The sequence below is a fragment of the Pseudomonas fluorescens genome, assembly GCF_000968015.1.
Classification (GTDB): Bacteria; Pseudomonadota; Gammaproteobacteria; order Pseudomonadales; family Pseudomonadaceae; genus Aquipseudomonas; species Aquipseudomonas fluorescens_W.
This window is the reverse complement of the sequence record NZ_LACH01000057.1, coordinates 1-55740: the sequence shown is the minus strand read 5'-3', so window position 1 is coordinate 55740 and position 55740 is coordinate 1. Positions and strand designations below refer to the sequence as shown.

Sequence of the window (55740 nt, the reverse complement as noted above, 5' to 3'; positions counted from 1 at the left end):
AGCGCAGGTCACGTATCACCGTGCTGGCCTGTTGCTGCGCCTGCTCTCGACTGAGCCCCTGAGCTTCCAGGTTTTGGAAGTGGCGCAGGATGCCGCTGGTAGTCTCGACCACATGACGGGTTTTCAGCGCCTTGGCGGCATAGAGGTCGTCATAGCTCTGCTTGAGCATCAGGCCGGCGAGAATCAGCAGCATCAGGATGGACATCAGCAGGATCAACCACAGGCGGCGGTTGATCGGAATATTACGCAGACCGAGCATGGGCGACTCCACAAGGTGTGGCAAAAAGGGGGCTGCCGGACGCAGCAGGCGCGTCCGGCCGGAGGGGCTCAGAGTGCGTAGTGGGCCAGTTCGCGGGCGATCAGCAGGCGCTGGACCTCGCTGGTGCCTTCGTAGATCTGGGTGATGCGCGCATCGCGGTAGTAGCGCTCCACCGGGTAGTCTTCCAGATAGCCGTAGCCACCATGGATCTGCATCGCGCTGGAGCACACGCGCTCGGCCATTTCAGAGGCGAACAGCTTGGCCTGCGAGGCTTCTGACAGGCACGGTTGCCCGGCGCTTTTCAGGCGCGCAGCATGCAGCACCAGCAGGCGGGTAGCATTGAGCCGGGTGTGCATATCGGCGAGCAGGTTGGACACGCTCTGGTGTTCGATGATCGGCTTGCCGAACTGGATGCGTTCGCGGGCATACCCCAGCGCGGCCTCGAAAGCTGCGCGGGCGATGCCCAAGGCCTGGGCGGCGATACCGATACGACCGCCTTCCAGGTTGGACAGGGCAATGGCCAGGCCTTTGCCGCGTTCGCCCAGCAAATGGTCCTGGGGGATCGCGCAGTTGTTCAAGGTCACCGCGCAGGTATCGGAAGCCTTGATACCCATCTTGTGTTCGCTGCGGTCGACCACGAATCCGGGATTGTCGGTCGGCACCAGGAAGGCCGACAGCCCCTTCTTGCCGAGTTCCGGATCGGTGACGGCAAAGACGATGGCCAGCTTGGCACGCTTGCCGTTACTGACGAACTGCTTGGCGCCGTTGAGCACCCACTGACCGTCGCGCAGTTCGGCGCGGGTGCGCAAGTTGTGCGCTTCGGTGCCAGCCTGTGGCTCGGTCAAGCAGAAGCAGCCGATGGCCTGGCCGCTGGCCAGAAGCGGCAACCAGCGGTCTTGCTGGGATGGGCTGCCATATCTGAGCAAGGGGCCGCAGCCCACAGAATTGTGGATGCTCATCAATGCGCCGAGCGCACCGTCGCCGGCCGAGATTTCCTCCACAGCCAGGGCGTAGGCCACATAGTCGGTGTAGCTACCACCCCACGTGTCCGGCACTACCATGCCCAGCAGGCCCAGTTCACCCATCTGCGCCACCACGGCGTCATCGATCCAGCCAGCCTTCTCCCAGGCTTGGGCATGCGGGCCGACTTCGCTGCGGGCAAAGTCGCGCGCCATGTCGCGGATCATGCGTTGTTCTTCAGTCAATTCGATATCGTGCATTGCGGTGTCTCCTGCCGATCAGGCGGTGCGAAGCGGGTTGGCGGAGGCCGGACGGAAACCGCTGAAAAAGGATTGCACCCGCGGTGGCGCCAGTTCCGCCAGGGTGGGTGGGTTCCAACGTGGGGTCTTATCCTTGTCGATGATCAGGGCGCGCACGCCCTCCATCAGGTCGCCTTTGTCGAACCACTGATAGTCCAGGTGCAACTCCAGGGAAAAGCAGTCGGCCAGACTCAGGTAACGGCCGCGACGCAGCAGCTCCAGGGTCACGGCCATCGCCAGTGGCGAACGGCTGTCGAGCAGTTTCGCCGTCTGCTCGGCCCAGTCGCGCAGCTCGGGACGTTGCTCGCGCAGCAGTGCGGTGCGAATGGCCGGTACATCGGGCAGGGAGAAATACTCATCGATCACCTGGCGATAGGCCTTGAGTTCCGATCCCGCAATACGCTCGGTGGCCATGCTGGCGAGCAGGTCTTGCAGGTCTTCCTCGGGCGCACCGGTCCAGTTCAACTGATCCAGGACGGCATCCAGTTCGGCCAGTTGCTCACTGGGCAGGCAGTAGTCAGCGAGGTTGGCATAGAGGGCGTCGGCGGCCCGTATCTGGCAACCGGTGACGCCCAGATAGAGACCCAGCTCACCCGGCAGTCGCGGCAAGAAATAACTGCCGCCGACATCGGGGAAAAAGCCGATGCCGACTTCCGGCATCCCCATCCGCGTGCGCTCGGTGATCACCCGCAGCGAGGCGGCCTGGGCCAGGCCCATACCGCCGCCCAACACATAACCATCCAGCAGCGCCAGCACCGGTTTGGGGTAGCGATGCAGGTACTCGTCAAGGGCGTATTCCTCCTCGAGGAACACCTCGTGCAGGTCGTCGCCGGCCTTGTGACTGTCGTACAGCATGCGGATGTCGCCGCCGGCGCAGAAGGCCTTTTCCCCGGCACCACGGAGGGTCACGGCGACAATCTCCGGGTCCTGTTCCCAGACCCACAGGTGCCGGCACAGCAGTGTCACCATGGGCAGGTCCAGAGTGTTCAACGCGCCGGGTCGATTCAGCGTCAGGTGGCCAACGCGGTTGCGCACACTGGCCAGCACCGGGGCTTGCTGCTCGCTCATGCTCAGGCTTCCCCACGGAACAGTTTGATGATGGCGGAGAAGTCCAGGCCGCCATTACCTTGCAGGCTGAAGGTCTGGTACAGCTGCTGAGCGGCAGCACCGAGCACCACCGGCTGACGCACATGTTTCGCTGCTTCGGTGGCGAGGCCGAGGTCCTTGAGCATCAGGTCGGTACCAAAGCCGCCACTGTAACCACGCGAGGCCGGAGCGTTTTCCAGCACGCCAGGGAACGGATTGTTGATCTCCGAACTCCAGCAGCGACCGGTAGACGTGCCGATGACACCGGCCAGCACCTTGGCGTCCATGCCCAGGGCCACACCCAGCGCCATGGACTCGGCGACGCCGACCATGGAGATGCCGAGCAGCATGTTGTTGGCGATCTTGGCCACCTGGCCGTTACCTGCGCCGCCGCAGTGCACGATGTTCCTGCCCATGGCCGAGAGAACCGGCAGGGCTTGGTCGAACACGCTGACCGGGCCGCCGACCATAAAGGTCAGGGTGCCTGCCGTCGCACCACCGGTGCCGCCGGATACCGGTGCGTCGAGCATCGGGTTGCCTTGGGCCAGGGCGAATTTTGCGACTTCGCGGGCACTGAGCGGGTCGATGGTCGAACTGTCGATCAACAGCACGCCTTGGCCAATATTGGCCAGCAGGCCGTCCTTGCCGCGATAGACCTGCTTCACGTGGTCGGCGGTTGGCAGCATGGTGATGACCACCTCAACCCCGGCTTTGGCCACGGCGGCGGGCGAGTCAGCGGCGCTGGCGCCAGCTTCCACCAGGGCGGCGACCGCCTGAGGGAAAGGATCGAAGACGGTCAGGCTGTGGCCAGCCTTGAGCAGGTTGCGGGCCATTGGGCCGCCCATGTTGCCGAGGCCGAGAAATCCGATATGCATGATGGCTACCTTTTGCGTGTGGTGGCGAGGGGATTTATCCCCGTTGGGCTGCGAAGCGGCCTCGGCGACTGTTCAAACAGACCGAGTTTTCCGGATTGGGGGCGCTTCGCGACCCAACGGGGATAAATCCCCTCGCCACAGATCATTTCAGGGTGATGGTGGTGTTCACCGAGCCGCCGGTGTCATCCTCGTCGAACCAGCGCTGGGTGACCGTTTTGGTCTGGGTGTAGAAGGTCACCACTTGTTTGCCGTAAGGGCCCAGGTCACCGAGTTTGGAGGCGCGCGAACCGGAGAACGAGAACAGTGGGACCGGTACCGGGATCGGCACGTTGATGCCCACCTGGCCGACGTCGATTTCTTCCTGGAAGTGACGGGCAGCAGCGCCGGAGCGGGTGAACAGGGCGGTGCCGTTGCCATTCGGGTTGGCGTTGATGATCTCGATCGCCTCGCTCAGGTTGGCGGCGTGCATGACGCAAAGCACCGGGCCGAAGATTTCTTCGCGGTACACAGACATTTGCGCAGTGACGCTGGAGAAGATGGTCGGGCCGACGAAGTTGCCGTCCTGGTAGCCAGGCACGCTAGGGTTGCGACCATCCAGTTCGAGCTTGGCGCCTTCTTCGATGCCGCTGGCAATCAGACTGTGGACACGATCCAGGGCCGCGCAGGAGATCACCGGGCCGATGTCGGTGCCAGGTTCTGTGCCGCCATTGATCTTGAGGGTCTTGGTCCGCTCGATCAGGTCCGGCAGCCAGGTCTGCGCTTCACCCACCAGAATCACCACCGGCAGGGCCATGCAGCGCTGACCGGCGGCGCCGAAGGAGGCGCCCAGCAGGTTGTTCAACGTCTGCTGCTTGTTGGCATCGGGCAGGACGATGGCGTGGTTCTTCGCGCCCATCATGCACTGCGCGCGCTTGCCGTTCTGGGTGGCGCGGTTGTAGACATGGGTACCGACTTTGGTCGAGCCGACGAAGGACACCGCTTTGATGTCCGGGTGGTCGCAGATCAGGTTCACCGCGTCGACGCCGCCATGGATGACGTTGAGCACGCCCTTGGGTACACCGGCCTCCATGGCCAGTTCGACCAGGCGCATGGTCACCAGCGGGTCTTGCTCGGACGGCTTGAGGACGAAGGTGTTGCCAGTGGCGATGGCCATCGGGAACATCCACAGCGGGATCATCGCCGGGAAGTTGAACGGGGTGATACCGGCGCACACGCCCAGCGGCTGCATCAAGGTGTAGGTATCGACGCCATTGGCGACGTTGTTGGCCAACTCACCCATCTGCAGGTTGCCGATGGAGGTGGCGTGTTCGACCACCTCCAGGCCGCGGAACACATCACCTTCGGCATCCGGCAGGGTTTTGCCCTGTTCGGCGGTGAGCAGGGCGGCCAGTTCCTTGATGTTCTCGCGGATCAGTTGCTGGTACTTGAAGAAGATCCGGGAGCGGGCGCCGATCGGAGTCTTGCGCCAGGTCTTGAAGGCTTCCTTGGCGCTGGCCACGGCGGCGTCCATTTCCTCGGCGGTGGCGAAGGGCACGCGGGCCAGGACTTCCTGGGTGGCCGGGTTGACTACATCGCGCCACTGAGTGCTGCGTGACTCGACGAATTCGCCGTTGATGAGAAGCTTGACGCTTGGAATGCTGGAAGAGGTCATTTTCAGTTCTGCCTACTTTCTTTGGGTCGAGTTAAGCCACTCGGCCTGGGTGGCCGAGCGGTCGGATTTGAATTCAGGAGGGCCGGCGTACCGGCCCGGGTTCAGCCCTTGAGCTGAGGGAAGTCTTCTTCGAAGTACTCTTGCGCGCCGCGTGTATCACTCTGGCGGCGCTGCACTTCCATCTGTCGCAGTTCCACCCGGCGAATTTTCCCGGAGATGGTCTTGGGCAGCTCGCTGACGAATTCGATACGTCGCACCCGCTTGTAGGGCGCCAGGTGCTCGCGGGCGAAGGCGAGGATGCTGCCTGCCAACTCGGCACTGCCGGGTTCGTCATGGGCCAGGATCAGGAACGCCTTGGGCACGGCGAGGCGTAGCGGGTCAGGGCTTGGCACCACAGCCACTTCCATCACCGCCGGGTGCTCGATCAGTGCGCTTTCCAGCTCGAAGGGACTGATGCGGTAGTCGGAGGCCTTGAACACATCGTCGGCGCGGCCAACAAAAGTGACGTAGCCATCCTCGTCGATCTGCGCGGTGTCGCCGGTGCGGTAGTAGCCGTCGCGCATCACTTCGGCGGTTTTTTCCGGGCTGTCCTCGTAGCACAACATCAGACCGAGCGGACGCACGTCCAGCGGCAGGGCCACTTCACCCTCGTTGCCCGGCACCCCGTCGGGGTCGAGCATGGTCACCCGGTAGCCCGGCAGTGGGCGGCCCATGGACCCGGGCTTGAGCAGTTGGCCGGGCGTGTTGCCGACCAGGGCGGTGGTTTCCGACTGACCGAAACCATCACGCAGTGGCAAGTCCCAGGCATGCAGGATCTGCTCGATGATCTCCGGGTTCAGTGGCTCACCGGCACCCACCAGTTCGCGCAGGTTCAAGCGCCCTTTGTAACTGGCCAGGTCTTCCTGAATCAGCATGCGCCACACGGTGGGCGGGGCGCACAGGCTAGTGACACCGTAGCGTTCCAGCGTGCCCAGCAGGGCCGGGGCGCTGAAGCGCGCGACGTTGTGGATGAAGATGCAGGCGCCGGCGTTCCACGGTGCGAAGAGGCAGCTCCAGGCATGTTTGGCCCAGCCCGGTGACGAGATGTTCAAGTGCAGGTCACCCGGCTGCAGGCCGATCCAGTACATGGTCGACAGGTGGCCGACCGGGTAGCTCTGGTGGCTGTGCAGCACCATCTTTGGCTTGGAGGTGGTGCCGGAGGTGAAGTACAGCAGCATCGGGTCGGTGGCCAGCGTGCGGCCCTCGACGTCGAACTGCTCGGAAAACTCGCTGGCGGCACTGTGCGGGGTCCAGCCGGCGGGGGCCGGGCCGACGCAGATGCGGCTGCAGCCTTCGCCCAGGCCGACGAACTTGTCGACATGGGCACTGCCGACCACCAGGTGACGAACCTGGCCGCGCTCGATGCGGTCGCCCAGGTCATCGGGGGTCAGCAGGGCGGTGGCGGGGATCACCACGGCGCCAAGCTTGAAGGCGGCCAGCATGGTTTCCCACAGGGCCACGTCGTTGCCGAGCATCAGCAGGATGCGCTCGCCACGGCGCGCGCCGAGCGCACGCAAGTGGTTGGCCACTTGATTGGAGCGCGAAGCCAGTTGCTGGAAGCTGTAGCGCTGTTCGCTGCCGTCTTCTTCGACGATCCACAGGGCGTTGGCCTGGTTGCCCTCGGCCATGGCATCGAAGTAATCGAGTGCCCAGTTGAACGCGTTCAGTTGCGGCCAGCGGAAGTCACGCACGGCAGTGGCGTAGTCGGTACGGTGGGCCAGCAGAAAGTCTCGAGCGGTGAGGAAGGGTTGGCAGTTGCTGTTCATTGGAGTCTCCATCGATCGTGGTGACGATCGGCGCGGTTACAGGTACGGGATGGTCAGGCGGCGAGGGGGGCTTCGCTGCGGGCAGCAATGCGTACAAGACGCGTGGAGGTACCTGAGAGCGGGGAGACGGCGGCAAGCATGGATGTCTTCACGGTGTATGCCCTTGTTTGTTTTTGTTGGGTCTGGCCCGGTTCATGACCAGGCTGTTGAGCCCAGTATAGGCATGCAAAAATCAATTAAAAATGCTCATAAAAACCGGTGCGTTGTGCAAAAAAATCATAGATCTGGCGCGTTGGATTTGAGGCCACTCGCACCGTCAGGCGACGCGAGTGGCCCCCGTCTGGCGGGGGGATTTACCAGATCGGTAAGGTGTAGCTGAGGATCAGGCGGTTTTCATCCAGGTCGCTGCCGAAGTTGGTCGAGCGCACCGTTGCATTGCGCCACTTCACCCCGACATTTTTCAGCGGCCCGCTCTGCACGACATAGCCGATGTCGGTGTCGCGTTCCCATTCCTTGCCTTCCGGGCGGTTGCCGCCCAGATCGATGTTGTCGCCGGTGAGGTAGCGGGTCATGAAGGTCAGGCCCGGTACACCGATGGCCGCAAAGTTGTAGTCGTAGCGCGCCTGCCAGGATTTTTCGTCCTTGCTGGCGAAGTCGCCGATCTGCACGAAGTTCACCAGGAACGCATCGGTGCCGTTGACGTAGGCATAGCCGGTGTCGCCGCTCATGCCTTGATAGCCCAGACCGAACGCATGCCCGCCGAGGTTGTAGGTGAACATCGCGCCAATCGCGTTGTTGTCGACATTACTGCCACCATCGTCCGTGGAGCGGGCGAAGCGCAGATCCGTCTTCAGCGACTGGCCGGTCGTGACTGGCAACACGTAGGTCAGGTTGACCAGGTGCTGGCTGTAGAAGTTGTCGAGATGGCCGTAGCTATAGCCGGTGGCGAGGTTGCTGGTCCATTTGTAGTTCAGGCTGGCGAAATCGAAGCTGTCGCTATCGACATGACGCGTGGTGATGCCCTTGGCGCCAGTGCGGGTGATGCCCATGTCCTCGTAGTCCGAGGAGTCGCGCTGATTGACCTGCGTCAGTCGCCCGGCATCCACCGTCAGGCCTTCGAGCTCCAGCGAGGTCAACTGACCGCCCTTGAAGGTTTGTGGCAACAGCCGTGAATCGTTGGCCAGTAGCGTCGGCAGTTTCGGCAGCAGCGTGCCGAGTTTCAGCGTGCTTTTGGAGGCGCGCACTTTGGCGGTCAGCCCCAGTTCGCCATACTCGTCCTGCGCCCCTTTGCTCGTGTCGCGGTGGCGTTTAAGCAGGCCGGAACCTGCGCGATCAGGGCTGGAATCGAGCTTGACGCCGACCAGGCCGATGGCATCGAAACCGACACCGATCAAACCGTCGGTGAAGCCCGATTCATAGCGCAGCAGGAAGCCCTGCGCCCATTCCTCTTGTTTGGATTGGGCGGCGTTGTCCTGGCGAAAGTCACGGTTGAAATAGAAGTTGCGCAGTTCCAGGCTGGCCTTGCTGTCTTTGACAAAGTCCGCATGGGCTTGGGTGGCAAGGCTGCTGCCTGCCAGGAACAGGGTGATCAGGGTGGGTTTCATTGCTTGTCTCTTGTTGTTATGAGCAGTGTTGTTATGAGCAAGCCGTTCCCGCACTGGCCGGGGCCAGTGGAAGGAAGGCTCGTTGAAGGTGCCCAGCGCGGGGCGGCGCAGGGCGGGAGTAAAAAAGCGCGAGCAAAGGAGCGGACTCGCGCTCGGGGCCGTTGACCCCGCAAAGCTGCAGCGTTAGTGACTGCTGGCCATGGCAGCGCCCAGGCCCGTCTGGGCGCGGACGAACTGATCGGCATAGGCCGCGCGCTCGCGGTCGGCGCGCTCGCTGCGGTCCAGCTTGGACGCCACCACGATGACCAGGAAGGCCAAAGGCATGGAGAACAGCGCCGGCTGGTCGTAGGGGAAGATCGCCTGGGCATGGCCCAATACGCCGACCCACACCGACGGCGAGCCGATGACCAGGGCCAGGGCGCTGATCAGGCCAGTCAAACCGCCATAGAGGGCGCCACGGGTGGTCAGGCCACCCCAGTACATGGCCATGATCAATACCGGGAAATTCGCAGAGGCCGCGATGCCGAACGTCAGGCCGACCAGGAAGGCGATGTTCTGGCCCTCGAACAGAATGCCGAGGGAAATCGCGACGATGCCCAGACCGATGGTGGCGATGCGCGACACGCGCATTTCCTGCTTCTCGTCGGCCTTGCCCTTCTTCAGTACCGAGGCATAAAGGTCGTGAGAGATGGCCGAGGCGCCAGCCAGGGCCAGGCCGGCCACCACTGCAAGAATGGTGGCGAAGGCCACGGCGGAGAGGAACCCGAGAAACAGATTGCCACCCACCGCCTTGGCCAGGTGCATGGCCACCATGTTGCCGCCGCCGATCATGGCGCCGCCGAGCTTACCGTCGACATAGTACTGCGGGTCTGTGCCGACGATGACAATGGCGGTGTAGCCCAGGATGCAGACCACCAGGAAGAAGAAGCCGATGAACACCGTGGCGAATAGCACCGATTTGCGCGCCTCCTTGGCATTGGGCACGGTGAAGAAACGCATCAGGATGTGCGGCAGGCCGGCGATGCCGAAGACGAGGCCGAGGGACAGTGACACCGCGTTGATCGGGTCGGCCAGCAAGGTGCCCGGGCCCATAATCTGCACGCCGCTGGCATGCACCGCCACGGCTTGGGCGGCCAGCGTCTCGAAGCTGAAACCGAAGCGGCTCAGGGCCAGCAGCATCAAGGTCGTGCCGCCGGCCAGCAGCAGGACCGCCTTGGTGATCTGCACCCAGGTGGTGGCGAGCATGCCGCCGAAGATCACGTAGACCAGCATCAGCAGGCCGACCACCACCACCGCCGTGCGATAGTCGAGACCGAACAGCAGCTTGATCAACTGCCCGGCACCGACCATCTGCACCACCAGGTAACAACACACCACCGTCAGCGAGCCGAGGGCGGCGAAGCTGCGCACGCGAGTTTGATCCAGGCGGAAGGAGACGATGTCGGCGAAGGTGTAGCGGCCCAGGTTGCGCAGGCGCTCGGCCATCAGGAAGGTGACGATGGGCCAGCCGACGAAGAAGCCAATGATATAGATGAAGCCGTCATAGCCCTTGGCGAACACCAGGCTCGAGAGGCCCAGCAAAGTGGCCGCCGACATGTAGTCACCGGCGATCGCGAGGCCATTCTGAAAACCCGTGATACCGCCACCGGCGCTGTAGAAGTCGGCGGCGGAGTGCGTGCGACGGGACGCCCACCAAGTGATCAGCAAGGTGGCAAGGACGAAGACGAAGAACATGCCGATGGCATGCACATTGAGCGGTTGCTTCTCCGCGGTGATAGTTGCGGCGTTGGCCAGCAGGGGGCTTAGGGCGAGAAGGGCGAGTAGGCGTTTCATGCGCGGGTCTCCAGGAGGATCTGCGCGCTGAGCGCGTCGAAACGGGTGTTGGCGGTGTTCACGTACCAGGCGGTAAGCAGCCAGGACAGCAGGATAATTGCCACGCCGATCGGCATGCCGAGGCTGAGATGACTGCCGTCGTACAGTGGCAGGTGCAACCAGGCAGGTGCGAAGGCCACTACCATGATTAAGCTGTAATAGACAGCCAGGACCGCGGCGCTCAGTGACCAGGCCAGCAGCGCGCGTTGGCGGGTGAGTCGCTGGAACTTGGGATTGGCCCTGACCTGGGCGCAGGTCTGGGCGTGGTTCGGATGGTCAGTCGTCATGATGAGGCTCCGCTTTTAATTGTTGTTGTATGTCGGCCTTTTGAGGGGCGTACGGGTACCCGGGCGACGTCCCGAAGCGGAGCGTCACCTGAATGCTGCTGGAGTCGTTGCTGCCCTGGCGATCTTCTAGAGGCGAGGGATGTTGAAATGACGTCGGTCAGGTGCCGACAGGGAACCCGCCTATGAGCTCTCGACGGGTCCGAATGTGGCAGTGATTGGGCTGTCGCACAGCTGCCTGTTTTCGGCTTGAAAGCAGGCTTTTTACCCTGCATTTATGCCGTTAGCCCTGATTGAAATTTGGGCCTTTCCGGTTGAGAAACGATGCTGGTCAAACCAGGCTGAATGCGAGTATATGTTGGCTAATTTCCAATATGTATTGGCAGAAAAGCCTGATGAATATGCAAAAACGCACAACCCAAAGTCATGTGAATTGGGACGATATGCGCTTCTTCCTCGAGGTCGCCCGTGCTCACACCGCGAGTGGCGCAGCACGCCGTTTGGGGGTGGACTACACCACCGTTTCGCGACGCATCCGTGCCCTTGAGCAAAGCCTTGGCGCGCTGCTTTTCGAGAAGTCCCGAGCGTCGGGTTTCGTCATGACTGTCGAGGGGCAGCGCCTGGTCAGTCACGCCGAAACGCTGGAAAGTACGCTGCTGGCAGCCTGCGAGCAGGTTTCCGGAACCACCGGGGGGCTCGCCGGGCACCTGCGTATCGGCTGTACCGAGGCTTTCGGCTCCTGCTTCGTCACCACGCAGATGAGCCACTTCATCATCCACTATCCGCATATCTCCGTGGACATCCTGCCGGTCCCGCACTTCGTCAACCTGTCACGGCGCGAGGCAGACATCGCCATCACCCTGGAGCGGCCAGAGCGCGGTCCGTACGTGTGCTCGCGGCTGTGCGACTACCGTCTGCGTCTGTATGCGACACCGGAGTACCTGGCCAATCATTCGCCGATTGCCAGTCGCGAGGACCTGGCCGGTCACCCCTTCGTGACCTATGTCGAGGACCTGGCCTTCAGCTTCAAGTTGCTCTACCTGAACGACCTGCTGCCCGGCGCGCACAGCCGCCTGCGCAGCACCAGCGTAGTTTCCCAGTACCATGCGGCGCTGGAAGGGCGCGCGCTGGCTATCCTGCCTTGCTTCCTCGCCGGTCCCGACCCGCGCCTGTGCGAAGTGCTACCGGATGAGGTGGAGGTCACTCGACAGTTCTGGATGTACTACAGCGAGGACCTGCGCAAGCTCAAGCGGATCACGTTGGTAGCCGACTATCTGCGCGCCTGCGCGGATCTTAATCGCCCGCTGCTGATGGGCGAGTCGCACGCGATGGCCTACTTGCCGTCGCCCTGAGGTTGCTACTCTGATTAGCGGTTCACCCTAAAAAAATAAAAACAGGTGTCTCCATGCGTCTCGACCATGCGTTGTTAACCGATGTCAGCGGCAAGCCGATACGCCAGCACCATAAAAATTTTTCGACAGATTGGGATGAAATCAGCGACTGGTCGGATCGCGTTTACATGCCCTATCGTGCGTCCCCCATAGGGCATGCCATCAAGCCGCGTGCAACCATGCATTCATCCAGGATTGGCGAGTTGACGCTGACTCGTTTTGCCTATGGAGTCGCCGTGAGCGTCGATGAATTTTCGCCCGAGGCAGGGAATGCATTACTGCTTACGACCATTCGCGGTAATGCCCGGCACTGGGCCCAGCGTTCGGTCACTGAGGATACGGCAGTAGGTGAATCCTTCATTGCCAATTGCAGTCGTGTCGATTACCGGATCGATCTCGACCCGGATCACCTGCAACTGAATCTGACCATTCCTCATGCAGTCTTGGAACGGATGGCGCAGCAGTGGTTTGGGTTCGTGCCCGATGATCAGTTCTGGAGACACAAGTGCGTCATCGGCGGAGTCGGTTCGAGCTGGCTAAGCCTGCTGGAGTACACGGTTCGTTGCGTGGCCGAGGCTTCCGAACACATGGCTGAAGGACGTCTGGGGGCTCATCTGGAGCAAAGTCTTTGCGTTCATCTGTTGCGAGAGTGGGCTGGACGCGCCGCGCAAGCAGGGCTTGATTTAGAAAGTCCAATGAACCGGATTGCACCGCGTTATGTCAGGGCCGCTGAAGAGTTCATGAGTGCCAATGCAGCAAGCCTGCCGACGATGGCAGAGGTTGCCAGTGCTGTCGGGACCAGTGTGCGGGCATTGAGTGGGGCCTTCTCGCGTTTTCGCGGCATGACGCCCGGTGCGTTTTTGCGCGAGCAGCGGTTGCAGGGTGTGCGCCGCGATTTATTGGCAACGGATCCGGCGTCGGGTACGACTGTTTCCGCCATCGCCTTTCGGTGGGGGTATCTGAACCTGGGGGAATTTGCGGGAGTCTATCGCAAGCGTTTCAGTGAATTACCCTCCCAAACCTTGCAGCGTCGACTGCGCTAGCGATGCGAGGCAGGAAAGGGCACCGAGAGTGACGTCTGACTCACTCTCGGTGCCCAGAAAGTCAACCACTTGCTGTGGGTCAGAACACCCACAACAGCCGTAAGTTAACCCGCTGCTTTTCCTTGAAGCCGTTGTCGACCGATACGTCCTGGCCGTAATTGAGCAGGGCCTGGAACGTAGGGGTCATCCAGTACGATCCCCCGACACGGTACTTGCTGGTGTTGTGTTCATCGTCCTGATCCTGACCGTCAATGCGCGTCTCACCACCCCAGAGTTGAGACGCACCGACATGCACCGACAGCTTGGGCGTCACGGCGTATCTCAGGTACGTCTGGGCTTGCCATAGCGGCTTCTGGCGCAATGTCAGGCCTTGATTCGTGAGGTCGTCATTTTTGCCAAACAGGGTTACATCGGCGGTGAGGTCCAGGGATAACTTTTCAGTGAGGCCGGTCACATAGCCTGTCTGCAACGTCATCTTCCAACGATTCTCGCCAAGGTTGAGTGCATCGTTTCGGTCATAGTTACCGGTCGGCACGTACAGGTAGGGCGCTATGCCCCAGTATCGGTTCTTCGCCGGATCATTCACGAGCCACAGGGTGGACGCCAGAATCAAGTCGCCCGTGCCATTGGCTTGTCCCAACGAGTCGTTATCGCGTGTTCCTTCCAGACGCCCGAATGGCAACAGGAACTGCGTATTGATCGTGTAGTCACCCAGCTGCTGGTAATTCGCGACGCGCAATATGCCGATGTCCGAGTCGAGTCCCGCGTTGATCGCAACCTTGTGACCATTACTGTAAAGCGACCGCCGTTCGGCATGCTGGAGGTAGAGCAAGCCAATATTGCTGCCGGCTGGAAGCGCAGCGGTGTATTCGCCGGCGTCCACATCGATGGCGTGGGCGTTGCCCGCCAGAGTCGCCAGCAGGAGGCCGGCACTGATTGTTGTCGTGTCAAATGCGCATTGTGTGGATCGAGCGCGCGCAGGGGTACGTGTGGAGATCTCCATGAGTCACCTGTTTTGTTTTTATTGTTTTCGCAGAAGGGGGATAGTTTTCTTGCGCCATCGCCTGGAGCCCTTGGAGGGCTCTCATGCGAATCGAATCAGGTACGGGGTCAGCTGTTCAGATTGCGGTAGGCCGCCGTTTCGAAATCCAGATAACCATTGGTCGAAACAGGGTCTACGAATGGCAATATCTGAGTGGCCCAAAAACCACCGATGCCATTCTTGCGATCGATCCAATAGAAGAGATTGGCCAACCCAGCCCACGCCAATGAGCCCGCAGGGCGACCGGTGGGTGCGTCTTGTTCGTTGACCATGAAACTCAACGCCCATGACTTTGGCATGCCGGGGAAGAATTCCGCAGTGTGGGAAATACTCGGATTCACGCAGGGAAGGGCTTTTATTTTCAGGTTGTCGAGCCCGTTTTTTTCAGCGAAACGAATCGTCTCAGGCTTCAGAATTCGTCCGTGATCACCCTGTCCATCGTTTAGCCAGGCCCGGATGAACAGGCAATAATCCTTCACTGTCGAGAACAGGCCATGGCCTCCCATGTGCACTTCCGGTTCCTCTGGAAGGAGGGAGCCCTCGACTGCGGTCAGCGATCCGTCTTCTTCACGCTGGTGCATTCCAGCCCGCCGCTGGAGCATCGATGCGGTCATGCTAAAAGCGGTATCGGTCATACCCAGAGGCTCAAAAATACGCTGTTGCATGACTTCACCCAGGCGTTTGCCGGTAATGGCCTCGACCACCAGGCCGGCCCAATCCATGTTGGAACCGTATTCCCACTGTTCACCGGGTTCAAACAGCAAGGGCGTTAAAAGTGCCGCCAACGACCCACTGATGATGCTGGGCTGGCGACCTTCCTGGACTAGCCTGTTGTAGTGTTCGTTAAAGAATTCATAACCCAGGCCTGCGGTATGAAGCAGAAGCATCCGCGTGGTGATGTGTTTTTTGGGGGCGCGAAGCCGCGGGGTGCCGTCGCTGTCAAACCCTTCGAGCACCTTCAGTTCGCCGATCATCGGCACATAGTCCCTGGCAGGCGCATCGAGATCCAGTCGGCCTTCCTCGACCAACTGAAGCACCGCCGTGGCGGTTATCGCTTTAGTCGTGGAAAACATGGCGAACACACTGTCGGTCGTCATTGCACCGGCTTGACCGAGCGTCCGTTGACCTGAAGCACCCTCGTAGATCAAACCGTCGCGCCCGGTTATTGCTGCGACTACGCCTGGGACGCACTGCTGTCCAGTGGTGACGGCATCGAGCAAGTGGTTGAGTGATGATGTAAAACCTGGATTCATTATTTTTATTCTCCTTAAACCCAACCCATAGTCCGCTCGGCTAGAGCCTATGGCGGGGCAGTGGTAGGACTGACTGGGCCGACGTGAAGCAAGGAACGTCGGGCCAGTGGAGAGTAAAAAAATAAATTCAATGCGTTTGTCGGCTGCCGGCAGAGGGTGTCGGAATCAGGCACTTTTTTAAGTGCCGTGCAGGTGGGGGATGTTTTGTGGTTTAACGAGTTGTTTATGCAGCGCTTTGCCCAGCAGGTTAGGCACTACCGGGCGGTATCAGGGGGGAGGGTTGGAACGGTTGTGGGGCAGTGTTTACCGCCCCATAGCACCTGCGGTCTTTATTGGCTGGAGCGAACAGCCCCTCCATCAATCAACAAGTTCTGCCCAGTCAGGTAGCCCGCATGACGGCTGCAAACGAAAGCGCACAGAGCGCCGAATTCCTCGGGTGAGCCGAAGCGTTTAGCAGGAATTTCGCTACGGCACTCGGCGAGGAATGCCTCACTGTCTTGCCCCGACTCTTGGGCAGCAGCGACCAGGTTGTCACGCAGTCGATCGGTGTCGAATGAGCCCGGTTGCAGGTTGTTGATTGTCACATTGCGACTGGCAATGTTTTCTTGCCGGGCAAGCCCTGCGATAAATCCCGTCAGACCACTGCGCGCGCCATTGGAAAGGCCCAGGCTTTCGATAGGGGACTTCACGGCACTCGACGTGATGTTGATGATTCGGCCAAATCCGCGTGTCGCCATACCGTCTACCGTTGCCTTGATCAACTCGATAGGGGTGAGCATGTTGGTATCCAGCGCTTTGAGCCAGGCGTCGCGGTTCCATTCGCGGAAATCCCCGGGAGGAGGGCCGCCAGCGTTGTTGATCAATATATCGAAATGCTCATGGGCCATGAGGGCTGCGGTGCGACCCTCAGGCGTTGAAATGTCTCCGGCTACGGCGATGACTGTCACTTCAGGATTTATCGCTCTGAGCTGACGGGCTGTTTCATTTAGCGTCTGTTCGCCTCGGGCGGTGATCACCACGTTCACGCCTTCGCTGACGAGTGCCTGCGCGCAGGCTTTACCCAGGCCTTTGCTGGCGGCGCACACCAGCGCCCAGCGTCCTGCAATTCCGAGATTCATGCGTGTTTTCCTGAAAGAACGAAGCTCATAGAAAGTGCTTGCCTACTGCGACACCCTGCTCACGCATGGTTCGCAGTCGTAGACAGGTTTGGCGATCGAGTACTGATGCCCATGAAACGCCGCACTCTCTCTCCTTCGGCATCGCAGCGTATGGTTTCAGGTGCAGCATCCAGTTGGATATTACCGTTCTCCATGAAGACGACCCTGTCGGATATCGACATGGCAAAGTCCATTTCGTGGGTGACGATAATCATGGTCATGCCTTCACTGGCCAGGTCGCGTATGACGTTCAGCACATCGCCCACCAGCTCTGGATCGAGCGCTGACGTAGGCTCGTCGAACAGCATGATGTCCGGCTCCATGGCCAAGGCACGAGCGATCGCCACACGTTGTTGCTGTCCGCCGGAAAGCTGGTGCGGGTACTTGTGGGCGTGAGCGAGCAGGCCGACTTTGTCCAACAGCGCATAAGCACGGTGTTCGCTCAGCTCGCCCGGGATGCCGTGGTAACGCGGCGCCAGCGTGACGTTGTCGAGAATGGTGCGGTGCGGGAACAGGTTGAAGTTCTGGAACACCATGCCAATGTGCCGCACGCCTTTGCGCAGACGGGCGCTGTTGGGTTTGTCCGACGCTTCGATGAATTTTTCACCGAACAACAGAATGTCGCCTGTATCGATGCTTTCCAGACCGTTGACCGTGCGGATCAGCGACGTTTTGCCGGAACCGGATGGGCCGATGATCGAGATCACCTGGCCGTATTCGACATTCAGATCGATACCCATCAGCACTTGGTGCGTGCCATAGCTTTTTTGGATGTTCTTCAGTTGCAGAATAGGCGTCGCGTTGCTGCCGGCGGCTTTACGCGCAATGTCGGGCAAGGCTTCGGCGCAGGCCTTGAGCTTGGCCACGGCGGCGGTATCGAGTGTATGCGGCTTGCGGAAGTTCAGGTCCAGGTAGCGTTCCAGACGCTGCAGGAAAAAGCCGAACACGGTGACGATAAGCACGTAGTACACGCCCACCGCAGCCAGGGTTTCCATGACCAGGAAGTTGGTGGCATAGAGGCGTTGGCCGACCGTGAGGATTTCAGTCAGGGAGATGACCGAGACCAGCGACGTCAGCTTGACCACCGTGATGTATTCATTGATCAGCGTAGGCAGCGAGATACGGAAAGCCTGGGGGATCACGATCAAGCGCTGCATGCCGAACAGGCCGACACCCAGCGCGCGGCCTGCTTCCTTTTGGCCCTTGGCCACGGAGATCAGGCCACCACGGTGGATCTCCGCCATGTAAGCCGCTTCCGTGACCACCAGGGCCAGCAAGCCGGAGTAGAAGGGGTTTGACAGAATCGGTCCGCTACCGGGAAACAATTGTGGCAAGTTGTAGACGAAGACCACCAGCACCAGCAACGGGATGCTGCGGAAGAACCAGATGTAGACCGCCGCGGGAATGCGCAGCAAGGGCGACTGGGACAGCTTGGCCGTGGCCAGGCCAAAGCCCAGCAGCATACCGAGGAACCAGGCCAGGGCACTGAGCTGGACCACCGTGACGCAGGCCTTCCAGAAGTCCGGCAGGGAGAACAGGGAGATGAAATACGACCAATCGAATTGCATAGGGCACCTCGATCTGCCGCCCCGGTGCAGGGGCGGCAGATGACCAGACTACAAGGACACGTTCTTAGTGGGCAGTCGGTTCTTCCAAGCCATATTTCTTAAGAATAGCGGCGTATTCACCGCTCTTTTTGGCCTCGTCGAAGGCTTTTTGCACGGCCTGGAATGTTTCGTCGTTACCTTTCTTGACGAAGATACCCAGGGTTTGCTGATAGATCGGGTGTTCAGTGGTGATCACTACCCGGCCATTGGTTTTTTCCGCGATCATTTTTGCAGCGCCAGCGATTTCAACCTGTGCCTGGATGTTTTTGGACAGCAGGGCCTGGGTCACTTCGGGTGCCGAAGGGTACTCGCTGACGGTGATGGCGCCTTTGTTGTTCGGCACGCAGTAGTCATCGGAGAGCTTCTTGAATTCCTTGACCCAGGTGGTGCCCTGTTCCAGGCCCAGTTTCAAGCCGCACAGGTCTTCAGGTTTTTTTGCATTGATCTCGCTGCCCTTGGGCACCATGACCGCGGCACCGGTGTTGGCATAGGCAATGGTTTGGGCCTGCGTCTGGCGCTCAGGTGTGATGTACATGCCGGAAATGACCGCGTCGTATTTGGCGGAGTTCAGGCCCAGGATCAGGCTCGGGAACTTGGTGTCGACGAACTCCACCTTGGCGTTCATGTGCTTGGCCAGGGCCGCTGCCAGTTCGGGATCCGAACCCACCACGTTTTTGTCCTTGTCATAGGACTCGAAGGGCGGATAGGTGATTTCCATGCCGACCTTGAACGTGTCTGATGCGGCCATGCTCAACGAGGCACCGAGCATACCGGCTGCCAAAACAGCCAAGCTCAACAGGTTTTTTTTATTGTTTTTCATTTTTACTGACTCCGGCGTAGGTAAGGGGTAACTGAAAACTTCAATCAGGACGGTTGAGCCTGATTTTTCAAATGTCCGAAACTGGCGGGCTTGCGTGCCTTGCCTGGCAGTTGAACGTCCCCATTGGCCACCCTCTGGCGCAGATACTGATAGGTCTGCAGTGCCTGGCCATACATGTGTTCGCCGATCGTGATTTCTTCGTAGTCGTTACCTCCCTGGGCGAACCCGGGCAACGGTTTGATCTGGGTGTGATAGTCGCAGGCATAAAACAGTGGAAAGGAGTAACGCTCCTCTTTCACGCTCCGCACCCGGTGCGCAGTGGCAACGAATGCGCCTGCCGTCATCACTTCCAGCATGTCGCCGATGTTGACCACAAAGGCATCGGCAATCGGTGGTGCATCGATCCATTGTCCAAGGTTGTTCATCACCTCAAGGCCTGGTTTGTCGGCCAGGAGGATGGTGAAACACTCATAATCAGTATGGGCGCCAAGGCCCGGTGCGTCATGGGCGGCACCGTCGAAGGGGTAGTGGATCAGGCGCAGCTTGGACGGCGGGCGGGTGACCAGGCTGTCGAAGTAGTTTTCTTCCAGGCCCAGGGTCAGGGCAAAGCCGCCGAACAGGCGCCGGCCCAAGGCGAAGATCGCTTCATAGTAGGCCTGCACCGACGCCTTGAAACCCGCCAGCTGCGGCCAGTCGTTGGGCCCCAGCAACGGGGTGTTGGCCAGCACCAGCGGGTCATCGGCCGGGACTTCGAAGCCGACGTCGAAGGCTTCCTTGTGGTCCGGCTTGCCTTTGGAATAGACCTCTTCGCCTTCGGGTACAAAGCCCTTGTGGGTTTGCGAGGTGCCGATGTAGTGCCGCATCTTGGTGTCGAAGGGCTGGTCGAAAAAGTCCTTTGCCGCCTTGCGCAGGTTGGCGATCAGTTGCGGGTCGATACCGTGATGGGTGATATAGAGGAACCCGACTTCGCTGGCGGCGCGCCCCAAATGTTCGGCCACGGCCAGGCGGTGCTCCAGTTCGACGCTGAACAGACCGGCGATGTCGACCACCGGGATGCTATTGAAGTTGGCTTTGTGTGTGTCAGTGCTGGCGCTGTTGTTTTTATTGTCAGGCATGACGCATCGGCTCCCTAAGGATTGCTTGAGTGGTGGAAACGCTCGAAGTGTTCGCGCTCGGTCTGGCCCATCCACACGTTCAATGACCACAGGTCGGCGACCGGGACATTGGTGAAGGGCAAATGATGCAGGTAGCCGTCGGCGCCGAATTCCGGGGTCAGGGTGCTGACCTGGTAACCGCGGGCTTGCTGCGAGCGCCAGATGCTTTCCCAGTGCTGCTGATGGAAAGCCAGTTCTTTTGCATATTCGGGAGCCGCCGGGTGCGGAACCTGCGGGCCCTGGTCGTAACCGACTCGTGCCTGGATATGGTGAACCCGCTCGATAAAGGCGCTCAGATCATCGGCCGGGTCATTCAACAGACGCTCGCAGGTCACGACCCAATGGCTGATGTCACTGGTGAACAACAGATCGGGCAATTGCCGGATCAACTCCAGGGTCACCCAAGGGTTGAACAGCGAACGCGAGCGGTGGGTTTCGAAACTGCAGACCTGACCGTGCTTGCGCGCCAGTTCCAGTGCCTGACCGAAGAACTCCACTTGTTGTGGCAAGGACCAGCGATCATTGCCCGCCAGTACGTTGACGAAACGTGGGCCGAGTTCGGCGGCCCACGCAAGTTTCTGATCGAGGTCATTGAGGTGAACGGCAGGGGTCGCCGACTGCTCCGGCAGCACATCGTACGCCGTGAAGACGGTGCTGATATAACCCAGGCGATTGGCCTGGAGAAAGGCAGCGAACTCAGCCCGTTCACGGGCGTCCAGCGGCAGACGCGCTTCCATTCCATCAAAGCCCGCCTGCAGCAGCTCTTCAAGCGCCTGGGCCTTGCTGGCGGTATAACCCCACAGCGTGCGGAAAATTTCCAGCTTCATCGGCGATCCTCAAAAATTCTCAGGCCTGTTGCAAAAGCACTTCGACAAAGCCAGTCGGCGATCAAGGGGTCAGCAACGGCAGAGGATTTTTGAGCCGGGTCTCTGCCTGATGGGTCCCACTAAGCGCTGCCGAGGCTGGTTCGCTGTGGAGCCGATGTTAGGCATAGGCGGCGGGGTGGAAGAATCTGAAAACTCAAATGAATACTTCAGACTTTCGTCAACAAATAGCTAGCTATATATCGTGCTTTTCAAGAGGGATTTTATGGGCAAGCAGGTGTCTACGCTGGCTATTAGCGAGGAGTGCCACTGTTACGGCATCGTTTTGAAGAGTCCCAAGCGAGACCGGGGCGCTGATGGTCCGCTTCTTGGGCGATTGCCAATCTGTTGCGTCGACCGGTTGAATCCACAGTCGATAGCTACCGGTGAGTGTGGAAGTTCGGTTGAGCCATTCCCCGCCCGGCGTATTACCAATTCCGGGTTATGCGCCCTACGGCACTAGCGATGGTTGCGATAGCGTTCGGTCAAGGACTGCACGAGGGTGACGTAGGATTGCGTCTCGGCGTAGGGAGGCACCCCGTTGTACTCGACCACGGACGCTTCGCCGGCGTTGTAACCTGCCAACGCCAGCATCTGGTTGCCGTTGAAGCGCTTGAGCAGCCAGGCCAGGTAGCGCACGCCGCCACGAATGTTCTGTCGTGCGTCGAATGGATCGTCCACGGCGAAGCGCTCGGCAGTGGCGGGCATCAACTGCATCAGCCCCTGGGCGCCGTCTTCGGAAATGGCGTAGGGGCGAAACGCCGATTCGGCATGTATTACTGCACGGACCAGCGCCCTGTCGACACCGTAATGACCCGAAGCGGCTTCGATCTCCCGCCGATAGGAATGGGTGTCCAGGCGCAGTGAGGCGACCTTGAAATCCTTCGGCGCCATGCATAGATAGCAGCCCTTGATGTAATAGAGCTCAAGGACATCGACCCGTGCGGAGATCCCTACGGGGCGCCGGCTCACATATTGACGAATACCCTTGTGGACGAAGGTCCACACCCGAACCCGCACCGCGTCTGAGTTATCGTCCCGCACAAGCCGTGGCGTGGCCATTGCTTTGGCGCCGACACCGGCGCCCGCCATGCCATTCAGACGAGTGCAGCGAGCGCTGGCGATGGCTTGGCTGGTGTAGCTGATGGCTCCGTCCCTGGCTTGGCACTTGAACATGGCGCTGGCGCACAGTGGAGCGACCAGCAAGGCCAGCTCGATGCAGCCAAGAAGGCTCTTGCGAGCCCATCGCCATGCTCTGGAACTCATCACATCGCTCCGCGCCGCAGGCGCCGTTCAGGCCTTGGGGCGCCTGTCCCGGGCGCGCCTTTGAAGGACCTATTCTGGGTGACCCGCCTTTTGTTCTGATAGTTATACCCCTTGTAACCAGCCTTGGAACTTGCGATGACGTACGGGCTGACGGCGCTCCCAGGCGCTTCGAGGATGTGGCACATCTCATCGTAGTCGCACTGGCCGATAGCTACCCGTCACTAACGGTCACTATGCGGTACTGGCGCCGATAATCGGCAACGTCGCGATTTTACTGTTGAAAGGTTGGGATGGGCCCTGCGCAGTATTAATGCCCGGGCATCGGACTGCTTGGGCGTTTTGCATCGCGTTTTCGTCTTGCCGGGTCAGGGTTCGCAATGCGGCTCGGTTGAGGCAACCGGGGCGTGCGCAGTAACAGGCTGATTTCATCGCAGCTGACCGCTCTGCTGAAGAAGTGGCCCTGAATTTCATCGCAGCCGTTTTCACGCAGGAAGGTTTGCTGCTCTTCGGTTTCGACGCCTTCGGCAATGACCTTGAGGTTCAGTTTGTGCCCCAACGAAATCACCGCGGTGGCGATGGCTTTGTCGTTCTCGTTGTCGGGCAGGTCGCGTACGAAAGACTGGTCGATCTTGAGTCTCGCGATCGGGAAGCTTTTCAATGCGGCGAGGCTGGAGTAGCCGGTGCCGAAGTCGTCGATCGAGAGACTGATCCCCATTGATTGCAGTTCCTTCATTTTGCTGATGGCTTGCTGAAGGTCTTGCATGATCAGGCTTTCGGTCAGCTCCAGCTCAAGGTACTTCGGGTCCAGTCCGGTTTCTTGCAAGGCATGCCTCACCCGGTCGATCAGGTCCCTTTCGATGAACTGGCGAGCTGAAATATTCACCGACATGGTGATCGGCGGCCAGCCCGCATCCTGCCAGTCCTTGTTCTGTCTGCACGCGGTATGAATCACCCAGTCGCCGATGGGCACGATCAACCCGGTCTCTTCGGCCTGCGGAATGAATTTGATTGGAGACACCATGCCGAGCTCGGGGTGCTGCCAGCGGATCAGTGCCTCTACGCCGATAATCTGACCTGACTGCAAATCCACCTGTGGCTGGTACAGCAGCAGGAACTCGTCATGGTTGAGTGCGTTTCGAAGCCCGTCTTGCATGGCGAGCTTGCCCTGAACCTTGTTATTCATCTCGCTCGTATAGAACTGGTAACTGTTGCGACCCAGCTCCTTGGCCCGGTACATGGCGGCGTCCGCGTTGCTGAGCAACGTGTCGGTATCGCTGCCGTCGGCAGGGTAGGTGGCCAACCCCATGCTGCAGGTGACGTGGAGTGTGTGTCCGCTGAGCTGAATCGGCCGCAGGATGGCTTCCTGGATTTTGTGCAGGGCTGGAGTAACGCCGTCGAGGTCTGAGGGCTGGTCGAACAGGATGATCACAAACTCGTCGCCACCCAGTCGCACGACGGTGTCGGTGCGGCGTACACACTCCAGCATGCGCCGGGCGACTGTTTTCAGCAGTTCGTCTCCGGCACTGTGCCCAAGGCTGTCATTCACCAGTTTGAATTTGTCCAGATCGAGAAACACTATCGTCACCAGGCGGCTGTAGCGCTGAGCATAAAGTATTGCCTGCTTGAGACGGTCTTCGAGCAGTGTGCGATTCGGCAGCCCGGTCAGTGCGTCATGGTCGCCCATATAGCGAATGCGCTTTTCGGTCAGCTGGCGTTCTATCGCAATGCCGGCAAGCGGCGTCGCCATGTTGATCAGTCGCGTCTCGGTCGAGCTTGGGCTGCGTACGGTGTTTGAATACAAGGCAAACGTCCCCAATACCTTTCGCTCATGGGACAGAATCGGCGTCGACCAGCAGGCGCGAAATCCATAGGGAGCAGCGGCTGTACGGTACGCCTCCCACAGCGGATCCACCTCGATATCCGTGACGATGACCGGTTCTCGTCGATACACCGCGGTGCCGCATGAACCGACGTTCGGACCGATCGCAAGCCCGTCAACGAGCTGGTTATAGGCTTTCGGCAAACTGGGGGCCGCCCCGTGCAGCAGGTGCTTGCCATCCTCATCCAGCACCAGGATGGACACCATCATCCCCTCCAGCTGGGACTCCACCAGGTGAGCCAGGCTGTCGAGGACTTCTGCAAGCTCGGTGCTCCTGGCGATCAGCTCCAGGACCCGACCTTGTCCGGCACGGATGACGGCTTCTTGCTCTAATCGGCTGTTTTGCAGGGCGAGCCGCTCTGTGGCGATACTCAACTGGACCGTTCTTTTTTCCAGCTGAAGTCGGTCCTTGAGGAATTGATTCACCGCGCGAGCCATGTTGCCGATCTCGTCCTTCCCATGTTCCGCCATCATCAAATGCGTTTTGTCAGTGTGTTCCTGGCGCAATTGCCGGCTTATTTCATTCAGGCGCACGAGCACATGACGGCCCATGAAGACCCGGGTCACGAACCAGGCGAACATCAGGCTGGCGCCCAACATGATCAGCACCCATTGCTGGCTACGATTTGAGGCCTCGACCAGACGCTGCAGGGCGTCGCGATAGTCTTCGGTGTAGGCACTCGATTGCGCACGGGCCACCGCGACCAGAACCCCGGCCTCATTCTTCAGTTCCTCGTTGAAGTGCTGTGTGACGTTGTGCTGATTGATGAGCCTCAGGCGCAGGGAGAAGAGATCGGGCGTCTCCACACTCGCGGCGGGTAACTTGCCTGCGGTGCGTGACAGGCGCTCATAGCGGATCCGCAGCCGTTGCACGGCATCACTGTCAACAGCCTGCGGCAGATCGAAAAGCAACACCGCCAGTTCCAGGCTGGCCGGGGTCTGAGTCGCGGTTAACCGGGCGGTGTGGTCCTCCATGGCTTGCTCGAAGGTGACCTCGGTTTGCAGCAGGCTTTCTCGCAGCTGCGCAACGATGTTGGCGGTATTGCGGAACATCTGACTCGACTGATGCATGTCGAGTATCGCCACGCCACTGTTCGAGGCGGTCAGCTGCTGCACCAGTTGATCAAGGGCTTCAAGCTGTTCGACGGTCGCCGCATAGATTGATCGCAGGGTGTCGGGGGAGCGGGTTGTCAGAAGCTGATCGGTCTGGCGTTCGATCAGCAAGGTACGCTGAAGCATGTCTTGCCCGTCTTGCATGCCGACCAGTCGTTCATCCGTCAGCTGGCGGGTGGCGCTGTTTGACGTGCGCAAGGCGTAGACCGCCGTTGCACCACTCGCCAGGATCAGCAGCGCCAGCGTCAGAAACGCCAGTGTGAACTGTGCGCGTAGCGATTGCGGCAATAACAGGCGTCCGAGCCGGGAGGTAACGTCCACTGTCAGGGATTCCATTGGTGGCGATAGATGTCTCGATAGCCATTGTCAGGGTCGTACTGGAATTTCTTCCCGCCGTCGAAGGCGATATTGTCGGCATTGACCAGGTGAATCGGCGCTACGAAGCCGCTCACCGGCTGACCTGCAAACAGCCGGTTCAATTCATCCATCACTTGCCAGCCATGCAGGTTGAGCGGCTCGGCCACGGTGACGGTCTGGTAGGTTTTTGCCTGTATGCGCAAGAAAGCCGAAGCGCTGCCATCACCGGCAGACATCAGACTGATGCCGTCGCTGGGTATTGCGGCGTTGGTCAATGAGGCAATCGAGTAGTCGAAATAGATATCGTTGATGGCCAGCGTGTGGGTCCAGCGCTTGCCATAGCGCTGGAGCAGCTCCTTGGTGAGCGCCGGCATCTTCTCGCCACTTTCGGAGATCGCGACATCGCGCACTTCCAGCAACGTACATTCCTGACAGGCCCGAATGACGTTTTCCATGGCTTTGGCTTTCGCCATGGCGATGCTGTACTTGGAGTCGGTCAGGATGACAACGCCGGCCTGTCCGTTTGACTGTGCCACTGCCGCCATGGCCGTGAGGCGAGCCACTTCGAGCGGGTCGGTCGTGACGTTCATGGCCACCGGCGTACCGTCAATCGGCCCGGGTCGTGCCCCGGCGTGCCAGCCAACCACCGGGACATCCCTGTTGGCGAAGAGGAGCAGCGCCGCATTGTTCTCAAGCGCATCGGAGCCGCACAGAATGAGGCCGTCGGGTTTCGCTGCCAGGGCATCGGAAAAGGCCTTCGCGCGCCCGGCCGATGATCCAGCGCCATCGAATATCTTCAGCGTCCAGCCCATCGCCTTGGCAGCTTCGCGAGCGCCCTGCGCGACACCGACAATTCCTCCGTTACGCAAATCTTCTGCGACAAAGGCGATGCTCTTGCCCCGCAGGGCTTGCGGGCCGGATACAGGGCCGCTCCAGCGAACGGCTTCGAGGGCGGCCCTGGAAACGATTTCCTGCGCTTGAATCACCGTAACCGTGGCGTTTTCGACACCCGCTGCGGTTGGCAGGTTCTGGCCGAATCCGGGAGTTGCCGTGAGAAGACAGAAAAACGTAATTGAAGCCATCCAGGACAGCCCGCGCCTGATCAGACAGGTTCGATCACCGCATGTGATGCCGGGCCTGGAGCCGATGGCGCGATCATGGTCTGGCATGGCGTCCCTTTTTGCCAAGAGTGCAGCTTGCATCGTTGACTACATTGAATGGTTTTACAAGGCTTCGACTGCTGCATCAGTTGGTAGGCGCCAGAGCTGTGGAGCCATTTCAGCCGCAACACAAAACCTGTAGCAGCTGGCGAAGCCTGCGTTCGGCTCGGGCCGCGTTCGGACGCAGCAGTCGTAAAACCTGAGTTTGCGGTCTTCCTGAAACACCGCATCGTCTGATTCCACGACTGCTGCGCAGCCGAACGCAGGCTTCGCCAGCTGCTACAGGCTTCGGCGCCCCCTCTGAACTCAAGCACACCCACGCCTTTACAAAGCGCTGTTGTACAAATCCGTCACCAGCATGCAACCGGGCGCATGGGTGATGCACAGCGGTGGGCGTGAGGCTTGCACTACCGATTGAGGCGTCACACCGCACGCCCAGAACACCGGTATTTCGTCAGCTTCAACGGGGACGGCGTCGCCGTAGTCCGGGGTGGCGAGCGCGTGGATACCGATCAGCGACGGATCGCCGATGTGCACGGGGGCGCCGTGTACGTTGGGCATGCGTGCGGTAATTTGAATGGCCTGGATGGCGTCAGCCGCTTTCATCGGTCGCATGCTCACCACCAGCTTGCCACCGAGGCGAGCGGTGGGGCGCGTGTCGATGTTGGTCTGGTACATGGCGACATTGCGTCCCAGATCGATGTGCTTGAGGGGGATGCCGGCATCCAGCAGCGGTTGTTCAAAGGAGAACGAGCAGCCGATGGCGAAGGCCACCAGGTCATCCTGCCAAAGGTCCTCGATATCCAGCGGTTCTTCGCTCAGTTCGCCATGGCGATAGACCCTGTATCGAGGCACATCATGGCGAATATCAATGGCTGTCCCGAGATTGCGAAAGTACGGGTCGCCCGGCTCGGTAATGTCGAGCAACGGGCAGGCTTGACGGTTGAGGGTGCAATACCTGAGGAACTCGTTGGCCCAATCACTGGGCAGAATCACGATATTGGCTTGCACCCGGCCTTGGCCCAGGCCGCTGGTGTGCCCCTGATACTGCTTGGCGGCGATGCTTTGGCGCAGGGCGAGAGGGGTGCTGCGCTGCAGTTGTTCGAAGGACAGGGCGGGTTGATTCATCATGGCATCTCGGCAGGTTCGTTGAGCCTTTTTAGAAAACCGCGGTGATGCCGTCCAACAAGGAATGTTGTTGCCCCCAGACAACTAAAAGTTATTCAGGGGACAGTCGGCTGTTGAGGCCCGGCGCGGCCACCATGAGTAACGGACCGACATCCGCAGCGTATTGGCAGACCACCTGGCGGCTCATCTCGACGATGTTCTCGATCAGTTCCAGTCCGACTCCCGCGCGCCACGAGGCCACGACATCCAGTTGCGGCAAGCGACTGCCGGGATCCAGCTGGATCAGTTCGCCGCTGGCCAGGGGTTTGGCCACCAGTGCCGCCGGCAAGGCGCCGATACCGAAGCCGTCGCGAATCAGCCGGGTCATGGCCGACACCGAGTTGACGCAACTGACGCGCGGAGCGCCGATGCCATGGGCATGCAACAGGTTGAGCACATCCTGATGCGGTCGTGAGTGTTTGACGAAGGTGATGATGCGCTCGCCGGCCATCTCGGTGAGCGAGGCATAAGGCCGGGCATAGATCGAGTTGCTGGCGGCGATCCAGTGCATGGGGTAGTGCGCCAGTTCGAGGTTGCGCACGCTTTCGTGGCGGATCAGGTCGGTCTGGAAAACGATGTCCAGATAACCCTTTTGCAGTTGCTCGCAGAGATTGCGCGCGGCGTCGGCAGTGATCTCGATTTCCACGGCAGGGAAAGTCTGCATCAGGGTCGACATCAGCGGGCTGAGCCAGGTGTGAATCACCGTATCCATCACGCCGATGCGCACCAGCCCCTGCTGCGGGCTGGTGTTGTCCAGCGAGTGTTTCAGCGCGCGCTGAACCTCGAGCATCTGCTCTGCATAGTCGAGTACCTTGAGGCCTTCGGGCGTCAGCGACACACCGCGTGAATCGCGCACGAACAGGCGCAGGCCCAACTCATCTTCCAGTGCGGCGATCCGGCTGGAGATCGCGGCCTGAGTGCTGAACATTTTCTCGGCGGTCAGGCTGAAACTTTGCAGGCGGGCGACCCAGACGAAGGTTTCGAGGAATTTGAGGTTCATGGCGGTTCCCTTGGCGCTTGTGGCTCTTGTAATGAAGGGGCGGGTTGCAATTGTTACTCCAGAGTCCGCCATTGTGGGCATCAAATTTTCTTATGCATAACCTCGTCTTTTTCCCGTTTGACGCCGTTCTGCCTCGGCCCGAAGAATCCGCCCCACGACGCAGGTCACTGCGTCCGCCCCCCACGACAACGCCTTCACAAAAAAACAATGAGGCGTGTCCGTCATCTTCGCTTGCTGCCGCAGGAACCTCTTCCATGGGAAAAATCATGACTGCCCACGTGCCTTCAAAAGCGACTCGCACCCGCCCATTCAAAGGGTGCGCCCCGGTTGGCACATTGCTCGGCCTGAGTCTGCTCTGTGCACCGAACGCTCAGGCGGATTTCGTCGCGGACAGTAAAGGCAGCCTGGAAGCGCGCAACTTCTACTTCAACCGTGATTTTCGCCAGGACGGTTCGCGCGACAAGGCCGAGGAATGGGCGCAGGGTTTTCTGTTGCGGATGGAGTCGGGTTACACCGCGGGCATGTTTGGGTTTGGCCTGGATGTTTTGGGCATGGCCGGTTTCAAGCTGGACTCCGGTGGCGGGACGGCGGGGACTAATCTGTTGCCACCGGATTTGTCCGGCGGCTCACAGGATCGCTATGGCGAGTTAGGCCTGACGGGCAAAATGCGCGTGTCCAACAGCACCCTGAAGTTCGGGACGTTGCAGATCAAGGACCCGGTGGTGAATTCCAACGACACTCGCCTGTTGCCGAGCACGTTCAAGGGTGGCCTGCTGAATGTGCAGGAAATCGATCGTTTGAAACTCACGGCCGGTCAACTCACGCAGATCAACTTTGTCGACTCCACAGACTATCAAGACATGATCGCCAATCGCATCGGCGGCCAAAGCGATAAGTTTCAGTTTGCCGGGGCCGACTATCAGTTCCTGCCGAACCTGACTGCGCAATACCGCTACGGCCAGCTGGAAAACATCTACCAGCAAAATTACCTCGGGCTTGTGCACGTGCTGGACCTGGGCTCCGGCCAGTCGCTCAAGAGCGACGTACGCTATGCGCGGAGTACCGAAGACGGCAATTTTCGAGATATCGACAACCAGGCCTTCGGTGCGCTGTTCACCTATAGCCTGGGCGGCCATGCGCTGGGTTTCGGCTATCAGCGCATGAGCGGCGATGATCCGTTTCCGTATATCGGGCGCAGTGATCCGTACCTGGTCAACTTCGTGCAGATCGGTGATTTCGCCAACATCGACGAACACTCCTGGCAGGCGCGCTACGACTACAACTTTGTCGCACTCGGTGTGCCGGGGTTGACCTTCATGACCCGCTACATCTCTGGCGACAATGTGCAACGCACTGCGCCGGGTGAAGGCAAGGAATGGGAGCGCAACACCGACATCGCTTACGTGGTGCAGGACGGTTCGTTGAAAGGGCTCGGCCTCAAATGGCGTAACGCGTCTGTGCGCTCGAACTTCGGTAATGACCTGGATGAGAATCGCCTGATCGTCAGCTATACCGTGGCGCTTTGGTAGATGCTTGGGGGATTTTATATTCGATACAGGAATAAGCAAATCGATATTTATTCCTTTTAATATTATTCTGGGGCGTGCATTTTGAAGGCCTGCACATCCGTGCGGATGTATTCGACATCAGACAGGAAGCCTCATCATGACCATCAAAGCGATCAACGTCCGCAACCAGTTCAAGGGTGTCATCAAGGAAATTGTGACAGGCGAAGTGGTCTCCGAAATCGATGTGCAAACCGCCTCCGGCATCGTCACCTCGGTGATTACCACCCGTTCAGTGCGCGATCTTGAATTGAAAGTGGGGAGCGAGGTGATTGCCTTCGTCAAATCCACTGAAGTCTCGATCGCCAAGCTCTGAAATGGACAGGGCTTGAATCGCGGAGTCGCTCACGTCAAGAAAAGGACAACCCCTGGCTCGCGCGAATCAAGTCATAAGCCTTGCGGGCAATCAAGTTCGCGGTGTTGGGCCTGATCCACAGGTAGTAGGTCACGTCCGGCAGTCGCGGCAATCCGTCATTTTCACCCAGTACGCGCATGTCTGGACCGAGCATCTCCATGCTTCGGGGGGTGACACCCAAACCAGCACGTGTCGCCGCCTTGATGCCAATCAGGTTCGACGCCAGGTACGCCTGGCGCCAACTGATATTGGCGCGTTCCAGTGCCTCCAGGGCATAGCGCCGGTAGATGCTCGGTTCATCCACGAGGATCAGTGGCAACGGTTCGCCGGGGTTGTGAATGTACTGCGCCGAGCAGATCCACCACACCGGTGAAGTGCGTAAGGCGAAGCCTTCCAGGCTCGGGTCCTGGCGGGTGGAGATCACCATGTCGACCTTGCCCCGGTGCAGGTCGTCCATCAGAAACGGGCTGCGCCCGACATCGATCTCCAGACGCAAACGCGGCGCCGAGCGGGCGATGTGGCTGAGGATCGGCGGCAGGATGGTGTCGGCGATGTCATGGGGCGAACCGATGCGCAACACGCCGCTCAAGCTGCTTTCACGCAGGGAGTTCAACGCCTCGTCGTTGAGCGACAGCATCTGCCGGGCATGACGCAGCAACTGCAAGCCGGGTTCGGTGAGTTGTTTTTGCCGTCCGCGCTTTTCGAACAGGCTTACCCCTACTTGCTGTTCCAGGCGTTGCATGTGTTGGGTGACCGACGATTGCGTGCGGGCCAGTTGCGCGCCGGCCTCGGCAAAACTGTGGTGATCAACCACGGCAATGAAGGTGCGCAGCAATTCGAGATCGAGGGTAGGAGAGGTTGGCATGGCCATTTCCGGGGCTGTTTTTATATCAAGGCTGAAAACATAAACATTACGATTATTTATGTGTTTTTGCTGGTTTTTTCTTTGGCTGATCTTCGACTCCAGTAAATGCGGGCTTTATGGAAATGCGCTTTCGGTGTGAACACGGGAAGTTATAACGATATTAGATATTTGAATTTCCGTTACTTCAACGCTGTACCTAGGATGCCCCCACATCAGATCGGGGGACGCCGATCAATCATCAGGGGAAGATCCATGTCGAAAAAGTGCTCAGCCGTTAAACAATTATTGCCTGTGATGCTGGGCGCCTTGATCTCGATGGTTGGCAGCACCGGCGCCCGGGCTGATGCAACCCTGGACAAGATCGAGCAACGGCATGTGCTGGTGGTCGGCGTATTGCTGTCCGGCGGCCCGTTTGGCGGGATTGATCCAGCGAGCCAAAAGCCGCGCGGTTTGAATGTCGATCTCGCTCAGGAGTTGGGGCGGCAACTGAATGCCGAAGTGGAGTTGGTGCCGGTATTGCCCGCCAACCGCGTGCAGTTTTTGCAGCAGGGCAAAGTCGATTTGCTGATTGCCAACATGGAGTGGACCGCCGAACGCGGCGAGATCCTCGGGTTTGTGCCGACGCCGTTCTACCGCGTAGGCGGAACCGCAGCGGTGTTGAAGGACAGCAAGATCACTCGTTGGGAAGACCTGAAAAACCAACCGGTCTGCACGTCGCAGGGCAGCAGCTACATCAAGCCGCTGACCGAATTGGGCGTCGAGATCAAAGCCTTCAAGAGCTCTTCGGAATCCTTGCTGGCGCTGCGCGGCAACAACTGCGTCGCGGCGGTGCATGACGCCACGCTGATCAATCCGCTGCTCGCCGGCACCGCCGAATGGCAGGGCTATCGCGCGCTTACGCCGGAACTCAATCCCGCGCCGTCGGTGATCTGGACCCGTCCCGGAGAAAGCGATACCCAGGCCAGGCTCGATCCGATCGTCAAGGAACTGCACCGCAGCGGCTGGTTGATTGAGGCCCAGACCCGCAACCACATCACGCCCGCATCACCCGCTCTGGTGGAACTGCAGAAACAGTTCCAGGCCAACGGCGCCTGACCCCCGGTTCTCCACCTCATCGTTTTCAACAGACCGTCCTTTTGCCGGGCGGTCGTTCAAGGTAGTCGTGCATGAACCGATATTTTTCCGTCAGAAGCCTGACCACGCTTTGCCTCGCCTGGTCCACCGCGTTGGGTGCCAGCCTTGCCCAGGCCGATGCCACGCTGGACAAGATCGAGCAACGCCACGCCATTAGCGTCGGAGTGATTCTCAGTGGTCCGCCATTCGGCACCATCGACCCGAAGACTGGCGAACACCTGGGCTACAACGTCGAACTGGCCAAGGGTATCGCCAAGGCATTGGGCGTCGAAGCGAAGACCGTTTCGGTGCTGGCGCCCAACCGCGTGCAGTTCCTGCAACAGGGCAAGGTCGACATCCTGATCGCCAATATGCAGTTCACCGAAGAGCGCGGCGAGATTCTCGATTACGTGCCCACGCCGTATGAAGAGGTTGGCGGCGCGGCGTTGATTCGCAAAGGGGCTGGCGTGACCCAATGGGCCGATCTCAAGGGCAAACCGGTGTGCGTGTCCCAGGGCAGCAACTTCATCAAGCCCTTGCAGGAAACCTACGGCGCAGAGATCAAGGCGTTCCGCAGCCAATCCGAATCGTTGTTGTCGCTGCGCGGCAATGGCTGCGTGGCGGCGGTGCACGTCAGCCCGACCATGCATGCGCTGTTGAGCGATGCCGAGTGGGCTGATTATGAAATCCCGCTGCCGGGTGATTTGATCCCGTCGAACTCGGTGATCTGGCTGCGCAAAGGCGAACACGATACCCAGGCAAAACTGGATGCCATCGTGCGCGACTGGCACCGCAGTGGCTGGCTGATCGAATTGGGCGAGCGCACCGGCATGACGCCGTCCAAGGCATTGCGTGATCTGCATGAGCAGTACCGCAACGCGACACCGCTGGCGTCGCAACCATGAGTTCGCACTTGTTTGTTGCGTTGCAGCAACTGCTCGGCCCCAGTCATGTGCAGAGCAGCGAAGAGGCCGCGCCCTATCTGACCGACAAACAGGGACGTTACGTCGGACAGGTCATCGCCGCCGTGCATCCGGCGAACACCGAGGAAGTCGCGGCCGTGGTCCGCGCGTGCGTGGCCAGCGATACGCCGGTGGTGGTGCAGGGCGGCAACACCGGGCTGATGGGCGGCGCAACCCCGGATGCCAGTGGCCGCGCGGTGTTGCTGTTGCTCGACCGATTGAATCGTGTGCGGACGGTGGACACCGACAACGACACCCTGACCGTTGAAGCGGGCTGCATTCTGCAGAATGTCCAGGACGTTGCCCGTGACGCCGGCCGACTGTTTCCCCTGAGTCTGGGCGCCGAAGGCAGTTGCACCATCGGCGGCAATCTGGGCACCAATGCCGGTGGCACTGCCGTGTTGCGCTATGGCAACGCCCGCGAGCTAACCCTGGGTTTGGAAGTGGTCACCGCCGAAGGCGAAATCTGGAATGGCCTGCGCAGTTTGCGCAAGGACAACACCGGCTACGACTTGCGTGACCTGTATATCGGCAGCGAAGGCACGCTCGGAATCATCACCGCCGCGACCCTGAAACTCTTTCCGCTGCCCAAGGCTCAGGCGACGGCAATCCTGGCCTTCGACTCCCTGGCCCAGGCAGTGAAATTGCTGTCCCATGCCCGCGCCGGTTTCGGTGCCAGTCTCACGGCGTTCGAACTGCTCAGTGCCGACTGCCTCGCGCTGCTGCGCGAGCAATTCCCGGACGGACCGCAACCTTTTCTCGGCGCCAGGCAGCCTTGGTTTGCCCTGTTGGAACTGTCCGACAACTGCAGCGAAAGCCATGCCCGTGAAGCGTTTGAAGACGTGCTGGGTGAGGCCTTCGAGCGCGAGTTGCTGGCCGATGCGTTGATCGCCGAAAGCCTGGCCCAGAGCGAAGCCCTGTGGCTGCTGCGGGAGAACATGAGCGAGGCGCAGAAACGCGCCGGTCGCAACATGAAGCACGACATTTCAGTGCCGATTTCCCAGGTCGTGGCGTTTGTCGCCCACACCGATGCGTTGTTGCAGACGAATTTTCCCGGTGTCCGTCACTTCACATTCGGCCATTTGGGTGACGGCAACCTGCACTACAACGTTGCTCATCCGCTTGATTCGACGGTCGAGGCGCATATGGCTCACTACGCGGCGCTCAGCTTGCTGGTTCATGACAGCGCCCACGCCCACGGCGGTTCGATCAGCGCGGAACACGGCATCGGCCAGCGCAAACGGGACATGCTGGAGCGCTACAAAAGTCCGGTGGAGCTTGATCTGATGCGCCGCATCAAGCAGGCGCTGGACCCGAAAAACCTGCTCAATCCGGGCAAGGTACTGGAGGTGGTTCAGTCATGAGTCTTCGCCTGTCCAAGCGCGTTCAGCGCGTCTCGCTGTCGGCCAATGCCGCCGCCAAATCACAAGCCACGGCGTTGCGTGAGGCCGGTCGCGACATCCTCGACCTGACCACCGGCGAGCCGGATTTCGATACCCCGGAACACATCAAACAGGCCGCTTATGCCGCCATCGCCGCCGGTGCCACCAAGTACACCCCGACGCCGGGTGTAAAAGCTTTGCGCGTCGCGGTGCAACGCAAGCTCCAGCAGGAAAACCATCTCGACTATCCGCTGGAGTCGATTGTGATTGCCAACGGGGCGAAACAGATCATCTTCAATGCCTTCGCCGCGACCCTCGACGACGGCGATGAAGTGCTGGTGCCGACACCGTACTGGCCGTCGTTCCCGGACAGCGTGCGCTTCAATGGCGGCGAACCGGTGTTCATCGAGTGCGCGCTGGCGCAGGGCTGCAAGCTCACCGCAGAACAGCTGGAGCAACACATTGGCGAGCGGACTCGCTGGCTGATCCTCAACGGCCCCGGCAACCCCAGCGGCGCGGTGTACTGCGCGGCCGAATTGCAGGCCTTGGCCGAGGTGCTGCGTCGCCATCCGCAGGTGCTGATTCTGCTGGATGAACTCTACGAACATATTCGCTTTGACGGTCAGCCCGCGCAGAGCCTGCTCAACGTCGCGCCGGATTTGCAATCGCGCTGCCTGCTGGTGGGCGGGGTGTCCAAGACGTACGCCATGACTGGCTGGCGCATCGGTTTCGGTGCCGGGTCGCAAGCGCTGACCAATGCCATGGCGGTCGTGCAGTCGCAATCCACGTCGGGGGCTTCTTCGGTGGGGCAAGCCGCGGCGTTGGCGGCCTTCGAGGGCGGACTGGATTTCTTGCCTGAGCAGGTGGCGGCCTATCAGCAGCGTCGGGATTTACTGGTGAGCGCCTTGGGCAAAGTGGAAGGCATTGAGGTGCTGGAACCCCAAGGCGGCTTCTTCGTGTTTGTCCGCTGTGCCGGGTTGCTGGGACGCTATCGTCCAGACGGCGTATGCCTGAACAGTGACGCCGATGTCGTGGCGTATTTGTTGGAGGAGGGCGTGGCCGGTGTGGCGGGCAGTGCTTATGGCTTGTCGCCGTGGTTTCGCCTGTCCATCGCCACGGTGACCGACAGCGTTGCCGAAGCCGGACGTCGCATCGCTAACGCCTGCGCGCAATTGCGGGGCGAACCATGAGTCATTGGCTGGAGCTTTTCGTCCACTGGACCGCCGGGTTGGGCCTGAACTACGGTTTTCTGCTGGACGCCTACCAACGCGGCACCCTGGAGCAGGGCGCGCTGACTACGGTGCTGCTTTGCCTGTTCACCATTGTCGGTAGCCTGCTGGCGGGTGTCGGGTTGGCGGCGATGCTGACCTCAGGAAAACCCTGGTTGGCAAAACCGGCACGCCTATTTGTCGAGGTCACCCGCAACACGCCGACGCTGGTGCAGCTGTATTGCGCCTTCCTGGTGCTAAACATGCTGCTGACTCAAGCCGTCGGTGCGGCCAACCCGCTGACGCCGTTCGCCTGGGTGGTGATCGTGATTTCGTTGCACAAGGGCGCGTTCCATGCCGAAGCCTTGCGTGCCGGCATCGAGGCGGTGCCGACCGTGACGCTGGAAGCGGCCAGTTCACTGGCGTTCAGCAGCCGTCAGTTGCTGTGGAATGTGCAGCTGCCGTTGGCCCTGCGTTTTGCTTTGCCGTCGCTGATCAACAACCTGATCGACCTGGTGAAGATGACCGCCGTGGCCTCGGCCATTGCCGTGGGGGACATCACCTACGCGGCGATCATGATCTGGACTCAAAGCGACAACGTGCTGGAGCTGATGATTCTGATCCTGAGCTTTTTCGGCCTGCTGAGTTTTATCGTCAATTGCGTGGGGCGCTACCTTGAAGCGCGCCTGAGGATGCCCGGCTATGGCCATTGAATCGACCGTCAGCGCACCGCTGGCCTGGCCTCGGCGGCATGTCGGCAAGCTGATTTTGTTGGTTTGCGTCGTACTGTGGCTGGTGTATGTCGCCCCGCACAGCCCGGTGTTCAAGGCCTTGCTGCAATGGTCGCCGGCACTGGCCGTGGGCTTTGGCCAGAACATACTGATCAGCCTCGTCGCCATCGGCCTGGGGTCGTTGTTGGGGTTGTTGGTTGGAGCGTTAGCGTTGTCACCCCTGCGACTGCTGCGTTTGCCGGCACGGATCTGGGTGCAGATTTTTCGCAATGCGCCCTGGCTGGTGCTGATCTATTTCACCACCTACGTGTTCCCGTTCGAGATCCACATCGGCAGTGCCTATGTCTCGTTCCCGGATTGGGTCAAGGTCACCCTCGGCCTGGCGTTGCCTGCGAGTGCCAACGTCGCGGAAATCTTCCGTGGCGCCATTGCCTCGATCCCCAGCACCCAATGGGAAGCCGCGCGTTCCTTGGCATTCACTCGCGGGCAGATTTTCCGTTCGATCATTTTGCCGCAGTGTTTCAAACGCATGTTGCCGCCATGGATGAACCTGTATGCGGTGATCACCATGGGCACTGCGCTGGCGTCTCTGGTGGGTGTGCATGACGTGATCGACACCGCGCAAATCGCCAGCAACACCGTGAACATGACCGGTTTCACCGTGGTGATTTACCTGAGCCTGTTGGTGCTGTTCTTTGCCTATTGCTACCCGATTTCCCGACTCACCCAACGCCTGGAGCGACGTTATGCCTTCTACTGAAACCGTCGCCGAGCCCCTGGTCAGCCTGCGCGACCTGCACCTGTCGTTTGGCACTAACCCGGTGCTCAAAGGCATCGACCTCGACGTGCACCGTGGCCAGGCCGTGTCGATCATCGGCCCGTCCGGCTCCGGCAAATCGACCATCCTGCGTTGCATCACCGGCCTGTTGCAGCCGCAGCGCGGCAGTATCCGTGTTGGCGCGACCGATGTTCACACCCTGGCCCAGGAAGCGCAGCGCATCGAGTTGCGCAAACGCGTGGGTTTTGTGTTCCAGCAGTACAACCTGTTCCCGCATTTGTCGGTGTTGGAGAACCTGATGATTGCCCCGCGCAAGGTGCTGGGTCGCAACCGGATCGATGCCGAAAAAGACGCCCGTGCCTTGTTGGCCAAGGTGCGTATGGAACACAAGGCCGATGCCTATCCGGGCCAACTCTCGGGTGGTCAGCAGCAACGGGTGGCAATTGCCCGGGCCCTGGCGATGCGTCCGGAACTGATTCTGTTTGATGAGGTGACCTCGGCCCTCGATCCGGAAACCGTCGGCGAGGTGCTGACGGTGATTCGCGAGTTGACCGAAGAGGGCATGACCTGCGTGCTGGTCACCCACGAAATGCGTTTCGCCGAAGAGATCAGCGACATCGTCTACTTCACTGAGAACGGCGTGATCGTCGAGCATGGCAGCGCCGCGCAAATCTTTCAGCACCCCACCAGCGAGCGCACCCAGGAGTTTTTGCGTCACGCCCTGGGTGATCCGGGGCGCCGGCCGCCCATCGCCAATGATCCGTACCTGTTGAGCAACCTGAGCCGCTACAGCCTGTCCGTCTAATACCGAGGAGCCTGTTCATGAGTACCGTTAACCGTGCCGCCGTCATCGAGGATTTCCTGAAGAAAATCCGCGTCATCCATCAACGGGGCGTCGACCGCGCCGCGCTGGTGGAAATCGTTTCCTTGCTCGAATCCCTGGCCGAGCGCCGCGACCTGTTCAACTTCGACGAGTTTCCCGCGCCGGTACCGGGGCAGGGTAGCACCGCGTTCCGCTACCGTCTGAATGACGACGGCGACACGCCGACGCTGTACCTGAACTCGCTGTTGCCGGGCAAAAGCACCATCCCGCATAACCATGAAACCTGGGCGATTATCAGTGCCATCGAAGGCCAGGAAATCAACTACGTCTACCGTCGTGATGACGAAGGCCGCGAGCCCGGTTTCACCACCTTGCACCTGGAAAAGGAAGTGATTGTGCAACCCGGCACCTCCATCTCGTTTCTCGGCGAAGACCTGCACGGCATTCGTGTCGAGGGCGAGCAGGCGACCCTGCATTTCCACCTGTACGGTTTGCCACTGGAGTCCCTCAATGGTCGCTACGGCGTGGAAGCCGACGGGCGCATTCTCAATTACAACGCCTCGCAAATGGCACCGTCGATCAAGGCCTACGCATGATCGATCTGTATTACTGGCCGACTGGCAATGGCTTGAAGATCGGCATCCTGCTTGAAGAGCTGGCGCTTGAGTACCGCCTGCTGCCGGTCAACATCCGTGCAGGCGAGCAGAAGCAGGCAGTGTTCCAGCGCATCAGCGCCAATGGGCGGATTCCGGCGATTGTCGACCATGCGCCGCAAGGCTTAAGCGAGCCGCTGAACCTGTTCGAGTCCGGCGCCATCCTCAATTACCTGGCCGACAAGGCCGGGCGTTTCCTGCCGGCGACCGGCAGTGCCGAGCGACAGAAAGTTCAGGAATGGCTGTTCTGGCAGGTGGGGCATATCACCCCGTACCTGAGTCAGTTACAGCTGTTCAAGGAGAAGGCTCCGGAACCGATTGCGTTCGCTCTGGACCTGCTCAATGCCGAAGCGACGCGCCTGTACAAGGTTCTGGAAGCGCGCTTATCCGAAGTGCCCTTTGTCGCGGGGGAATATTCCATCGCCGACATGGCTATCTTTCCGTGGATCCAGCCGTTGCGACAGGGCCAGGACCTGGCGGACTACCCGCATGTCCATGCCTGGCGCGAACGCCTCAAGGCGCGACCGGCCATTCAGCGTGCGTATGCGAAGGGTCGTGAAATCGCCGCCAACGAGCGCTCTCTGGCGCTTCAATAACTCTTTTTTCAAACGGGACTCTCATGAGCCAGACCGTAACTCCAGGGCAATTGCAGCAGTGGCTGTTCGACGGGCAGGAAATTGCCCTGTTTGACGTGCGCGAGCACGGCCAATATGGCGAAGCTCACCTGTTTTTCGGGGTGAATCTGCCCTATAGCCGTCTGGAGTTGGAGGTCCGGCGACTGGCGCCGAATCCTCAGGTTCGGCTGGTGATCTATGACCAGGACGGCGGGGATGTCGCGGCGCGTTCCGCTCAGCGTTTGCAGGCGCTCGGATATAGCCAGGTGCATGTGCTCGATGGCGGTGCCGATGGCTGGCAGGCTGCCGGGTTCCAGCTGTTTGCCGGGGTGCATGTGCCTTCCAAGGCCTTCGGTGAATTGGTCGAAGAGGCCAGCCATACGCCGCATGTCACCGCGCAGCAACTGGCCGAATGGCAAGCCCGAGGCGAGCCGCTGGTGGTGCTCGACGGTCGGCCGTTCGATGAATATCGCAAGATGACCATTCCGGGCTCGGTGTGCTGCCCGAATGGCGAGCTGGGCTATCGCGTCCACGATCTGGTGCCGGACGAAAGCACGCCGATCGTGGTCAATTGTGCCGGTCGGACCCGCAGCATTATCGGGGCCCAGACGTTGATCAATCTGGGGTTGAAGAACCCGGTCTACGCGTTGGAAAACGGAACCCAGGGTTGGTATCTGGAAGATTTTCAGCTGGAGCATGGCAGCACCCGACGTTATGCCGAGGAGGTGTCCTCTGGCACCTTGCCGGGGCAGCGACTCGCGGCTGCGCAACTGGCAGAACGCGCCGGTGTGAAGACCGTTGAGGCGGCGCAGGTTGAACAATGGGCCAAGGAGGCCGGTCGCAGCCTGTTTTTGTGCGATGTACGCACCGCCGAGGAGTTTGCCGCGGGCAGTCTGTCGGGTGCGCAACACACACCGGGCGGGCAGTTGATTCAATCCACCGATCTGTATGTCGGCGTGCGTCAGGCGCGGTTGGTGCTGTTCGACAGTGATGGTGTGCGGGCACCGATCATTGCCAGTTGGTTGCGGCAGTTGGGGCATGAGGCCTATGTGCTGGCAGGCGGGGTGAGCAGTGGTCTGGTGTTGCCCGCGCTTGAGGTGATCGCTCACGAGGCGTTGCCAGTGATCACGGCGCTGGGGCTGGCTGATGCACTGAAGGACGACGCCGTTGCGCTGATTGATCTACGACCGAGCATGACTTATCGCAAGGGGCATATTGCCGGGTCGCGTTGGTCGATTCGCTCGTTGCTGGCGTCTGAAGTAGCCGGTGAGCAACGGCCACTGGTGTTGGTCGCCGATGATCCTTTGCTGGCTGCTTTCGCGGCGCTGGAGCTGCCGGAACGTCAGCGCCTTCAAGTCCGGCTGCTGGACGGCGGGATCGATGCCTGGCGTGCAGAGGGGGCCGCGGTGCAGGAAAATTCGACCACGCCTTCCGATCAGCAGTGCATCGATTTTCTGTTCTTCACCCACGACCGTCACGCCGGCAACAAGGACGCGGCGCGTCAGTACCTGGCCTGGGAAATCGGTTTGCTGGCGCAGATGAGCGACGACGAGATTGCCAGTCTCAAGCCGCTGCGCGTCACAGTGCCTCGCGATGACAGGGTGCGTACGCGTCTGGTCCATTCGGCGCGCACCGAACAGGGCAGTGGCGGTCGGGCAGTCAACGTGCCGGTCACGCGGTTGAGCACGGTGCTGTTCGATAACCTGGCGCAAATGCGCGACGCCCGTGCTCGCCGTGATAGCGAGCGGGTCTTGAGCTATGGTGCCCGAGGCAATCCGACGGCCTTCGCCCTGGAAGATCTGGTGACGGAGCTGGAAGGCGGTTACCGCACGCGCTTGTTCGGCACCGGGCTGGCGGCGATCGCGCAGACCTTCCTGGCCTACCTGCGGCCCGGCGATCACGTAGTGATCAGCGACGCGGTCTACGCCCCCGTGCGGCGGCTGGCCCGTGAGTTTCTTGAGCCGTTCGGCATTCAGGTCAGCTACTTCGCGCCGGATGGCAGCGGCCTGCAAACGCAACTGCAAGCCAACACCAAAATGGTCTACACCGAAGTGCCGGGCTCCTTGCTGTATGAACTCTGCGACTTGCCGGCCATCGCCGCCCTGTGCAAACCGCGAGGCATTCTCCTGGCCGTCGACAACACCTGGGGCTCGGGTTACCTGTACCGACCGCTGGCCCTCGGCGCGGACATCTCGATCATGGCGTTGACCAAGTACCTGTGTGGCCACAGCGACGTGGTCATGGGCAGCGTCTGCACCCGACAAGACGTGTGGCAACCGCTGGCGTCCATGGGCGACACCTTTGGCGCCACGGTCAGCCCCGACGATGCCTACCTGGTGCTGCGCGGCGCACGAACCCTGGCACCGCGACTGGAAGTGCACGAGCGCCAGGCGCTGGAAATCGCTCATTGGCTGCAAGCGCAACCACAGGTGAAACGGGTGTTCCATCCAGCGTTGCCCGATCATCCCGGTCACGCCCTGTGGCAGCGCGACTTCAATGGCAGCAATGGTTTGCTGTCCTTCGAGCTGCGCGATGCAGACCCGACCTACGTCGAACGCTTTATTGATTCGCTGCAGTTGTTTGGGCTCGGCGCTTCCTGGGGCGGCTACGAAAGCCTGATCACCGTCGCCGATACCACGGATCGCGACAGTGCTGCGGATCGTTCATTGAATCCAGTACTGAGGCTGCATATCGGGCTTGAGGATGTCGAGTCGTTGATTGAGGACCTGCAGCGCGGGTTTGCGGCTATGGAAAACTAGGGGCCACCGCCAACAGCTGAAAGGGTGCCTATTCCACAAAAAACGCCGCTCACTGAGCGGCGTTTCTGTTATCGGTGCTGACGTGTCGGCGGCTGTTTTCTACGGTGTACTGAGCGCTACTCGGGCAAGCTCAATGCACTTCAATGCCAAAATGGTTGTCGGGTCAACCAGTGCGACCTCATGATTTTTAATCATGAAGGATTCGCTATGCTCAAGCACCAGAGGTAGCTCCGTACATCCCAGGATGAGTACATCAGCGCCCAATTCACATAAGTGCTCGGCGACGGTCAGGAGCTGGTCTTTGCAGATGCCCTCGGTGAAACCTGCTTTGATGCCGTGCGCTCCGTAAATTGCCTCCATAACCAACGCTTGGTAATCCACGCCTGGGACAATTATTTGAAGGCCTGCTCGGCGAGCAGCCTCGTGATAAACCTGACTTTTGATGGTGCCGGACGTCGCTAGCAGCCCGACGGTTTTGCCAGCACCGTACCGCTGTACGATAGCCTCTACCGTTTCAGTCAGCATATTCACAATAGGCACACGCAGGTGCGCCTGGATGCGCTCAACAAAGGCGTGAGCTGTGTTGCACGGAATCGCGATGGCATTGGCGCCGGCACTTTCCAGTCGCTTGCACGTTGCGTACATCGCCATCGTCGGATCAGTTTCGTCGTACAGCAGGTTGGCTGTGCGATCAGGGATTTGGGGGTTCTGTTCCACCACCATTTTGATGTGTTCCTGATCGCGACCTGCCGGTGTGTGCGCCACAACCTTACCCATGAAGTCGACCGTTGCCGCTGGCCCAACTCCACCCACGATCCCAAGCTTGAAAGGCGGACGGGTCGAATGGCCTTTCTCCAAGGTGGCGAAAGCGGCATAAATCTCGTTGATATCCAGGACAGTCAAGCCACGCCGTTGAAGATCACCGCAGACCAACGATAGCTCAGTCATGCCAGGCAGGATGATGGTGGCCCCCTGATCCTGAAGCGACAGGCAGGCCTGATAAACACATTCGAGTGGTACCCCGTCAAGGAATCCATCTTTGATGCCGTTAACCCCGTACATGGCGTCCATCAAGCCAGATTGCTCGTTATCGTTCGGATAAACGAGCTTGAAATCAGTGCTGAAATAGCGCTCAAACAACCCGGAGTACCTGACATAGTCGGACGCGATAATGCCCAGTGTTGTGCCGGGTGCAGCGACATGATCCACGTGCTTTCGTAACGCCGCCATCATATCCAGAACGGGTATCCCGATTTCCTCCTGGATCTCCTCCCGAAAGGTGTGACTGGCAAAACAAGGCAGTAAGACTGCATTGACTTCGCTCGCCTCGAACGTCTGGCAAACCTGAAATACGTAGAACTTCCTGGAGGTCATGCTGGCACCCTGATCAAGGGGCGTCAGCACGTCTTTGAAGGGGTGTTGTTCAAACAGAAAGTGATAGCGACCTTGATCCTCCAAAACAGCTCTGGACTTCACCAATTTGTAGAACAGATCGCCGCCGGCCAGTGAGCCAAGCCCGCCGACGATACCCAGTTTGCGAGCGAACGATGACCCGCTGGACGGCTTTGATTTACCTTTCATGATTCGGTTCTCAGGCGGTGGCTACGGTGTGATTTGGGCGCGGAGATGCAGCGCCGGGCGCATCTTCAGGCTCTTCATGTGGCTCTGATTTGGCAACCACAGCCGTCGCTATGCTGTTGCCAACCACGTTGGTGGCAGTCCTGGCCATATCAAGGAATTGGTCAATGCCAAGGATCAGCAAAATGCCGGCTTCGGGAAGATTGAACATGGGTAACGTAGCCGCCACCACGACCACCGAGGCTCGGGCTACACCCGCCATTCCCTTGCTGGTGATCATCAGCGTCAGCAAGATGAGCAGTTGCTGTGTGAAGCTCAAGTCGACGTTGTAGGCCTGAGCAATGAACATGATGGCGAACGCTTGATACATCATCGAACCATCAAGATTGAATGAGTACCCCAACGGAAGGACGAAGCTGGATACGCGCTTGGGCGCACCAAATTTCTCCAGTGCCTCCATGGTTTTCGGGTAAGCGGATTCGCTGCTGGCAGTGGAAAATGCGAGGAGGACGGGTTCGCGAATGAGCTTGCCCAAGGTAAACACTGAGCGACCCAGGAACAGGTAGCCGGCAGCGAACAACACGCACCACAGAATCACAATGCCCAAGTAGAACTCGGCAATCAGTTTTCCGTAATCGACTATCAAGCCGAGACCTTGCGTGGTGATAGCCGATGCGATGGCTGCGAATACTCCAATTGGCGCGAAGGCCATGACGAAGTCAGTGACCTTGAACATCACCTTGGCCAGCTCTTCGATGCCATCGACAATCGTTGTGTAACCCGCTCGCTTCACACCCGCCAAGGCGAACCCGAAGAACAACGAGAACACCACGATTTGCAGGATTTCGTTGTTGGCCATTGCTTCAGCAATGCTGCGGGGAAACACGTGACTGATGAAAACCTTGAGACTGAAATCCCCGGTGTTGACCACCACGGGACTTGTCGCATGCTGGACAACCTCCATGTTCAGTCCCGCACCCGGTTGGAACAGGTTGACCAGGCCCATGCCGATTGTCAGCGAGATCACCGAAGCGGTGACGAACCAGGCCATGGCTCTCAGGCCAATCCGGCCAACGGAGCGGGAGTTACCCATACTCGCGATGCCGCCGACCAAGGTGGCGAATACCAGAGGCGCGATGATCATCTTGATCATGCGTAAAAAGATATCGGTGACCATCGAGAAGTAAGAGGCGATCTCTTTGGCGCTTTGTTCGCTCCCTGCGAAATGGTGGCACGCCCAACCGACGAGCACGCCTGAGGCGATGCCAATTGCGATCCGACGTGGAAGTTTATTTTTCTTCACGGAGCTTTCCTCAAGTGGTTTTTTTGCTTTTTTTACTTGGCAGGAGACAAGTGTCATTGGGTCGAGGCGCTCTGGCGTCGCTTCAACGTTTACGATTCTAGGGGCGGGTTTGAAACGTCGTGATGAGTAATCCCGATAGCCTCATGCGCTTTTGGAATAGTTTTCGAAACTGCTGCTTCGCCCTGACTGAGGCGCAGTACACTGCGCATTCGGGGCATGAGGTGCCGTTATGCAAATCAAATGGTTAGATGATCTTTTAGCGATTTCCGAGTGGAAAAACTTTTCTCGTGCTGCGGAAGTACGGTGCGTGACCCAGTCAGCACTGTCGCGTCGCATACGATCACTTGAGGAATGGGTCGGAGCAGAGTTGGTGGATCGCGGAACGTATCCCGTTCAGCTCACGCCGGCGGGGCGAAGTTTTTGTGAAGAGGGCCGCGAGGCATTGGCGGGATTATTGAGACTGCGTTCAGCCCTGCGAGAGGTTGAGCGAATGCCCGGGCGATCCATCCAGGTCACTGCTGGCCACAGCCTTTCAATGACGTTTCTACCGAAATGGCTAACCCAATTTCAGCAGCACAATGGGCAGTTCAACGCCCGAGTCGTTGCAGCGAACATTCATGACGCCGTTATAGCCTTGGAGGAGGGGAGTTGCGATCTGATGATCGTCTACCATCATCCCTTGGCACCCATTCTTCTAGACCCGGAAAAATTCGGTTGCCTGACGTTGGGACATGACGCCTTTATTCCGTTGTGTGCCCCTGACAACAACGGACAACCGCTGTATCGCTTGCCCGGCACCTCAGCTAAAGCCGTGCCTTACCTCGCCTATACGGCCACAACTTTTTTAGGCCGCGTCGCAGACATAGTCATCAAAAATGGCCCAAGTGTCAGTGTTCTGGAGCGGTGCTATGAGGCAGACATGGCGATGCTTTTGATGCGCATGGCGATAGAGGGGTATGGCGTGGCATGGTTGCCACAAAGCGCTGTCATTGACGAGCTTCAGCGAGGTCAGTTGGTAAAAGCGGGTGGTGATGAATGGAGTACACGACTGGAGATACGCTCCTACTGCTCCATCACCAATGAGAACCCTACGATGCGCAGCCTATGGAAAACCCTCGAAGGAGCTTCCCGCGATCTCCATGGCAAAATAGCCAATTGATCGAAGCTCCCAGGCTCGAAAAGCATTCCTCGGTATTGGTAATGAAATCTGCGCATCGGGTCATTCTTCACCGAGCTGCACGCTGACCGTAACGTCCAACGTCCAAGCGTGTGCTCAATCTAAACCACAAGACATGCCTTGGCGTGTCTTGGTAATTTCAAGCGATGTTTGCCGATGCAAGAGGCTCTTGTGATGCTGCGCGAGCAGCCAGGAATGCTAGAGCGGCCGCCACGCCCAGCAAAGTCGCGCTTAACTCGAAGGTCGCTCGATAGCCGCTTACGTCAAAGACCAGCCCGCCAATGGTTGCACCAGACGCAATGGCCAGTTGGATGATCGCCACCATTAAGCCGCCTCCCGCTTCAGCAGCGTCTGGTAACGTTCTTGCCAACCATGTCCACCATCCCACGGGCGCAGCAGTCGCAACCAGGCCCCAGAGGCCAAGCAAGACAGTCGTGGTGGCCACCGAGCTACCGAATGAAACAAGCGCCAGTGCAATCACCGCCATCAAGATCGGGATGACGACGAGGGTTCGATGCAGGCCATTTTTCAAGAACGCTTCAATCAAGAAGGTTCCCGCGAGGCCCGCCAGACCCAGGACAAGCAACATCAGCGACAACATGGAAACACTGACGTGCGTGACCGTTTCAAGGAACGGGCGCAAATAGGTAAACAGCATGAACTGGCCCATGAAGAAGACACTGACCGCCACCATGCCTAACGCGACCGGTAGGCTCTTCATCAACCTGAAGACATTTCCAGCGGCTGAAGCGCTTTGCGACTTCATCGCTGGAAGGCTAAACAAAAGCCAGACAGAGGCGACTACCGCGACCGGAATGACGCACAAGAATGCCCCGCGCCAGCCGATCAAGGCACCGAGAAAACTGCCCAAAGGCGCTGCAATCACTGTCGCCAAAGCGTTGCCGCCGTTGACGATTGCCATTGCGCGAGTGATTTGGTCATCAGGCACCAAGCGCATGGCGGTTGCCGCCGACAATGACCAGAACCCACCTATCGCAACACCGATCAGCGCGCGGCCGATCATAAACACCCAGTAGTTCGGCGCGAACGCGACCACTGTTCCGGAAAGGATCATCAACAGTGTCAGTGAAAGAAGTAGCGGCTTACGCTCAACCCGCGTAGCCACCGATGCGATCAGAAGACTGGTGAACAAGGCAAACAGCCCCGAGACGGAGATTCCCTGGCCGGCTTGCCCCTCGGTGATATGCAGATCTGCGGCAATAGGTGTCAGCAGGCTGACGGGCATGAACTCTGACGCCACGAGCACGAAGGCAGCGAGCGACATGGCGAATACGGCGCCCCACGATTTATGAGGCACTGGGAGGAGGTGGTCAGTCATTGTTTGAATCCTGTATTGCGCGAAGCGTCGCAGCCCCGGGGACGAGGCTACGAGAGAACCGGTGCCCGGCTAAGGCACGATCAGGCTACTTCAGGTTACTTTTGAAGAACGTGGTCAACCTGGCGAATGGAATGAGGTTGACCCGGTCGTAAAGATCCACGTGTCCGGCATCTGGAATGATGAGCAGCTCTTTAGGCTCGGCGGCTCGCTTGTAGGCATCCTCACTGAACTCACGTGAGTGTGCGTGGGCACCGGAAATAAACAGCAGTGGGCGCGGGGAAATGCTCTCGATGTCATTGAACGGATAGAAGTTCATGAACTTCACGTTACTGGTCTGCGTCGGCATGGTGGTTGTCTGCGCCGATGCGCCAGCCGGAGTGACTTCCCCTCGCGGCGTGCGATAGAAATCGTAGAACTCGTCGCCCACGGCGTTGCCGGTCAGCTTGAGTGGTGAGCCGCTGGTATAGCGGATCTGCCCCCCTTGGAACTCCACATCGCGCTGATGCGCCGCTTCGCGAATGATCTGCTGGCGTTGTTCAGCCGTTACGCCGTGCTTGAGGCCATTTCGATTGGCTGCACCCATGTCGTACATGCTGACGGTGGCGATGGCCTTGAGACGCGGATCGATCTTGGCCGCACTGATAGCGAAGCTGCCACTGCCGCAGATACCGAGGACGCCGACTCGCTCACGGTCGACAATCGGTCGAGTGCCGAGAAAATCGACAGCAGCACTGAAGTCTTCCGCGTAGATATCTGGCGAAACTGCATGGCGAGGCGTGCCATCGCTTTCACCCCAGAAGGACAAGTCCAGCGACAATGTGACAAATCCTTGTTCGGCCATTTTGGTGGCATACAAGTTTGCGCTCTGCTCCTTCACCGCCCCCATGGGATGGCCGACGATGATGGCAGCGTTCCTGGATTTGGGGTCGAGGTCTTTCGGGGTGAACAGGTTGCCCGCCACCTTCATACCGTATTGATTCTTGAAGGTGACCTTTTCTACGGTCACCTTGTCGCTTTTGTAGAAGTTGTCCGCACCGTTTGACATATCGGCTCCCATTGAAGAAAACGAGGTAACGAGAAGCCCCAGGGCAAGCAAAATTCCTTTCACTGGATATTCCTTCCGATTGAGTAGTTGTCGGATGAACATTCTCCGGTGCTGCCCAAACGCCCTGTAGTGCATTCCACTGGATTACTTGCCTGATTCTATGAGTCTCGGTTTTTTTGCAGGACGGTCGTGTGCTGGCGAGATACAGTTCAGCGAGAGGTACGAGATGAACATGACGACCCAACACGCAACCGCCATATCGCCCCAGGAAGCGCTCGCCCAAGTCATTGGCACGCAGGTCTCCAAACCAGGGGATTTCGGAACGCCCATTGCGGGCCTCGGCTTCTTCAGGCGCGAACATCCATCGCCGCCCGTCGTCTGCATGGTCGAGCCAAGCATCATCATTGTCGCCCGGGGGGAGAAGCAGCTCTGGGTGGGGGGCGAGGGTTACCCGTATGACACGTCGCGTTTTCTGATCACCTCATTGGACTTGCCTGCCAATTCAGAAGTGCTGGCAGCAAGCCCGGAACAGCCATGCCTGGGGCTGACTTTGAAACTCGATCTGCGCATGCTGGCAGAGCTGATAGCGCAAAGCGATCTGCCGCCAACCCGTGATCGTTCAGTTGCGAAGGGGGTAGGAATTGGTTCAGTGACCCCTGCAATGCTGGCGTCATTCGGGCGCTTATTGGCACTGCTCGATGAACCGGAGTCCATCCCCATTCTCGCCCCCTTGATCCAACGTGAGATTCACTACCGTCTCTTGCAGAGTGATCAGGCGAGCCGGCTTCGACAAATAACGTCTGTCGATGGCCAAGGTTATCGGATCGCCAAAGCCATCGATTGGTTGAAGTTGAATTACACCTCGGCGCTTCGCGTCGAGGAGCTTGCGGCCCGAGTGCAGATGAGCACTCCGACCTTTCACCACCACTTCCGCCAACTAACCACAATGAGCCCCTTGCAATACCAGAAATGGCTGCGACTTAACGAGGCAAGGCGTTTGATGCTCAATGAACATCAGGATGTGTCCAGTGCGGCTTACAAGGTCGGATATGAAAGTCCGTCCCAGTTCAGCCGCGAATACAGCCGTCTGTATGGCGTACCCCCCAAGCGGGATATTGCGGTGTTGCGTGGCAACGCCAATGGCACTGCAACGCGAAAGCAGTCATGAGAAATCAATGGGGGCACCGTGACAGATTCACATTCATGAAATGCATTTGCAGCGGGTCTCTGAGACCGTTTTGAACTGATCACTCAGTAAATAAATTTGTCCCATTTTTTCCGCAAAGTAGGAAAATTAAAGCGGGTACGTCGGCTGCTATACCTTTCTCAACAGGCGACCGGCGATGCTTATTGCATCGACCTTTTTCACCTCAGGTGCCAGAACAACGCCGAACAGTTGGCCAATAGAAAAGAATCGAAATCATGCAAGCACATACCTACCAACTGCTGGAAGTCGCCAACGGCAAACCGATCAAGCTCTGGACCGAAGGCGTCCCGGTAGAAAACGAAGCCAGACAGCAATTGATGAACACCGCCAAGATGCCGTTTATCTTCAAGCATCTGGCCGTGATGCCCGACGTACACCTGGGCAAGGGCTCGACCATCGGCAGTGTGATTCCCACGGTCGGCGCGATCATTCCGGCCGCAGTCGGGGTGGATATTGGTTGCGGGATGATCGCAGCCTGCACGTCGCTGACCGCCAGTGATTTGCCAGACAACCTGCATGGCTTGCGGTGCGCAATCGAGAAAGCAGTGCCCCATGGCCGCACCAGTGGGCGCGGCGGTCGGGACAAGGGCGCCTGGGACAGCGTTCCGCATCAGGCGGACCGGGCCTGGGCGGCACTGGACTCGCGGTTCAAGGCGATCACCGGCAAGTACCCGAAACTCGCCAACACCAATAACCGTGGGCACTTGGGCACGCTGGGCAGCGGGAACCACTTCATCGAGGTGTGCCTGGATGAAACCGACCGGGTGTGGTTCATGCTGCACAGTGGTTCCCGTGGTGTCGGCAACGCTATCGGCAACCTGTTCATTCAAATGGCTCAGGCGGACATGCGTCAGCACCTCGCCAATCTGCCGGACCGTGACCTGGCTTACTTTAAAGAGGGCAGCCGGCACTTCGATGACTACGTCGAAGCGGTCGGCTGGGCCCAGGACTTCGCCAGGCAGAACCGTGCATTGATGATGCAAGCGGTGATTCAGGCGACCCGAAAAGTGATCAACAAGCCCTTCGAGGTGGCGCTGGAAGCGGTGAACTGCCACCACAACTACGTGCAGAAAGAGCGGCATTTTGGTCAGGATATTCTGGTCACCCGCAAAGGCGCAGTGTCGGCGAAGAAGGGCGAGTTGGGGATTATTCCGGGATCGATGGGCGCCAAAAGCTTCATCGTTCGTGGACTGGGTAACGAGGATTCCTTCTGCTCTTGCAGCCACGGCGCCGGCCGCACCATGAGTCGTACCAAAGCGAAAAGCCTGTTTACCGTCGAAGACCAGATCCGTGCCACCGCCCACGTGGAGTGCCGCAAGGATGCTGCCGTCATCGATGAAATTCCGATGGCCTACAAGGACATCGACCACGTCATGCACGCCCAGCGCGATTTGGTCGAAGTGCTGCACACCTTGCGTCAGGTGGTGTGCGTAAAAGGATAGGGGCCTTCGAGCTTCCCGCTCTGAAGGTAGTCTTCGTGCACTTTTATAAGGCCGCGCCACACGCCTCTGCACTATGCGAAGGCAAATATCGGGCGTTCATGGGTACCCGTGGTCAACGTTTACTGGCGCAAGGACTGCCAATGGCCGACTGGCACAAAGTCTGCAAGACACTGTTCAGGCCCACTGTGAATGCAGTCGAGTGGGCAGCCCCCTCGGTCAACGACGATCGATTGGCCGAACAGGTCGCGGGCAACATCGGTGGATCCGGCATAGATGCCTGACTTAGCACCGTAAACGAACAGGCAAAGACGCCTGGAACCGCAAGGTTTCAGGCGTTTTTTTTTGCTTTTTGAACAGCTATCGACGGGTGTCTCTTATGAATTCCAATGTTGCCACTTTGAACAAGCTGCAAACGCTGATCGTGATCGGCAACGGCATGGTCGGACATCATTGTGTCGAACAGCTGATCGAACGCGGTGCCCTTGACCACTATCGGCTGCACGTGTTCAGCGAGGAGCCGATGCGTGCCTACGACCGCGTGCACCTATCCGAGTATTTCTCCGGCCGTGATGCCGAGTCGCTGGCCCTTGGTGAAGCCTCGTTGTATCAGACCCCGGGCGTCACGCTGCATCTGGGGGTGCCGGTCCTGGAAATCGACCGTGCACGTCGCCAGGTGATCACCGCGCAAGGCTGTGTCTCCTACGACAAATTGGTGCTGGCCACCGGGTCCTATCCGTTTGTGCCGCCAATTGAAGGCGCCGAGGGCGATTCGCGGCTGGTGTATCGCACCCTTGAAGACCTCGACGCCATTCGTGCCGCGGCAAGCAACGCCCGACGCGGTGTGGTGGTCGGCGGTGGCTTGCTGGGTCTGGAAGCGGCCAATGCCCTGAAAAGCCTGGGGCTGGAAGCTCATGTGGTGGAATTCGCCCCGCGCCTGATGCCGGTGCAGCTGGACGAATACGGTGGCCTGGCGCTCAAGGCACAGATCGAACGCCTCGGCGTCGGGGTGCACCTGTCGCGCGGCACGCAATCGATCAGCGCAGGCGAGGAATACCGCTACCGGATGAACTTCGCAAATGACGAATTCCTTGAAACCGACCTGATCGTGTTTTCCGCCGGGATCCGTGCGCAAGACGCACTGGCCCGCCAATGCTCGCTGGAAGTCGGCCCGCGCGGCGGGGTAGTGATTGACGATCAATGCCTGAGCAGCGATCCGAACATCTACGCCATTGGCGAGTGTGCCGCGTGGAATGGCAGCATCTTTGGCCTGGTCGCCCCGGGTTACCAAATGGCACGCGGTGTTGCCGCATTGCTGTGCAACGAAACCGCCGAGCCGTTCATGGGCGCGGACATGTCGACCAAGCTCAAACTGCTGGGTGTCGATGTTGGCTCCATCGGCGACGCCCACGGCAGCACGCCGGGCGCGCGCAGCTATCAGTTCATCGACGAAACCACGGCCAGCTATCGACGCCTGGTGGTGGACGCGACCGGCAAGCACGTACTCGGTGCGGTGCTGGTGGGTGACAACAGCTATTACGACACGCTGCTGCAATACATGCAGAACGCGATTGCGCTGCCGGCGGAACCCGCCAGCCTGATTCTGCCGTCGTCCGAAGGCGCGCCGATCCTGGGTCCGGGCGCGTTGCCCGAAGCGGCCACGGTGTGCTCGTGCCACAACGTCACCAAAGGCTCCATTTGCTCGGCCATCGACGGTGGCTGCACCGACCTCGGCCTGCTCAAATCGCAGACCAAGGCCTGCACCGGTTGCGGTGGTTGTGCAGGGCTGCTCAAGCAGGTTTTCGAACATGAGTTGATTGCCCGTGGCGTCAGCGTCGACAAGAGCCTGTGCGAACACTTTGCCTATACCCGCCAAGAGCTTTATGCGCTGGTGCGGGTAGAAGGGGTGATCACCTTCGAAGAACTACTGGCCAAGCATGGCCGTGGTCACACTGGTTGCGACGTGTGCAAACCGGCGGTGGGCTCGATCCTCGCGTCGTGCTGGAACCAGCCGATCATGGACGCCTCACTGGTGCCGCTGCAGGACACCAACGATACCTTCATGGCCAACATGCAGAAAAACGGCACCTATTCGGTGGTGCCACGCATCCCCGGTGGCGAGATCACCGCCGACAAACTGATCGCAATCGGTGTGGTGGCGAAGAAATACGACCTCTACACCAAAATCACCGGCGGCCAACGTATCGACCTGTTTGGCGCGCAGTTGCATGAATTGCCGGACATCTGGGCCGAGCTGATCGAAGCCGGTTTTGAAACCGGGCATGCCTACGGCAAATCGACCCGCACGGTGAAGTCCTGTGTCGGCAGCACCTGGTGCCGTTACGGCGTGCAAGACAGCGTGCAAATGGCGCTGACCATCGAGGACCGCTACAAGGGCCTGCGCTCGCCGCACAAGCTCAAGTTCGCGGTGTCCGGTTGCACCCGCGAGTGCGCCGAGGCCCAGAGCAAAGACGTTGGCGTGATCGCCACCGAGAAGGGCTGGAACCTTTACATCGCCGGTAACGGCGGCATGCGTCCACGTCACGCCGAGCTGTTCGCTACCGACCTCGACGATGCGACCCTGATCCGCTACATCGACCGCTTCCTGATGTTCTACATCCGCACCGCCGACAAATTGCAGCGTACCTCGGTGTGGCGCGAAAGCCTGGAGGGCGGCCTCGATTACCTCAAGGATGTGATCATCCACGACAGCCTCGGGTTGGGCGAAGAGCTCGAATCGCAGATGCAACTGGTGGTCAACCGCTATGAATGCGAGTGGGCCAACGCCCTCAAAGACCCGGAAAAACTCAAACGCTTCCGTACCTTCGTCAACGATAAACGCCCAGACCCGGACATCCACTTTGTCCAGGAGCGCGGCCAGCGGCGCCCGATCATGGCGGCCGAACTCAACCTTATCCCTGTTACCGAGGAGATTGTCTGATGAGCCAGTCCAATACCCAACGCATCGATTCCCTGGAAAATCCCGAGGCCTGGCAAACGGTGTGCGAGCAACAGGACCTGGTCAGCAACTCCGGCGTCGTCGTCTGGCTCGACGGCGCACAAGTGGCGTTGTTCTACCTGCCGGGTGCCGAGGGTCGGACCCTTTACGCCATCGACAACCATGACCCGCAATCCGGGGCGAATGTGATTGGTCGCGGGTTGGTGGGCAGCATCAAGGGTGATCTGGTGGTTGCATCGCCGATCTACAAACAGCATTTCCGCCTTGAGGACGGCAGCTGCCTGGAGTACCCGCAACAGCGTCTGCGTGTCTGGCCCGTGCGGTTGAACAGTGGTGTTGTGGAAGTCGGGGTGGCTTGAGCCTGTTTAACAGCATCGCGTATCCGCATCGGAGGCATTTATGAAAACAGCCGCACAATTGCTGAAACTCAAGGTCGTGCAAAACCGGCAGGTGCATAGCATCGCGCCCGATGAAATGGTGCTTGAAGCCCTGAGGGTCATGGCCGAGAAGAACGTGGGTGCGCTTCCGGTGATTGAGGACGGGCAGGTGGTCGGCGTGATCAGTGAGCGCGACTATGCGCGCAAGGTTGTTCTGCAGGGGCGCTCTTCGGTGGGGACGCCGGTGCGCGACATTATGAGCGCGCCTGTGGTGACCGCGGACAGTCAGCAGAGTATCGAGCGTTGCATGGCGGTCATGACTGACAGTCATCTGCGTCACCTGCCGGTGGTGGACGGTGGCGAGCTGATTGGTCTGTTGTCGATTGGGGATCTGGTCAAGGAAGCCATCGTTGAGCAGGCTGATCTGATTCGGCAGCTGGAGCATTACATTCGCGGGCACTGAACGGGTTGGCGCCACGGTGTTCAGTTAAGGTTGGGGGACATATCCGTTGCTGCGGTCACGGCGGCTTAGGGTTCCGCC

Annotated in this window: 46 protein-coding genes and 1 pseudogene; 21 read left to right on the top strand and 26 right to left on the bottom strand. The window is 59.6% G+C overall.

Features of this window, described 5'->3' with window-relative positions; all coding sequences use genetic code 11:
- The 9 genes and pseudogenes from VD17_RS24360 to VD17_RS24320 form a co-directional block, all read right to left on the bottom strand.
- Positions 1-259: pseudogene (locus VD17_RS24360) on the bottom strand (methyl-accepting chemotaxis protein); the annotation flags it as partial.
- A gap of 68 nt (positions 260-327) precedes the next feature.
- Positions 328-1479 carry an acyl-CoA dehydrogenase family protein gene (locus tag VD17_RS24355; RefSeq protein ID WP_046056038.1) on the bottom strand — a complete coding sequence of 384 codons (1152 nt, stop codon included), beginning with the start codon at positions 1477-1479 and terminating at the stop codon, positions 328-330.
- Positions 1480-1497: 18 nt separating this feature from the next.
- Positions 1498-2586, bottom strand: coding sequence for an enoyl-CoA hydratase/isomerase family protein (locus VD17_RS24350; protein WP_046056037.1), 1089 nt, complete (start codon positions 2584-2586; stop codon positions 1498-1500).
- Positions 2587-2588: 2 nt separating this feature from the next.
- Positions 2589-3479 (bottom strand): 3-hydroxyisobutyrate dehydrogenase, encoded by an 891-nt coding sequence (mmsB, locus tag VD17_RS24345; RefSeq protein ID WP_046056036.1) that lies wholly within the window; start codon positions 3477-3479, stop codon positions 2589-2591.
- A 142-nt stretch (positions 3480-3621) separates the two neighbouring features.
- Complete coding sequence (locus VD17_RS24340; protein WP_046056035.1) at positions 3622-5130, bottom strand: CoA-acylating methylmalonate-semialdehyde dehydrogenase; 1509 nt, start codon at positions 5128-5130, stop codon at positions 3622-3624.
- 101 nt (positions 5131-5231) lie between these two features.
- A complete protein-coding gene (locus VD17_RS24335) occupies positions 5232-6935 on the bottom strand; it encodes an AMP-binding protein (RefSeq protein ID WP_046056034.1) in 1704 nt (567 codons plus the stop codon).
- Between the two features lie 353 nt (positions 6936-7288).
- Positions 7289-8539: an OprD family porin gene (locus VD17_RS24330; RefSeq protein WP_046056033.1), complete on the bottom strand. Its 1251-nt coding sequence runs from the start codon at positions 8537-8539 to the stop codon at positions 7289-7291.
- A 183-nt stretch (positions 8540-8722) separates the two neighbouring features.
- Positions 8723-10372 carry a cation acetate symporter gene (locus VD17_RS24325; RefSeq protein WP_033062107.1) on the bottom strand — a complete coding sequence of 550 codons (1650 nt, stop codon included), beginning with the start codon at positions 10370-10372 and terminating at the stop codon, positions 8723-8725.
- Positions 10369-10698 (bottom strand): DUF485 domain-containing protein, encoded by a 330-nt coding sequence (locus VD17_RS24320; protein WP_046056032.1) that lies wholly within the window; start codon positions 10696-10698, stop codon positions 10369-10371. The genes VD17_RS24325 and VD17_RS24320 overlap by 4 nt, the downstream gene beginning before the upstream one ends.
- Before the next feature lie 398 nt (positions 10699-11096).
- Between VD17_RS24320 and VD17_RS24315 the strand changes: the two genes are divergently transcribed.
- Positions 11097-12047 carry a LysR family transcriptional regulator gene (locus tag VD17_RS24315; RefSeq protein ID WP_046056045.1) on the top strand — a complete coding sequence of 317 codons (951 nt, stop codon included), beginning with the start codon at positions 11097-11099 and terminating at the stop codon, positions 12045-12047.
- 53 nt (positions 12048-12100) lie between these two features.
- Positions 12101-13129 (top strand): AraC family transcriptional regulator, encoded by a 1029-nt coding sequence (locus VD17_RS24310; protein WP_046056031.1) that lies wholly within the window; start codon positions 12101-12103, stop codon positions 13127-13129.
- A gap of 79 nt (positions 13130-13208) precedes the next feature.
- Here VD17_RS24310 and VD17_RS24305 read toward each other — a convergent pair whose 3' ends face one another.
- The 12 genes from VD17_RS24305 to VD17_RS24250 form a co-directional block, all read right to left on the bottom strand.
- The gene (locus VD17_RS24305) at positions 13209-14132 is read right to left on the bottom strand and encodes a transporter (RefSeq protein WP_046056030.1); all 924 of its coding nucleotides are present in this window, start codon (positions 14130-14132) and stop codon (positions 13209-13211) included.
- 107 nt (positions 14133-14239) lie between these two features.
- Complete coding sequence (locus tag VD17_RS24300) at positions 14240-15424, bottom strand: serine hydrolase domain-containing protein (RefSeq protein ID WP_052962732.1); 1185 nt, start codon at positions 15422-15424, stop codon at positions 14240-14242.
- Positions 15425-15753: 329 nt separating this feature from the next.
- The gene (locus VD17_RS24295; protein ID WP_046056029.1) at positions 15754-16542 is read right to left on the bottom strand and encodes an SDR family oxidoreductase; all 789 of its coding nucleotides are present in this window, start codon (positions 16540-16542) and stop codon (positions 15754-15756) included.
- Between the two features lie 59 nt (positions 16543-16601).
- Positions 16602-18149 (bottom strand): amino acid ABC transporter permease/ATP-binding protein, encoded by a 1548-nt coding sequence (locus VD17_RS24290; RefSeq protein ID WP_046056028.1) that lies wholly within the window; start codon positions 18147-18149, stop codon positions 16602-16604.
- Positions 18150-18213: 64 nt separating this feature from the next.
- Positions 18214-19008 carry an ABC transporter substrate-binding protein gene (locus VD17_RS24285; RefSeq protein WP_046056027.1) on the bottom strand — a complete coding sequence of 265 codons (795 nt, stop codon included), beginning with the start codon at positions 19006-19008 and terminating at the stop codon, positions 18214-18216.
- 44 nt (positions 19009-19052) lie between these two features.
- On the bottom strand, positions 19053-20123 hold the full coding sequence (locus VD17_RS24280; RefSeq protein WP_046056026.1) for an isopenicillin N synthase family dioxygenase: 1071 nt from the start codon (positions 20121-20123) through the stop codon (positions 19053-19055).
- Positions 20124-20137: 14 nt separating this feature from the next.
- Positions 20138-20989, bottom strand: coding sequence for a sugar phosphate isomerase/epimerase family protein (locus tag VD17_RS24275; protein ID WP_046056025.1), 852 nt, complete (start codon positions 20987-20989; stop codon positions 20138-20140).
- Positions 20990-21484: 495 nt separating this feature from the next.
- Entirely contained in the window at positions 21485-22291 is an 807-nt protein-coding gene (locus tag VD17_RS24270; protein ID WP_046056024.1) for a lytic transglycosylase domain-containing protein, read from the bottom strand.
- A 307-nt stretch (positions 22292-22598) separates the two neighbouring features.
- Positions 22599-25619: an EAL domain-containing protein gene (locus VD17_RS24265; protein ID WP_046056023.1), complete on the bottom strand. Its 3021-nt coding sequence runs from the start codon at positions 25617-25619 to the stop codon at positions 22599-22601.
- Positions 25607-26626, bottom strand: a complete 1020-nt coding sequence (locus VD17_RS24260; RefSeq protein ID WP_046056043.1) for a substrate-binding domain-containing protein — start codon at positions 26624-26626, stop codon at positions 25607-25609. The genes VD17_RS24265 and VD17_RS24260 overlap by 13 nt, the downstream gene beginning before the upstream one ends.
- Before the next feature lie 498 nt (positions 26627-27124).
- Positions 27125-27928, bottom strand: coding sequence for a putative hydro-lyase (locus tag VD17_RS24255; RefSeq protein WP_046056042.1), 804 nt, complete (start codon positions 27926-27928; stop codon positions 27125-27127).
- Positions 27929-28019: 91 nt separating this feature from the next.
- Positions 28020-28967 (bottom strand): LysR family transcriptional regulator, encoded by a 948-nt coding sequence (locus VD17_RS24250; protein WP_046056022.1) that lies wholly within the window; start codon positions 28965-28967, stop codon positions 28020-28022.
- Positions 28968-29233: 266 nt separating this feature from the next.
- On the opposite strand from VD17_RS24250, the gene VD17_RS24245 reads away from it, so the two are divergent.
- Together VD17_RS24245 and VD17_RS24240 are read left to right on the top strand one after the other, a co-directional pair.
- Positions 29234-30496, top strand: coding sequence for an OprD family porin (locus VD17_RS24245; protein ID WP_046056041.1), 1263 nt, complete (start codon positions 29234-29236; stop codon positions 30494-30496).
- 136 nt (positions 30497-30632) lie between these two features.
- Positions 30633-30848, top strand: coding sequence for a TOBE domain-containing protein (locus tag VD17_RS24240; RefSeq protein WP_008145745.1), 216 nt, complete (start codon positions 30633-30635; stop codon positions 30846-30848).
- A 34-nt stretch (positions 30849-30882) separates the two neighbouring features.
- Here the strand turns inward: VD17_RS24240 and VD17_RS24235 are convergent, their stop codons facing one another.
- Complete coding sequence (locus VD17_RS24235) at positions 30883-31752, bottom strand: LysR substrate-binding domain-containing protein (protein ID WP_046046884.1); 870 nt, start codon at positions 31750-31752, stop codon at positions 30883-30885.
- 252 nt (positions 31753-32004) lie between these two features.
- Here VD17_RS24235 and VD17_RS24230 point away from each other — a divergent pair, with 252 nt between their 5' ends.
- From VD17_RS24230 to metC, 10 genes are all read left to right on the top strand, one after another.
- A complete protein-coding gene (locus VD17_RS24230; protein ID WP_046056021.1) occupies positions 32005-32847 on the top strand; it encodes a transporter substrate-binding domain-containing protein in 843 nt (280 codons plus the stop codon).
- Between the two features lie 71 nt (positions 32848-32918).
- A complete protein-coding gene (locus tag VD17_RS24225) occupies positions 32919-33770 on the top strand; it encodes a transporter substrate-binding domain-containing protein (RefSeq protein ID WP_046056020.1) in 852 nt (283 codons plus the stop codon).
- Positions 33767-35191 carry an FAD-binding oxidoreductase gene (locus tag VD17_RS24220; protein WP_046056019.1) on the top strand — a complete coding sequence of 475 codons (1425 nt, stop codon included), beginning with the start codon at positions 33767-33769 and terminating at the stop codon, positions 35189-35191. Before VD17_RS24225 ends, VD17_RS24220 begins: the two co-directional genes overlap by 4 nt.
- Positions 35188-36399: an aminotransferase class I/II-fold pyridoxal phosphate-dependent enzyme gene (locus tag VD17_RS24215; RefSeq protein ID WP_046056018.1), complete on the top strand. Its 1212-nt coding sequence runs from the start codon at positions 35188-35190 to the stop codon at positions 36397-36399. Before VD17_RS24220 ends, VD17_RS24215 begins: the two co-directional genes overlap by 4 nt.
- A complete protein-coding gene (locus VD17_RS24210; RefSeq protein ID WP_046056017.1) occupies positions 36396-37130 on the top strand; it encodes an amino acid ABC transporter permease in 735 nt (244 codons plus the stop codon). Before VD17_RS24215 ends, VD17_RS24210 begins: the two co-directional genes overlap by 4 nt.
- Positions 37120-37908 (top strand): amino acid ABC transporter permease, encoded by a 789-nt coding sequence (locus tag VD17_RS24205; RefSeq protein WP_046056016.1) that lies wholly within the window; start codon positions 37120-37122, stop codon positions 37906-37908. Before VD17_RS24210 ends, VD17_RS24205 begins: the two co-directional genes overlap by 11 nt.
- Complete coding sequence (locus VD17_RS24200) at positions 37895-38731, top strand: amino acid ABC transporter ATP-binding protein (RefSeq protein WP_046056015.1); 837 nt, start codon at positions 37895-37897, stop codon at positions 38729-38731. Before VD17_RS24205 ends, VD17_RS24200 begins: the two co-directional genes overlap by 14 nt.
- Before the next feature lie 17 nt (positions 38732-38748).
- Positions 38749-39345: a cysteine dioxygenase gene (locus tag VD17_RS24195; protein WP_046056014.1), complete on the top strand. Its 597-nt coding sequence runs from the start codon at positions 38749-38751 to the stop codon at positions 39343-39345.
- On the top strand, positions 39342-39998 hold the full coding sequence (locus VD17_RS24190) for a glutathione binding-like protein (protein ID WP_046056013.1): 657 nt from the start codon (positions 39342-39344) through the stop codon (positions 39996-39998). Before VD17_RS24195 ends, VD17_RS24190 begins: the two co-directional genes overlap by 4 nt.
- Before the next feature lie 23 nt (positions 39999-40021).
- On the top strand, positions 40022-42775 hold the full coding sequence (gene metC, locus VD17_RS24185) for a cystathionine beta-lyase (RefSeq protein ID WP_046056012.1): 2754 nt from the start codon (positions 40022-40024) through the stop codon (positions 42773-42775).
- Between the two features lie 99 nt (positions 42776-42874).
- On the opposite strand, the gene VD17_RS24180 is transcribed toward metC, so the two are convergent.
- The gene (locus VD17_RS24180; protein WP_046056011.1) at positions 42875-44356 is read right to left on the bottom strand and encodes an amino acid racemase; all 1482 of its coding nucleotides are present in this window, start codon (positions 44354-44356) and stop codon (positions 42875-42877) included.
- Positions 44357-44366: 10 nt separating this feature from the next.
- On the bottom strand, positions 44367-45656 hold the full coding sequence (locus tag VD17_RS24175; protein ID WP_046056010.1) for a dicarboxylate/amino acid:cation symporter: 1290 nt from the start codon (positions 45654-45656) through the stop codon (positions 44367-44369).
- 229 nt (positions 45657-45885) lie between these two features.
- On the opposite strand from VD17_RS24175, the gene VD17_RS24170 reads away from it, so the two are divergent.
- The gene (locus VD17_RS24170) at positions 45886-46815 is read left to right on the top strand and encodes a LysR substrate-binding domain-containing protein (RefSeq protein ID WP_046056009.1); all 930 of its coding nucleotides are present in this window, start codon (positions 45886-45888) and stop codon (positions 46813-46815) included.
- Between the two features lie 157 nt (positions 46816-46972).
- Here VD17_RS24170 and VD17_RS24165 read toward each other — a convergent pair whose 3' ends face one another.
- Together VD17_RS24165 and VD17_RS24160 are read right to left on the bottom strand one after the other, a co-directional pair.
- Entirely contained in the window at positions 46973-48172 is a 1200-nt protein-coding gene (locus VD17_RS24165; protein ID WP_046056008.1) for an MFS transporter, read from the bottom strand.
- An 85-nt stretch (positions 48173-48257) separates the two neighbouring features.
- A complete protein-coding gene (locus VD17_RS24160) occupies positions 48258-49280 on the bottom strand; it encodes an alpha/beta hydrolase (protein ID WP_046056007.1) in 1023 nt (340 codons plus the stop codon).
- Between the two features lie 169 nt (positions 49281-49449).
- On the opposite strand from VD17_RS24160, the gene VD17_RS24155 reads away from it, so the two are divergent.
- The 6 genes from VD17_RS24155 to VD17_RS24135 all read left to right on the top strand — a co-directional run bounded on the left by VD17_RS24155 (position 49450) and on the right by VD17_RS24135 (position 55662).
- Positions 49450-50385 carry an AraC family transcriptional regulator gene (locus VD17_RS24155; RefSeq protein ID WP_046056040.1) on the top strand — a complete coding sequence of 312 codons (936 nt, stop codon included), beginning with the start codon at positions 49450-49452 and terminating at the stop codon, positions 50383-50385.
- A 254-nt stretch (positions 50386-50639) separates the two neighbouring features.
- Positions 50640-51866, top strand: a complete 1227-nt coding sequence (locus VD17_RS24150; protein WP_046056006.1) for an RtcB family protein — start codon at positions 50640-50642, stop codon at positions 51864-51866.
- Between the two features lie 35 nt (positions 51867-51901).
- Positions 51902-52147 carry a hypothetical protein gene (locus VD17_RS32310; protein WP_185753208.1) on the top strand — a complete coding sequence of 82 codons (246 nt, stop codon included), beginning with the start codon at positions 51902-51904 and terminating at the stop codon, positions 52145-52147.
- Between the two features lie 95 nt (positions 52148-52242).
- Complete coding sequence (gene nirB, locus VD17_RS24145; RefSeq protein ID WP_046056005.1) at positions 52243-54804, top strand: nitrite reductase large subunit NirB; 2562 nt, start codon at positions 52243-52245, stop codon at positions 54802-54804.
- Entirely contained in the window at positions 54804-55181 is a 378-nt protein-coding gene (gene nirD / locus VD17_RS24140) for a nitrite reductase small subunit NirD (RefSeq protein WP_008156769.1), read from the top strand. Before nirB ends, nirD begins: the two co-directional genes overlap by 1 nt.
- A 40-nt stretch (positions 55182-55221) precedes the next feature.
- Positions 55222-55662 (top strand): CBS domain-containing protein, encoded by a 441-nt coding sequence (locus VD17_RS24135; RefSeq protein WP_046056004.1) that lies wholly within the window; start codon positions 55222-55224, stop codon positions 55660-55662.
- The last annotated feature ends 78 nt before the right edge of the window (positions 55663-55740 follow it).

Coding starts and splice junctions, on each gene's coding strand:
- VD17_RS24305 (WP_046056030.1), bottom strand. CDS start 14,132: ATGGAGATCTCCACACGTACCCCTGCGCGCGCTCGATCCACACAATGC.
- VD17_RS24290 (WP_046056028.1), bottom strand. CDS start 18,149: ATGCAATTCGATTGGTCGTATTTCATCTCCCTGTTCTCCCTGCCGGAC.
- VD17_RS24245 (WP_046056041.1), top strand. CDS start 29,234: ATGACTGCCCACGTGCCTTCAAAAGCGACTCGCACCCGCCCATTCAAA.
- VD17_RS24310 (WP_046056031.1), top strand. CDS start 12,101: ATGCGTCTCGACCATGCGTTGTTAACCGATGTCAGCGGCAAGCCGATA.
- VD17_RS24210 (WP_046056017.1), top strand. CDS start 36,396: ATGAGTCATTGGCTGGAGCTTTTCGTCCACTGGACCGCCGGGTTGGGC.
- VD17_RS24335 (WP_046056034.1), bottom strand. CDS start 6,935: ATGAACAGCAACTGCCAACCCTTCCTCACCGCTCGAGACTTTCTGCTG.
- VD17_RS24320 (WP_046056032.1), bottom strand. CDS start 10,698: ATGACGACTGACCATCCGAACCACGCCCAGACCTGCGCCCAGGTCAGG.
- VD17_RS24165 (WP_046056008.1), bottom strand. CDS start 48,172: ATGACTGACCACCTCCTCCCAGTGCCTCATAAATCGTGGGGCGCCGTA.
- VD17_RS24225 (WP_046056020.1), top strand. CDS start 32,919: ATGAACCGATATTTTTCCGTCAGAAGCCTGACCACGCTTTGCCTCGCC.
- VD17_RS24135 (WP_046056004.1), top strand. CDS start 55,222: ATGAAAACAGCCGCACAATTGCTGAAACTCAAGGTCGTGCAAAACCGG.
- VD17_RS24230 (WP_046056021.1), top strand. CDS start 32,005: ATGTCGAAAAAGTGCTCAGCCGTTAAACAATTATTGCCTGTGATGCTG.
- VD17_RS24315 (WP_046056045.1), top strand. CDS start 11,097: ATGCAAAAACGCACAACCCAAAGTCATGTGAATTGGGACGATATGCGC.
- VD17_RS24255 (WP_046056042.1), bottom strand. CDS start 27,928: ATGAATCAACCCGCCCTGTCCTTCGAACAACTGCAGCGCAGCACCCCT.
- VD17_RS24150 (WP_046056006.1), top strand. CDS start 50,640: ATGCAAGCACATACCTACCAACTGCTGGAAGTCGCCAACGGCAAACCG.
- nirD (WP_008156769.1), top strand. CDS start 54,804: ATGAGCCAGTCCAATACCCAACGCATCGATTCCCTGGAAAATCCCGAG.
- VD17_RS24170 (WP_046056009.1), top strand. CDS start 45,886: ATGCAAATCAAATGGTTAGATGATCTTTTAGCGATTTCCGAGTGGAAA.
- VD17_RS24285 (WP_046056027.1), bottom strand. CDS start 19,008: ATGAAAAACAATAAAAAAAACCTGTTGAGCTTGGCTGTTTTGGCAGCC.
- VD17_RS24200 (WP_046056015.1), top strand. CDS start 37,895: ATGCCTTCTACTGAAACCGTCGCCGAGCCCCTGGTCAGCCTGCGCGAC.
- VD17_RS24350 (WP_046056037.1), bottom strand. CDS start 2,586: ATGAGCGAGCAGCAAGCCCCGGTGCTGGCCAGTGTGCGCAACCGCGTT.
- VD17_RS24325 (WP_033062107.1), bottom strand. CDS start 10,372: ATGAAACGCCTACTCGCCCTTCTCGCCCTAAGCCCCCTGCTGGCCAAC.
- VD17_RS24250 (WP_046056022.1), bottom strand. CDS start 28,967: ATGAACCTCAAATTCCTCGAAACCTTCGTCTGGGTCGCCCGCCTGCAA.
- VD17_RS24240 (WP_008145745.1), top strand. CDS start 30,633: ATGACCATCAAAGCGATCAACGTCCGCAACCAGTTCAAGGGTGTCATC.
- VD17_RS24180 (WP_046056011.1), bottom strand. CDS start 44,356: ATGAAAGGTAAATCAAAGCCGTCCAGCGGGTCATCGTTCGCTCGCAAA.
- VD17_RS24205 (WP_046056016.1), top strand. CDS start 37,120: ATGGCCATTGAATCGACCGTCAGCGCACCGCTGGCCTGGCCTCGGCGG.
- VD17_RS24300 (WP_052962732.1), bottom strand. CDS start 15,424: ATGAATCCAGGTTTTACATCATCACTCAACCACTTGCTCGATGCCGTC.
- metC (WP_046056012.1), top strand. CDS start 40,022: ATGAGCCAGACCGTAACTCCAGGGCAATTGCAGCAGTGGCTGTTCGAC.
- VD17_RS24295 (WP_046056029.1), bottom strand. CDS start 16,542: ATGAATCTCGGAATTGCAGGACGCTGGGCGCTGGTGTGCGCCGCCAGC.
- VD17_RS24275 (WP_046056025.1), bottom strand. CDS start 20,989: ATGAAGCTGGAAATTTTCCGCACGCTGTGGGGTTATACCGCCAGCAAG.
- VD17_RS24270 (WP_046056024.1), bottom strand. CDS start 22,291: ATGAGTTCCAGAGCATGGCGATGGGCTCGCAAGAGCCTTCTTGGCTGC.
- VD17_RS24190 (WP_046056013.1), top strand. CDS start 39,342: ATGATCGATCTGTATTACTGGCCGACTGGCAATGGCTTGAAGATCGGC.
- VD17_RS24340 (WP_046056035.1), bottom strand. CDS start 5,130: ATGACCTCTTCCAGCATTCCAAGCGTCAAGCTTCTCATCAACGGCGAA.
- VD17_RS24220 (WP_046056019.1), top strand. CDS start 33,767: ATGAGTTCGCACTTGTTTGTTGCGTTGCAGCAACTGCTCGGCCCCAGT.
- VD17_RS24195 (WP_046056014.1), top strand. CDS start 38,749: ATGAGTACCGTTAACCGTGCCGCCGTCATCGAGGATTTCCTGAAGAAA.
- mmsB (WP_046056036.1), bottom strand. CDS start 3,479: ATGCATATCGGATTTCTCGGCCTCGGCAACATGGGCGGCCCAATGGCC.
- VD17_RS24280 (WP_046056026.1), bottom strand. CDS start 20,123: ATGCCTGACAATAAAAACAACAGCGCCAGCACTGACACACACAAAGCC.
- nirB (WP_046056005.1), top strand. CDS start 52,243: ATGAATTCCAATGTTGCCACTTTGAACAAGCTGCAAACGCTGATCGTG.
- VD17_RS24355 (WP_046056038.1), bottom strand. CDS start 1,479: ATGCACGATATCGAATTGACTGAAGAACAACGCATGATCCGCGACATG.
- VD17_RS24235 (WP_046046884.1), bottom strand. CDS start 31,752: ATGCCAACCTCTCCTACCCTCGATCTCGAATTGCTGCGCACCTTCATT.
- VD17_RS24155 (WP_046056040.1), top strand. CDS start 49,450: ATGACGACCCAACACGCAACCGCCATATCGCCCCAGGAAGCGCTCGCC.
- VD17_RS24215 (WP_046056018.1), top strand. CDS start 35,188: ATGAGTCTTCGCCTGTCCAAGCGCGTTCAGCGCGTCTCGCTGTCGGCC.
- VD17_RS24265 (WP_046056023.1), bottom strand. CDS start 25,619: ATGGAATCCCTGACAGTGGACGTTACCTCCCGGCTCGGACGCCTGTTA.
- VD17_RS24330 (WP_046056033.1), bottom strand. CDS start 8,539: ATGAAACCCACCCTGATCACCCTGTTCCTGGCAGGCAGCAGCCTTGCC.